61 protein-coding genes, 1 pseudogene, 2 riboswitches and 1 other annotated feature (2 of these 65 cut by a window edge) are annotated in these 57,671 nt (G+C 34.8%); of the genes and pseudogenes, 19 read left to right on the top strand and 43 right to left on the bottom strand.

Going from position 1 to position 57,671, the window contains the following annotated elements; translation table 11 throughout:
* On the top strand, positions 1–284 hold the final stretch of the coding sequence (gene nhaC / locus ACIQ4I_RS17180) for a Na+/H+ antiporter NhaC (RefSeq protein WP_403098214.1). It extends 1,102 nt beyond the left edge of the window; the window shows 284 of its 1,386 coding nt (coding positions 1,103–1,386); the start codon falls outside the window, past its left edge; the stop codon is at positions 282–284.
* Positions 285–366: 82 nt separating this feature from the next.
* Positions 367–1,527, top strand: coding sequence for a class I SAM-dependent methyltransferase (locus ACIQ4I_RS17175; protein ID WP_403098212.1), 1,161 nt, complete (start codon positions 367–369; stop codon positions 1,525–1,527).
* A gap of 82 nt (positions 1,528–1,609) precedes the next feature.
* Here the strand turns inward: ACIQ4I_RS17175 and rsiV are convergent, their stop codons facing one another.
* Both rsiV and ACIQ4I_RS17165 read right to left on the bottom strand, forming a co-directional pair.
* A complete protein-coding gene (rsiV, locus tag ACIQ4I_RS17170) occupies positions 1,610–2,497 on the bottom strand; it encodes an anti-sigma-V factor RsiV (protein WP_403098210.1) in 888 nt (295 codons plus the stop codon).
* Positions 2,490–3,008 (bottom strand): RNA polymerase sigma factor SigV, encoded by a 519-nt coding sequence (locus tag ACIQ4I_RS17165; RefSeq protein WP_403098208.1) that lies wholly within the window; start codon positions 3,006–3,008, stop codon positions 2,490–2,492. Before ACIQ4I_RS17165 ends, rsiV begins: the two co-directional genes overlap by 8 nt.
* A gap of 375 nt (positions 3,009–3,383) precedes the next feature.
* Here ACIQ4I_RS17165 and efeO point away from each other — a divergent pair, with 375 nt between their 5' ends.
* From efeO to ACIQ4I_RS17150, 3 genes are read left to right on the top strand one after another with little or no spacing between them, the layout of a single operon-like run.
* On the top strand, positions 3,384–4,256 hold the full coding sequence (gene efeO / locus ACIQ4I_RS17160) for an iron uptake system protein EfeO (protein WP_403098206.1): 873 nt from the start codon (positions 3,384–3,386) through the stop codon (positions 4,254–4,256).
* A 7-nt stretch (positions 4,257–4,263) separates the two neighbouring features.
* Positions 4,264–5,547 carry an iron uptake transporter deferrochelatase/peroxidase subunit gene (gene efeB / locus ACIQ4I_RS17155; RefSeq protein ID WP_403098204.1) on the top strand — a complete coding sequence of 428 codons (1,284 nt, stop codon included), beginning with the start codon at positions 4,264–4,266 and terminating at the stop codon, positions 5,545–5,547.
* Positions 5,522–7,252: an FTR1 family protein gene (locus ACIQ4I_RS17150; protein WP_403098202.1), complete on the top strand. Its 1,731-nt coding sequence runs from the start codon at positions 5,522–5,524 to the stop codon at positions 7,250–7,252. Before efeB ends, ACIQ4I_RS17150 begins: the two co-directional genes overlap by 26 nt.
* Before the next feature lie 128 nt (positions 7,253–7,380).
* On the opposite strand, the gene ACIQ4I_RS17145 is transcribed toward ACIQ4I_RS17150, so the two are convergent.
* Positions 7,381–8,361, bottom strand: a complete 981-nt coding sequence (locus ACIQ4I_RS17145; RefSeq protein ID WP_403098200.1) for a YeiH family protein — start codon at positions 8,359–8,361, stop codon at positions 7,381–7,383.
* A gap of 108 nt (positions 8,362–8,469) precedes the next feature.
* Here ACIQ4I_RS17145 and ACIQ4I_RS17140 point away from each other — a divergent pair, with 108 nt between their 5' ends.
* Complete coding sequence (locus tag ACIQ4I_RS17140) at positions 8,470–9,318, top strand: LysR substrate-binding domain-containing protein (RefSeq protein ID WP_403098198.1); 849 nt, start codon at positions 8,470–8,472, stop codon at positions 9,316–9,318.
* A gap of 148 nt (positions 9,319–9,466) precedes the next feature.
* On the opposite strand, the gene fumC is transcribed toward ACIQ4I_RS17140, so the two are convergent.
* From fumC to ACIQ4I_RS17120, 4 genes are all read right to left on the bottom strand, one after another.
* Positions 9,467–10,849, bottom strand: a complete 1,383-nt coding sequence (gene fumC / locus ACIQ4I_RS17135; RefSeq protein ID WP_403098196.1) for a class II fumarate hydratase — start codon at positions 10,847–10,849, stop codon at positions 9,467–9,469.
* A gap of 296 nt (positions 10,850–11,145) precedes the next feature.
* Positions 11,146–11,691: a PCYCGC motif-containing (lipo)protein gene (locus ACIQ4I_RS17130; RefSeq protein ID WP_403098194.1), complete on the bottom strand. Its 546-nt coding sequence runs from the start codon at positions 11,689–11,691 to the stop codon at positions 11,146–11,148.
* A gap of 167 nt (positions 11,692–11,858) precedes the next feature.
* Positions 11,859–13,406, bottom strand: a complete 1,548-nt coding sequence (locus ACIQ4I_RS17125; RefSeq protein WP_403098193.1) for a flotillin lipid rafts scaffold protein FloT — start codon at positions 13,404–13,406, stop codon at positions 11,859–11,861.
* 33 nt (positions 13,407–13,439) lie between these two features.
* A complete protein-coding gene (locus ACIQ4I_RS17120; RefSeq protein ID WP_403098191.1) occupies positions 13,440–13,970 on the bottom strand; it encodes an NfeD family membrane protein in 531 nt (176 codons plus the stop codon).
* Positions 13,971–14,210: 240 nt separating this feature from the next.
* On the opposite strand from ACIQ4I_RS17120, the gene ACIQ4I_RS17115 reads away from it, so the two are divergent.
* Entirely contained in the window at positions 14,211–14,831 is a 621-nt protein-coding gene (locus tag ACIQ4I_RS17115) for a DUF47 domain-containing protein (protein ID WP_403098189.1), read from the top strand.
* Between the two features lie 15 nt (positions 14,832–14,846).
* Entirely contained in the window at positions 14,847–15,845 is a 999-nt protein-coding gene (locus ACIQ4I_RS17110) for an inorganic phosphate transporter (RefSeq protein ID WP_403098187.1), read from the top strand.
* 235 nt (positions 15,846–16,080) lie between these two features.
* On the opposite strand, the pseudogene ACIQ4I_RS17105 reads toward ACIQ4I_RS17110, so the two are convergent.
* The 6 genes and pseudogenes from ACIQ4I_RS17105 to ACIQ4I_RS17080 form a co-directional block, all read right to left on the bottom strand.
* Positions 16,081–16,164: pseudogene (locus ACIQ4I_RS17105) on the bottom strand (carboxylesterase); the annotation flags it as partial.
* Positions 16,165–16,188: 24 nt separating this feature from the next.
* On the bottom strand, positions 16,189–16,362 hold the full coding sequence (locus tag ACIQ4I_RS17100) for a hypothetical protein (RefSeq protein ID WP_403098185.1): 174 nt from the start codon (positions 16,360–16,362) through the stop codon (positions 16,189–16,191).
* A 52-nt stretch (positions 16,363–16,414) separates the two neighbouring features.
* A complete protein-coding gene (locus ACIQ4I_RS17095; RefSeq protein WP_403098183.1) occupies positions 16,415–16,879 on the bottom strand; it encodes a hypothetical protein in 465 nt (154 codons plus the stop codon).
* Between the two features lie 269 nt (positions 16,880–17,148).
* Positions 17,149–18,228 carry an AI-2E family transporter gene (locus ACIQ4I_RS17090; RefSeq protein WP_403098181.1) on the bottom strand — a complete coding sequence of 360 codons (1,080 nt, stop codon included), beginning with the start codon at positions 18,226–18,228 and terminating at the stop codon, positions 17,149–17,151.
* Between the two features lie 223 nt (positions 18,229–18,451).
* Positions 18,452–19,312 carry an SAM hydrolase/SAM-dependent halogenase family protein gene (locus ACIQ4I_RS17085; protein ID WP_403098179.1) on the bottom strand — a complete coding sequence of 287 codons (861 nt, stop codon included), beginning with the start codon at positions 19,310–19,312 and terminating at the stop codon, positions 18,452–18,454.
* Between the two features lie 79 nt (positions 19,313–19,391).
* Positions 19,392–19,660 (bottom strand) — a binding site (T-box leader).
* A 62-nt stretch (positions 19,661–19,722) separates the two neighbouring features.
* Entirely contained in the window at positions 19,723–21,420 is a 1,698-nt protein-coding gene (locus ACIQ4I_RS17080) for a M3 family oligoendopeptidase (RefSeq protein WP_403098177.1), read from the bottom strand.
* 217 nt (positions 21,421–21,637) lie between these two features.
* On the opposite strand from ACIQ4I_RS17080, the gene ACIQ4I_RS17075 reads away from it, so the two are divergent.
* Positions 21,638–22,672 carry a YecA family protein gene (locus ACIQ4I_RS17075; protein ID WP_403098175.1) on the top strand — a complete coding sequence of 345 codons (1,035 nt, stop codon included), beginning with the start codon at positions 21,638–21,640 and terminating at the stop codon, positions 22,670–22,672.
* A gap of 180 nt (positions 22,673–22,852) precedes the next feature.
* Here ACIQ4I_RS17075 and ACIQ4I_RS17070 read toward each other — a convergent pair whose 3' ends face one another.
* From ACIQ4I_RS17070 to ACIQ4I_RS17015, 12 genes are all read right to left on the bottom strand, one after another.
* Positions 22,853–23,428: a YdcF family protein gene (locus tag ACIQ4I_RS17070; protein ID WP_403098174.1), complete on the bottom strand. Its 576-nt coding sequence runs from the start codon at positions 23,426–23,428 to the stop codon at positions 22,853–22,855.
* Between the two features lie 114 nt (positions 23,429–23,542).
* Complete coding sequence (locus ACIQ4I_RS17065) at positions 23,543–23,890, bottom strand: hypothetical protein (protein WP_403098172.1); 348 nt, start codon at positions 23,888–23,890, stop codon at positions 23,543–23,545.
* Between the two features lie 110 nt (positions 23,891–24,000).
* The gene (locus ACIQ4I_RS17060) at positions 24,001–25,704 is read right to left on the bottom strand and encodes a methyl-accepting chemotaxis protein (protein ID WP_403098170.1); all 1,704 of its coding nucleotides are present in this window, start codon (positions 25,702–25,704) and stop codon (positions 24,001–24,003) included.
* Positions 25,705–26,081: 377 nt separating this feature from the next.
* On the bottom strand, positions 26,082–26,795 hold the full coding sequence (locus tag ACIQ4I_RS17055; RefSeq protein WP_403098169.1) for a YebC/PmpR family DNA-binding transcriptional regulator: 714 nt from the start codon (positions 26,793–26,795) through the stop codon (positions 26,082–26,084).
* 191 nt (positions 26,796–26,986) lie between these two features.
* Complete coding sequence (locus ACIQ4I_RS17050) at positions 26,987–27,460, bottom strand: low molecular weight protein-tyrosine-phosphatase (protein WP_403098167.1); 474 nt, start codon at positions 27,458–27,460, stop codon at positions 26,987–26,989.
* A 28-nt stretch (positions 27,461–27,488) separates the two neighbouring features.
* Positions 27,489–28,028 carry a signal peptidase I gene (gene lepB / locus ACIQ4I_RS17045; protein WP_403098166.1) on the bottom strand — a complete coding sequence of 180 codons (540 nt, stop codon included), beginning with the start codon at positions 28,026–28,028 and terminating at the stop codon, positions 27,489–27,491.
* A 181-nt stretch (positions 28,029–28,209) separates the two neighbouring features.
* Positions 28,210–28,497 carry a helix-turn-helix domain-containing protein gene (locus ACIQ4I_RS17040; protein WP_403098164.1) on the bottom strand — a complete coding sequence of 96 codons (288 nt, stop codon included), beginning with the start codon at positions 28,495–28,497 and terminating at the stop codon, positions 28,210–28,212.
* A 121-nt stretch (positions 28,498–28,618) separates the two neighbouring features.
* Complete coding sequence (locus ACIQ4I_RS17035) at positions 28,619–29,224, bottom strand: lysophospholipid acyltransferase family protein (RefSeq protein ID WP_403098162.1); 606 nt, start codon at positions 29,222–29,224, stop codon at positions 28,619–28,621.
* 500 nt (positions 29,225–29,724) lie between these two features.
* On the bottom strand, positions 29,725–29,928 hold the full coding sequence (locus ACIQ4I_RS17030; RefSeq protein ID WP_403098160.1) for a hypothetical protein: 204 nt from the start codon (positions 29,926–29,928) through the stop codon (positions 29,725–29,727).
* An 82-nt stretch (positions 29,929–30,010) separates the two neighbouring features.
* Positions 30,011–30,886: a DUF7662 domain-containing protein gene (locus tag ACIQ4I_RS17025; protein ID WP_403098158.1), complete on the bottom strand. Its 876-nt coding sequence runs from the start codon at positions 30,884–30,886 to the stop codon at positions 30,011–30,013.
* 503 nt (positions 30,887–31,389) lie between these two features.
* Complete coding sequence (locus tag ACIQ4I_RS17020; protein ID WP_403098156.1) at positions 31,390–32,391, bottom strand: GTPase; 1,002 nt, start codon at positions 32,389–32,391, stop codon at positions 31,390–31,392.
* 569 nt (positions 32,392–32,960) lie between these two features.
* On the bottom strand, positions 32,961–33,956 hold the full coding sequence (locus tag ACIQ4I_RS17015) for an SEC-C metal-binding domain-containing protein (RefSeq protein WP_403098154.1): 996 nt from the start codon (positions 33,954–33,956) through the stop codon (positions 32,961–32,963).
* Positions 33,957–34,092: 136 nt separating this feature from the next.
* Between ACIQ4I_RS17015 and ACIQ4I_RS17010 the strand changes: the two genes are divergently transcribed.
* Positions 34,093–34,566: a VanZ family protein gene (locus ACIQ4I_RS17010; protein WP_403098152.1), complete on the top strand. Its 474-nt coding sequence runs from the start codon at positions 34,093–34,095 to the stop codon at positions 34,564–34,566.
* Between the two features lie 20 nt (positions 34,567–34,586).
* Here ACIQ4I_RS17010 and ACIQ4I_RS17005 read toward each other — a convergent pair whose 3' ends face one another.
* The 3 genes from ACIQ4I_RS17005 to ACIQ4I_RS16995 all read right to left on the bottom strand — a co-directional run bounded on the left by ACIQ4I_RS17005 (position 34,587) and on the right by ACIQ4I_RS16995 (position 38,076).
* The gene (locus ACIQ4I_RS17005) at positions 34,587–35,465 is read right to left on the bottom strand and encodes a putative RNA methyltransferase (protein WP_403098150.1); all 879 of its coding nucleotides are present in this window, start codon (positions 35,463–35,465) and stop codon (positions 34,587–34,589) included.
* Positions 35,466–35,590: 125 nt separating this feature from the next.
* Entirely contained in the window at positions 35,591–36,946 is a 1,356-nt protein-coding gene (locus tag ACIQ4I_RS17000; protein ID WP_403098148.1) for an MATE family efflux transporter, read from the bottom strand.
* Positions 36,947–37,146: 200 nt separating this feature from the next.
* Positions 37,147–38,076 carry a 1,4-dihydroxy-2-naphthoate polyprenyltransferase gene (locus ACIQ4I_RS16995; RefSeq protein ID WP_403098146.1) on the bottom strand — a complete coding sequence of 310 codons (930 nt, stop codon included), beginning with the start codon at positions 38,074–38,076 and terminating at the stop codon, positions 37,147–37,149.
* 246 nt (positions 38,077–38,322) lie between these two features.
* On the opposite strand from ACIQ4I_RS16995, the gene asnB reads away from it, so the two are divergent.
* The 7 genes from asnB (at position 38,323) to ACIQ4I_RS16960 (ending at position 43,464) form a co-directional block, all read left to right on the top strand.
* Positions 38,323–40,161 carry an asparagine synthase (glutamine-hydrolyzing) gene (gene asnB / locus ACIQ4I_RS16990; RefSeq protein ID WP_403098144.1) on the top strand — a complete coding sequence of 613 codons (1,839 nt, stop codon included), beginning with the start codon at positions 38,323–38,325 and terminating at the stop codon, positions 40,159–40,161.
* A 76-nt stretch (positions 40,162–40,237) separates the two neighbouring features.
* Entirely contained in the window at positions 40,238–40,993 is a 756-nt protein-coding gene (locus ACIQ4I_RS16985) for a DUF2087 domain-containing protein (protein ID WP_403098142.1), read from the top strand.
* Between the two features lie 18 nt (positions 40,994–41,011).
* The gene (locus ACIQ4I_RS16980; protein ID WP_403098140.1) at positions 41,012–41,353 is read left to right on the top strand and encodes a GIY-YIG nuclease family protein; all 342 of its coding nucleotides are present in this window, start codon (positions 41,012–41,014) and stop codon (positions 41,351–41,353) included.
* A gap of 50 nt (positions 41,354–41,403) precedes the next feature.
* Positions 41,404–41,503: riboswitch (guanidine-I (ykkC/yxkD leader) on the top strand.
* Between the two features lie 55 nt (positions 41,504–41,558).
* On the top strand, positions 41,559–41,897 hold the full coding sequence (locus ACIQ4I_RS16975; RefSeq protein ID WP_403098138.1) for a DMT family transporter: 339 nt from the start codon (positions 41,559–41,561) through the stop codon (positions 41,895–41,897).
* A complete protein-coding gene (locus ACIQ4I_RS16970; protein ID WP_403098136.1) occupies positions 41,897–42,211 on the top strand; it encodes a DMT family transporter in 315 nt (104 codons plus the stop codon). The genes ACIQ4I_RS16975 and ACIQ4I_RS16970 overlap by 1 nt, the downstream gene beginning before the upstream one ends.
* A gap of 70 nt (positions 42,212–42,281) precedes the next feature.
* The gene (locus tag ACIQ4I_RS16965; protein WP_403098134.1) at positions 42,282–42,818 is read left to right on the top strand and encodes a hypothetical protein; all 537 of its coding nucleotides are present in this window, start codon (positions 42,282–42,284) and stop codon (positions 42,816–42,818) included.
* 265 nt (positions 42,819–43,083) lie between these two features.
* Positions 43,084–43,464: a GNAT family N-acetyltransferase gene (locus ACIQ4I_RS16960; protein WP_403098368.1), complete on the top strand. Its 381-nt coding sequence runs from the start codon at positions 43,084–43,086 to the stop codon at positions 43,462–43,464.
* Positions 43,465–43,549: 85 nt separating this feature from the next.
* Here ACIQ4I_RS16960 and ACIQ4I_RS16955 read toward each other — a convergent pair whose 3' ends face one another.
* The 11 genes from ACIQ4I_RS16955 to ACIQ4I_RS16905 form a co-directional block, all read right to left on the bottom strand.
* On the bottom strand, positions 43,550–44,422 hold the full coding sequence (locus tag ACIQ4I_RS16955; protein ID WP_403098132.1) for a DMT family transporter: 873 nt from the start codon (positions 44,420–44,422) through the stop codon (positions 43,550–43,552).
* Positions 44,423–44,670: 248 nt separating this feature from the next.
* Positions 44,671–46,182 (bottom strand): MDR family MFS transporter, encoded by a 1,512-nt coding sequence (locus ACIQ4I_RS16950; RefSeq protein ID WP_403098130.1) that lies wholly within the window; start codon positions 46,180–46,182, stop codon positions 44,671–44,673.
* A gap of 810 nt (positions 46,183–46,992) precedes the next feature.
* Positions 46,993–47,769 carry a tyrosine-protein phosphatase gene (locus ACIQ4I_RS16945; protein ID WP_403098128.1) on the bottom strand — a complete coding sequence of 259 codons (777 nt, stop codon included), beginning with the start codon at positions 47,767–47,769 and terminating at the stop codon, positions 46,993–46,995.
* A gap of 285 nt (positions 47,770–48,054) precedes the next feature.
* On the bottom strand, positions 48,055–48,477 hold the full coding sequence (locus ACIQ4I_RS16940; protein WP_403098127.1) for a GyrI-like domain-containing protein: 423 nt from the start codon (positions 48,475–48,477) through the stop codon (positions 48,055–48,057).
* Positions 48,478–48,530: 53 nt separating this feature from the next.
* Positions 48,531–48,695 carry a hypothetical protein gene (locus ACIQ4I_RS16935; RefSeq protein ID WP_403098125.1) on the bottom strand — a complete coding sequence of 55 codons (165 nt, stop codon included), beginning with the start codon at positions 48,693–48,695 and terminating at the stop codon, positions 48,531–48,533.
* Between the two features lie 164 nt (positions 48,696–48,859).
* Entirely contained in the window at positions 48,860–50,689 is a 1,830-nt protein-coding gene (locus ACIQ4I_RS16930; RefSeq protein ID WP_403098123.1) for an APC family permease, read from the bottom strand.
* Positions 50,690–50,808: 119 nt separating this feature from the next.
* Positions 50,809–50,956: riboswitch (cyclic di-AMP (ydaO/yuaA leader) on the bottom strand.
* A gap of 416 nt (positions 50,957–51,372) precedes the next feature.
* On the bottom strand, positions 51,373–52,080 hold the full coding sequence (locus tag ACIQ4I_RS16925) for a YjjG family noncanonical pyrimidine nucleotidase (protein ID WP_403098121.1): 708 nt from the start codon (positions 52,078–52,080) through the stop codon (positions 51,373–51,375).
* A gap of 84 nt (positions 52,081–52,164) precedes the next feature.
* Positions 52,165–52,752, bottom strand: a complete 588-nt coding sequence (locus ACIQ4I_RS16920; RefSeq protein WP_403098119.1) for a histidine phosphatase family protein — start codon at positions 52,750–52,752, stop codon at positions 52,165–52,167.
* Positions 52,752–52,988, bottom strand: coding sequence for a DUF3977 family protein (locus tag ACIQ4I_RS16915; RefSeq protein ID WP_403098366.1), 237 nt, complete (start codon positions 52,986–52,988; stop codon positions 52,752–52,754). The genes ACIQ4I_RS16920 and ACIQ4I_RS16915 overlap by 1 nt, the downstream gene beginning before the upstream one ends.
* Before the next feature lie 21 nt (positions 52,989–53,009).
* The gene (locus ACIQ4I_RS16910) at positions 53,010–53,513 is read right to left on the bottom strand and encodes a GNAT family N-acetyltransferase (RefSeq protein ID WP_403098117.1); all 504 of its coding nucleotides are present in this window, start codon (positions 53,511–53,513) and stop codon (positions 53,010–53,012) included.
* A gap of 107 nt (positions 53,514–53,620) precedes the next feature.
* Positions 53,621–54,520, bottom strand: coding sequence for a hypothetical protein (locus tag ACIQ4I_RS16905; protein ID WP_403098115.1), 900 nt, complete (start codon positions 54,518–54,520; stop codon positions 53,621–53,623).
* 149 nt (positions 54,521–54,669) lie between these two features.
* Here ACIQ4I_RS16905 and ACIQ4I_RS16900 point away from each other — a divergent pair, with 149 nt between their 5' ends.
* Entirely contained in the window at positions 54,670–55,323 is a 654-nt protein-coding gene (locus ACIQ4I_RS16900) for a YdeI/OmpD-associated family protein (RefSeq protein ID WP_403098113.1), read from the top strand.
* 18 nt (positions 55,324–55,341) lie between these two features.
* Positions 55,342–55,728: a VOC family protein gene (locus ACIQ4I_RS16895; protein ID WP_403098111.1), complete on the top strand. Its 387-nt coding sequence runs from the start codon at positions 55,342–55,344 to the stop codon at positions 55,726–55,728.
* A gap of 63 nt (positions 55,729–55,791) precedes the next feature.
* Here the strand turns inward: ACIQ4I_RS16895 and ACIQ4I_RS16890 are convergent, their stop codons facing one another.
* The 4 genes from ACIQ4I_RS16890 to ACIQ4I_RS16875 form a co-directional block, all read right to left on the bottom strand.
* Complete coding sequence (locus ACIQ4I_RS16890; RefSeq protein ID WP_403098109.1) at positions 55,792–56,004, bottom strand: hypothetical protein; 213 nt, start codon at positions 56,002–56,004, stop codon at positions 55,792–55,794.
* A 146-nt stretch (positions 56,005–56,150) separates the two neighbouring features.
* Positions 56,151–56,807, bottom strand: coding sequence for a TetR/AcrR family transcriptional regulator (locus tag ACIQ4I_RS16885; RefSeq protein ID WP_403098107.1), 657 nt, complete (start codon positions 56,805–56,807; stop codon positions 56,151–56,153).
* 187 nt (positions 56,808–56,994) lie between these two features.
* Positions 56,995–57,465, bottom strand: a complete 471-nt coding sequence (locus tag ACIQ4I_RS16880) for a DinB family protein (protein ID WP_403098105.1) — start codon at positions 57,463–57,465, stop codon at positions 56,995–56,997.
* Positions 57,466–57,598: 133 nt separating this feature from the next.
* Positions 57,599–57,671 carry the final stretch of a YfiT family bacillithiol transferase gene (locus ACIQ4I_RS16875; protein ID WP_403098103.1) on the bottom strand. The gene runs 437 nt beyond the window's last position, so only the last 73 of its 510 coding nucleotides appear in the window; the start codon falls outside the window, past its right edge; the stop codon is at positions 57,599–57,601.

Below are 57,671 nucleotides of genomic sequence, written 5' to 3'. Positions count from 1 at the left end.
TTGGCGAACAATATCTTTCTATCTTATTAACAGGACAAGCATTCCAATCACAATTTGAAAAAGTAGGCTTAAAAAACAAAAACTTAGCACGTGTTGCAGAAGATGCAGGAACTGTTGTCAATCCACTTGTCCCATGGAGTGTATGTGGGATATTCATCACAAATGTTTTATCTGTATCTACTTGGGATTACTTTCCTTTTGCATTTTTCTGCCTTCTCTCTCCAATCCTAACCGTCATTGCAGGTTGGACTGGTAAGACGCTTTCGTATATCGATAAAAAGTAGCAAATCTACCTTCACAGTTTAGAAAATCCAAAATTATGATACACTTATGCCAATGATTAAATGATAAAGAAGGCGAAAAGTGATGGATTTTAATGAAATGAAACAAGGATTGCTCGAGTATTTATTAAAAGAAGAACTTGTATCAGCAACCATCAGTCAACCACGTACAAAATCTAATGATTTAAAACGTGTTAAGATGAAACCCATTAAATTAAAAGGCAGTTATCATATTCAATTAGAATATCAATACGAGCGTGTTTTAAAACATGAAAATGTGCCTCTATCTTTGATAGGTAATAGTTTAAATGAGTTATTTGAACAGTTCCGACAATTCCAGGGTGAATTTATGAAGGAAAATATCCACGTTCAACTTTCTAAGAAAAACAAAGTGCTATGGAAAGCTGAAAAAACAGAAAAGAAAAAAGTAAATTTATCACACAACCGAAAGAAAAATTATTTACTGGATCCCGATCAACCATACCCATTCTTAATTCGTCTCGGTGTTCAATCCCCCGAAGGCAAAGTTAAGAAACAAAAATATGATAAGTTTAAGCAGATTAACCGTTTTATCGAATTTATACATGATTCACTTGACTATTTACCAAAGGACCGTACGATTCGTATTTTAGATTTTGGTTCTGGAAAATCATACTTAACATTTGCGCTATATCATTACTTAAAGGTTGAACAAGGATTAGATATCCGCGTTACTGGTCTTGATTTGAAAAAAGAAGTCATTGAAGAATGTGCGGAAATCGCAAAAGACTTGCAGTATGATCAACTAGAATTTTTAGTTGGTGATATTAATGACTATAATGATGAAACAGCCGTTGATATGGTCGTAACTCTTCATGCTTGTGATGTTGCAACAGATATGGCTTTAGCTCGTGCTGTAAAATGGGGTGCTCGTGTAATTTTAAGCGTCCCTTGCTGTCAACATGAACTAAATCGTCAACTACAATCATCATCACTTGATGTCATGTTACAGCATGGCATTATTAAAGAACGTTTTGCGGCTCTTGCAACAGACTCTATTCGTGCGGAAGTTTTAAATCTTGTAGGTTATGATGCACAACTACTAGAATTTATCGATATGGAGCATACACCAAAGAATATCTTAATACGTGCTTACTACACTGGTAAAAAACCGACTATTGTACAAAAAGCGCGTTATAATGCATTTACCGAGTTGTTATCCGCCAAACCATTTTTGGAAAGTGAATTAAAAGAATATCTAGATTAATCTTTAACAAAAAACATGTCTCACCTTTTGGTGGGACATGTTTTTTATCATGCTTCGTTGCTATACAAAATTCGTTTAGCTATTACTTTTTAATATACTGATTACTTACTAAATCCTTTTGTATTATCTTGGTTGGAATTTTAAACTCAACTAGTCCCATGTATCCTGGCGCTACTTCATATTTATCAAATGCTATGACTAATTGATGGTGCTTATTAATATAGAAGTTATGATTTGGTTTAATATTCTTGGATCCATCAAATGTACCAAAATCTTGTCCATCTACACCTTGTACCCAATAGGTTTTATCCATATTAGATTCTTTCATTTCTTTCTTCATCTGTTCCTCGATATAATTGGAGATAGTTTTGATATAGGCATCGTCTTTGAATAGCATTGGCAGACTTAGAACGACTTTATTTTCTTTATCAATCGTATCGTATTTCATCGTTGTTGATGAAGAGCCCACTGTGTTTACAACATATCGACCGATTGATACAAGTTTCTCGTCATTTGTTTTTACTGAGTAACCACTTTCTACACCATAATGGCCTCCACCATTTTTCTTAATATCTGCAACGGTGCCTTTAAAATCACTATAAAGTTTTTTTCCATCTTCAATATATTTTTCGTTTAACTTAGATTCTAATTTATCATCATTTAAACCTTTAATATTTGGTACTTTAATATCTGCTTCATATGTTTCATCTTTTACTTTATATTCACGGAAAGTAAGAATTTTCGCGACTTTATTTATAACTGGTATACCATCTAATGTTTGAGCCATTGCTGGACTAATGTTCACTCCAACAGTGAAAATTGCCACTGCTGCTACAGTACTAAAAAGCCATCTTGGTACTGTTTTTTTCTTTTTTCCATTTTTAATAGCCATTTCTACCACTTCATCCAAATTGTCTGGAATAGGGATGCTTTCATATTGATTTTGTAATTCTTTTAGTTTTTTATCCATGGTAATTCTCGCCTTCTTCCTCTTGAAGTTCAATTCTCAAAAGTTTCAATGCTTTGTAAAGCCTGGTTTTAATCGTATTCGTGTTTTCATTGAGAACATAACCTATTTCTTCGATTTTCATATCTTCAAAGAAACGTAATATAACAACTTCACGATATTTTGTTGGTAATGTTGATAAAGCTTGTTGAAGGTCAATATTTTCATAATGATCTTCTTGTGACGGTGTCAAAAATAATAATGTATCGTCCTCAGTCGGTAAATTACGATTTTTCTTTAAAAAATCAAGCGATGTATTGACGACTATTTTATAAAACCAACTTTTCAACTTTTCTTTCTCCATTAGTTGATCATAATATCGCATAGACTTTTGAATACTTTCTTGAACAATATCTAACGCATCTTGTTCGTTTTTTACATAACTATACGCTAGCCAATATAGTTGTTTTTTATTTGCCCGAATAAATGATAATAAATCATCATCATATTGTAGCTGCGCTTTTCTTTTTTTCATTCCTAGAGCTCCTTTAGGGAATTTTCCTGTATACATTTTAAAGACGATTATACATGCATAAAAAGTTTTACTGTAATTTTAGCAACAAAATCTATTTAGCTAGGTAACGCTCATTAGATATACAGCATGTCTAAATATTTTCATATATAAATATTGGAATATGGTTCACTTCTCTTCATATAAATAGGAAAGTATTGCAAAAATTTTATTCTTTATTTTCAAGTAAAACATGATACAATTTTATAGATTCTTGTGCTAATATTCACTTTTATAATTCTTTTTCCCCAATTCTATTGATTTTTTCGTTGATAATGATTATCATTACTGTTAGTGAAACTGAAACGTGAAATAATTTCAATAGAAAGAAGGATATAAATGAAGACAAAATCATTATTGGCCATATTATTAGCAGGAAGCGTTGTCATGACAGGCTGCAATAGTTCAGATACTGCTAAAAAAGAGGATTCCAAGTCGAAAACAGAAGAAACAACAGGTTCTACAACATCCCCTAAATTACAAAAAGAAATCGATGCATATAAAGAATTCGCAATGGAACAAATGGACAAATTCACAATTGAAACTGAAAAATTTGTTAAAGCAGTAAAAGCTGGCGATGTAGAAAAAGCAAAAGAAATTTATCCAACTGCTCGTATGTATTTTGAACGTTCAGAACCAATTGCAGAAAGCTTTGGCGATCTTGACCCTCGCATTGATGCTCGTCTTGCAGACTTAAAAGCAGAAGGCCAAGGCGAAGAAGACTGGACTGGTTATCATAAAATCGAATACGGCCTTTGGAAAGAAAACACGACAAAAGGTTATGAAAAAATAGCTGACCAGTTACTTGCTGACTCAAAAGAATTACGTGCACGAGTAGAAACTGTAGACGTAACACCTGATCTTATGATGACTGGTGCTGTTGACTTATTAAACGAAGTATCTACATCAAAGATTACAGGAGAAGAAGAAATTTATTCTCACACTGACTTGTATGACTTCAAAGCGAATGTTGAAGGTGCAGAAAAAATCTTCACTATTTTAGAAGATCAAATCAGCAATAAAGATCCTAAATTAGCAAAAGATTTAACTGAAAAATTTAAAGCAGTTAATGATTTGTTAGCAAAATATGAAACAAAAGACGGCGGTTATGTTTCATATACAAAACTAACTAAAGAAGATACAAAGGCCTTAGCTGAAGCTGTAAACCACCTAGGAGAACCATTAAGTCAAATGGGAATTATTATGGAGTGATTGATTAATGACTGAAACAAATAATGGTGAAAAAATATTAGATAAAAAAATCACACGTAGACAAATGTTGAAAATGACAGGTGCTGGAGCTGCAGGTATTGCAATTGGTGCCTCTGGCATGGGAGGAATTTTAAAAGCATTTGGTAAAGATGTTTTCTTGGATGATGATAGTAGTGCAACCAACAAAGTAAACTTTTATGGTAAACATCAATCAGGAATTGATACTGCTGTACAAACGAATATCTACTTTGCTTCTTTAAATGTTTTAGTCAAATCAAAAGCAGAATTGCAAGAGTTGTTCAAAATGTGGACACCTCTTGCTGTTCACATGATGAATGGCGAAACAATCGGAGTGGAATACAAAAATGGTATGCTTCCACCAAAAGATACTGGTGAAGCAAAAGGGCTAGATGCTCGTAATTTATCCATCACATTTGGTGTTGGACCATCTCTATTTGAGAAGAAGGAACTCGGCCTTTCATCTCTAAAACCAACAGAACTAAAAGACCTTCCCCATTTCCCAAAAGACCAGTTAGAAGAGGTTTATACAGGTGGGGATATTTGCATTCAAGCTTGTGCGGACGATCCACAAGTTGCATTCCATGCAGTGCGAAATCTAATTCGTGCCGCATCAGGTAAAGTTTCCATGAAGTGGTCCCAAGCAGGATTTAACTCATTCCCTGTTGAAAACGGCAAAAAGCAAACACCTCGTAACTTATTTGCATTTAAAGATGGTACAGAAAATCCAATTACCTCCAGTGAAAAAGATATGAATAAGGTTGTTTGGGTACAATCCGGTGACTCTAAACCATGGATGACAGGTGGTTCTTATTTAGTTGTCCGTCGTATACAATTGCATTTAGAAACATGGGATCGTACAGCATTAAAAGAACAAGAAAATACATTTGGTCGCCATCGTGATAGCGGTGCACCACTTGGTAAGAAAAATGAGTCTGATGCTATGGAAATTGAACGTAAAGATGAAAATGGCAACTATATTGTGCCAGAAAACTCACATGTATTCCTTGCAAAACAATCCAAAGCCCGAATCATGAGACGTTCTTATTCTTACTCATCAGGTATTGTAGATTCAACAGGTTCTTATGATGCCGGATTAGTCTTTATATCATTCCAAAAAAATCCTGAACAATTTACTAAAATCCAAAACCAGCTTGGTCGTATGGATAAATTAAATGAATATATTACCCATCGAGGCAGCGGAGTCTTTGCTTGCTTCCCTGGCATTAAAAAAGGGAGTTATATAGGTGAAGCATTATTTAATACGTTGTAGTCAACTTCTCATCATCCTGCTCCTTGTTACATTGACAACTATTCATCCTGTAGCTGCTGCGGAATCTTACAGTAATCTGTTTATTTCTATCAGCGATGCCATTATGAATTCCAAACAAGGTGACGATGCAAAAGCAAATGACGCAATCAAAACTTTTGAAAAAGATTGGAATCAAGCGAACGTCAAAGACTCTAAAGAATCAAGTGCTGTTACCCAAGCTTTGGATAATGCACAAAATGCATCTTCAAAGGATGATCGTTTAGCTGCACTTTCAGAACTCTCAAAAGCATTAACAGCTCTTGAAAAAGCTGAAAACCCGGTTGACGAAAAGGCCGAAAGAAAGGCTTTTGCCACTGCAATGACTCCTGCACTTAATCAATTACAAGCAGCGATAAAAGAAGGTAATGTTGAGAAACTTACAACAGCTTATAATAACTTCAATGCCTTCTGGAAGAAAAAAGAAACACCAGTACGCGAATACGATATTGCTGCATACGGTAAAATTGAAACGAAAATGTCTTTCATACGTATTGCACTTTCTGATGAAAAACCAAATATTGATGCAATTCAAGATCAATATAACGAACTACAAAAAGCCATAACAGATTTTGGGGCTGGTAAGAAAGTCGCTTCAACTGCTAAAGGTACTTTCTCTTTACAATCATTAGTTGACTTAATCGATGAAGCAAAAACGCAAATTGATGACAAAGATTATTCAAAGGCATCTGCAACGATCAAAAAATTCATCACTACTTGGCCAAATGTCGAAGGAGATATTCGCACAAAGAATGCTGGTCTTTATACGAGTATCGAAAGTGATATGCCCATTATCGCCAGTGACTTGATGAAGGACAAAGTTGATACAAAAAATATTAAGTCTCAACTTGATCACTTTAAACAACAAATTCAACTTATTCAAGGTGACCAAAATTATAGTTTTTGGGATTCAGCATTAATCCTACTACGTGAGGGCTTAGAAGCATTATTAATTATCATTGCTTTAGTTGCTTTCCTAAAAAAATCCGATCAGCGTCATATGGAAAAATGGATTTATATTGGGGCAGGCATTGGTATTGCTTTAAGTGCTGTTTTAGCGATTTTAATGTCGACTATTTTTAACTCTGGAACAGTTAATGCAAGTCGTGAAATGATTGAAGGTTATGTAGGCTTACTTGCTGCTGCAATGATGATCGGTATCGGTGTTTGGATGCATAGCAAATCCAATATTAAATCTTGGAATGCTTATATTTCAAAACAAATGAACCATGCTATGTCAAAACAAAGTGTGTGGGCAATGGCCTTTATCAGTTTCCTTTCTGTATTCCGCGAAGGTGCTGAAACATTAATCTTTTATATGGGAATTGCACCGAATATGTCGACATCTAGCTTCGCTCTAGGGATCGGTGTTGCAATCGCCATTTTAGCTGTTGTAGCTTTCTTATTATTACGTGCTAGTGGCAAAATCCCAGTACATCGATTCTTTGCAGTTGCAACTATATTGATTTACATTCTGGCATTCAAAATTATTGGTGTCAGCATTCACAAATTACAACTTTTAGATATTTTACCTTCACATATTCTTAACGGATTACCTGTATTGGCTTCAATTGGATTCTATCCAACAGTTGAAACCATTGTAGGACAAGTTGTTTTACTTGTTTTAGTTGTGTTAACAGTTATTTATAAAAAGCGTAATGAACATTAATAAATCAAATATAGTAAAGAGCTAACGACAAATTTTCGTTAGCTCTTTCTTTTTGCTATACGCGTTCTTAACGATTCAAATCAATTAAATCAAAGTCTTCCATTTATCCCTTATATACAAAACATTAATTAAATAATAGCCAACACGAGTGAACTTAAAATTACCGATACAATGGTTAACATAATAAGTGGTTTTAAAGCTCTTGTTTTTAATTCTTTTAAGTCAACTGACATTCCTAATGCAGCCATTGCTACAGCTAAAAAGAAAGTACCTGTTTGAGCGATTATATTCTGCATTCCTTCACTAAGCCATCCTTGTTGTGTCCCCCACGTACCTAGGGCTGAAACGATTAAGAAGCCTAATAAGAAATATGGAAAAGAAGCTTTTTGGCCTGTTCCCCCATTTTTAATTTTCATAAACCCAACAAGTAATAATGTTACTGGGAATAATAATAATACACGGCTTAATTTTGCCAATAGAGCAGGCGTTAGTGAAGCATCACCAAATGCGGCCCCTGCTAATGCAGCGTGTGCAATTTCATGTAAACTATATCCTGACCAGTACCCATAAGCTTCTGGTGTTAAGTTCAACAAATGACCAACAGTTGGATAAATTAAGGAAAAAATGGTTCCCATTAAAGCAATCATACCAACCGACATGGCTGTATCTTCTTCTTTAGCTTTTACAATAGGCGAAACTGCAGCTATAGCGGCTGCACCACAGATTCCTGTGCCAAATGCCAATAGCATCGTTAACTTTTCTTCTACGCCTAATAATTTCCCAATAAAAACAGTTAATAAGATTGTACCTACAATGACCCCTGCTGCTCTAACAATCAATGGAAGTCCTTCATGTGCTACAACAGCAATGTTTAATCGAATCCCATATAGGATAATTGCAAATCGTAAAATTTTCTTAGCTGAAAAATCGATTCCACTTTTCCACTGCTGTGGATAAGGTCGTGTATTTCTAATAATAACTGCAATAATTATAGCAATTGCCAATGGTCCTAAATAATTCAAGAATGGAAGTTTGCTTAGGAAATACGATACAATCGCTATAACAATGGTAAATACTATTCCTTTAATAAACCCTCCAGATAGTTGCATAATCTCATCTCCTATTTTGTTTTCTATAATCATGATAGAATGTAGCTAACCAAAAAGATAATTAATGATTATTATTAAAACCATAAGTATTTACTTATAGGAGGGTCTATGGCTGATAAACTACAGATTTTCTTAACTGTTGTAAAGCATATGAATTTTTCACGAGCTGCAGAAGAGTTGTATATGACACAGCCGGCTGTTAGCCAATATATAAAAAGTTTAGAAGAAGAACTAAACGTGCAGCTTTTTGATCGTTCACAAAAAAAGATACAACTTACTAAAGCTGGGGAAATTGTGGTCTACTACGGAAAAGAAATAAACATGTTATCCACAAAAATGAATCGAGCATTGGACGATCTGACGAATCATGTTGCTGGTGAATTACTACTTGGTGCAAGTTATTCATATGGTGAATACCTTCTACCCAAATGTTTAGCAGCATTTTTAACAGATTATCCACAAGTATATCCACGTATATGTATCGATAATACAACAGAGATAGCTGATAAGATCATTAATCAGACTTTAGATTTGGGGATAATTGAAGGTTCTATTCCCATTAAACGAATAGTTATGCACAAGATTGCAACAGATCATATGGTCATTGTTGCAAAGTCTGAACAAACTGTGCATAACTTAAATGATCAAACATGGATTATTAGAGAACAGGGATCTGGTACCCGTGAAGCATTCGAACATTTTATAAAGGAACATAATATTGTACCTCATAGTATATTAGAATTTGGTAGCACTCAGCTCATAAAAGAAGCCGTTGTAAATGGGCTAGGGGTTGCACTACTCTCTGAATGGACAATTGAAAACGAAATGCAGTTAAACAAGTTACAAATTGTTTTAAAGGATAAATACAATTATAATCGTGACTTCCATGCTATTCATCTCAATACACCATTCCTTTCTAAAACAACCGAGACATTTCTTGAGTTTTTGAAAAAATAAAAAAGGCTCTGTGAAAACAGCATAGTATCCATGTGGATATATCAAGGAAAAAGGAGTTGCCAAATGTGTATATTTGGACAACTCCTTTTTAACATATCTATACGAATTTAATGTATTGTGAAATGTAAAATCAAAACCACAATAAGTTTTAGAATTTAATCATTTTACTTGGAACTACCCATTCGTTGAATTGTTCTTCTGTTAGAAGACCAGTTTCAAGAGCAGCTTCTTTTAATGTTAGACCGTTTTTATGTGCATGTTTAGCAATTTTCGCTGCATTTTCATAACCGATGTATGGGTTAAGAGCAGTTACTAACATTAGTGAGTTGTTTAAGAAGTGTTCAAGTTTATCTTCGTTAGCAGTAATACCTTGTAAGCAGTGTTCATCGAAGCTGCGGATTACGTCAGATAGTAATTCAACAGATTGCATGAAGTTATAAAGAATAACAGGTTTGAACACGTTCAATTCAAAGTTACCTTGAGAAGCAGCCATACCAAGAGTTACGTCATTACCCATAACTTGTACAGCTACCATTGTAACAGCTTCACATTGAGTTGGATTTACTTTACCTGGCATAATGGATGAACCTGGTTCGTTTTCTGGGATTGAGATTTCGCCAAAACCAGAACGAGGACCTGAAGCTAACCAGCGAACATCGTTGGCAATTTTCATCAAGTCTGCAGCTAGAGCTTTCAAAGCACCGTGAGCTGTTACCATTTGGTCATGAGAAGTTAGTGCATGGAATTTATTTGGTGATGCAACGAATTTTAGACCTGATTCTTTAGCTAATACAGCAACTACTTTTTCATCGAAGCCATCAGGAGCATTTAGACCAGTACCTACTGCAGTACCACCGATTGCAAGTTCTAACATATGTTTAGAACTTTCTTCAATCATTTCTTCTGATTTTTCGATCATGTGTAACCAACCGCTAATTTCTTGACCTAATGTTAAAGGAGTCGCATCTTGTAAGTGTGTACGACCAATTTTGATTAGTTGCATAAATTCTTCAGATTTTGCTTTTAAAGTTGCTTTAATTTGACGCAAAGCGGGTAGTAAATTCTTTTCTACTGCAATTGAAGTTGCAATATGAATTGCAGTCGGGAACGAGTCGTTCGAGCTTTGAGATTTATTCACATCGTCATTTGGGTGTAGGCGTTCTTCACTACCTTGAGCTTCAAGGTATTCGTTACCAAGGTGAGCGATTACTTCGTTAACATTCATATTTGTTTGAGTACCACTACCTGTTTGCCAAATAACTAGTGGGAATTCGCTATCCCATTTACCAGTCATGATTTCATCAGCTGCATGAGCAATTGCATCTGCTTTTACTTGTGATAATGTACCAAGTTCAACACATACTTTTGCTACTGATTTTTTAAGTAATGCATAGCCATGAATAAAGTCGATTGGCATATGTTCAGAACCAATTTTAAAGTTTTGTTTACTACGCTCCGTTTGAGCACCCCATTTATGTTCTGCAGGTACTTTTACTTCTCCCATGGAATCATGTTCAATACGATATTCCAAGTTGTTCATCTCCATTTCTTTTGCTACGAGTTTTGTTCCCACTCAACACTTATGATATCGGTTTCTCTTCTAATTGTCTGCTATTGTGTTTTAATTATGGTAAAAACCTATTGGAAAAGTAAAAAGTCTAAATTTAACCCTAAATTACTCATAAATTTTTTAAAAAGTGAATAAAGCCTATATTATATGATTTTTATTCCTTTGCATTACGTCAAATAAGTAAAAAGAAGTTTCACCATATCCACTACTTTCTAATTGCACACAAAAGCATATATACTCTCTATTTTATACAGATACTATAATGGCATAGGGGTTGGAGTTGGTTTTGCATACCCCTCTTTATAATCATTATCAATTTGTTTACGGATTTCTTTAAGTGATGCCCCTTCTTGTGCTTGCTTAATCGATTTAACTGCAATTTCTACGCAAACGATACAGCGCGTCCCATGATCATCCCAAACAACGGAACCATCGTCTTTTACTTCTTTAATAAAACAATTTAAGTTGCTTTTATGATTGGCACTTTCTGCACATCCACAATAACAAGGCATCCACTTTAAAACTTCTGTTTCCTGCCCAGCTGCTGTATAAACCAGTTTCAAATCCTCTGATTGATTATCTAAAAAACTCGGTAATTTGTTTGCCGATGCTGTTTCCTCTTGAAGATCACCATTGGCTAGTGTGTGTTGATGATTTCCGTGATTTGATTGCTCTGTTGTTTCAGTTGTTTGTATTTGATTATGTTCCCCATGATTTTTCTTTGACGATTCTTCTGCATTGTTGCCACAAGCTGCTAAAATCAATGTGCCCGCTAATAATACTGATAACCACTTTTTCTTCACAGTAAAACTCCTTTAAAAGCATTTCCTTTCATTATACCTTAGGTAGGTATTTTAAATACTGACAAGAATGACAAATCAAAGACAGTGTTTTTTATTTAGGATCAACAAAAAAATAAAAATTGCCCGGCAAGTCGATTCTCCGACTTACTCGGGCAATTAAGGACGCATTAATTTTCAGTAGTTGTTGCAGCTGATGCATCGTCTTTTTGTTTTACATTGTCAGCTAATCGTTCAATACTTGGACGAATTGTATATTTACCTGAATAATTCTCTAATAATTCCTTCATATCAATACCTGAAGATGCTTTTAGTGTTTCTTGTAATGTTGCCATTAAGTCTGTTGCATATCCAGTTACTTTATTGGCTCCACCACCTTCACCACTGCCAGTATCTACAACAGTAATTTTATCGATATTAGATAATGGACTTGCTACTTGTTTTGCATATTCAGGCATCATTCGGATAATCATATCTAATACAGCGGCTTGACCGAATTGTTCGAAAGCTTCTGCAATTTTACGTTTTGCTTCGGCTTCTGCAAGACCTTTAAGACGGATAATTTCTGCTTCTGACTCCCCTTGTGCACGTTCAGAATCAGCTTTTGCTAAACCGTCTAAACGGATCTTCTCAGCTTCTGCTTTTGCTTTCGCTTCAATACGATATTTTTCTGCATCGGCTTGTGCTAATTGTTTCATCTTTTCTGCTGAGGCATTTTGTTCAATTGCATAACGATCCGCATCAGCCTTTTTCTTCACTTCTGAATCATATTGTTTCTCACGACGTAAAATTTCTTTTTCTTCTAATTCAATTTGCTTTTGACGTTCGATGATTTTAATTTGCATTTCTTGTTCTGTTACTTCTTGTTTTGCACGCGCAGTTTCTAATTCGTACGCTTGGTCAGCACGAGCTTTTGCAATATCTTGTTCACGACGGAATTCCGCTACTTTTAATTGATTTTCTTTTTCTGCTTCCGCAATTTCGGTTGCACGTTCAAGTTCTGCCTTTTGTGCTTCTTTATCTGCTTCTGCTCGTTTAATACGAGTTTCTTTTTCTGCATCTGCTGTTGCAATATCTGCATCACGTCTGACCTGAGCTATTCTTGGTTTCCCTAGTGAATCTAAGTAACCGTTTTTATCTCGTACATCTTTAATCGTGAAGGATACAATTGTAAGACCCATTTTTGCTAAGTCTTGAGAAGCAACACGTTGTACTTCTTGTGAGAATTTATCACGATTTTTGTAAATTTCTTCAACTGTCATAGACCCTAGAATTGAACGTAAGTGACCTTCAAGCACTTCTTTTGCTTCATTTTCACGTTCTTCTTTTGGTTTACCTAAAAACTGTTCAGCAGCCGTTGCAATTTCAGATATCGAGCCACCAATTTTGATAATGGCAATCCCATCAGCCATTACAGGAACACCTTGCTCTGTATAAACTTCAGGTGTTGTTACTTCTAGTTTACTGGATAGTAAACTAAGAGGTTCCGCTTGTTGAAATACTGGTAACACAAATGTACCGCCACCACGGATAATTTTAATACGGTTTCCACCTTCATCCGTATGTACGTTCTTAGATCCTAGATAACTACCTGTAACAATGAGTGCTTCATCTGGACCTGCTGTTCGGTATTTTGTTATATACACTCCAATAATTGCTAACAAAATAACTACTACGATTACACCAACAATTAGTATCGGTGACATTAATAATGACATATCAATTCCCCCTATTTTTATTCTTATACACCTTTAAAATATCGGATCATACTTCCTGACATATAATGTACCTTTTGTCACTTCTATAATCAGCACCTTTGAATCATAAGGTATTGCCACATTATCATAGCTTGTTGCACGTTTTGAAATGATGCCGTTGACTGTCTCAACTACTACCTCACCAAATCCATCGATAGGAATCGGAACAATTACTTTTCCTACTTGGCCACCCAAGGATTCTTCGGTATAAGCCATCGATACTTCAGCAGATTTTAATGGAATTAAGATGAAATAATAAAGTAGAAGATCTAATATTAATGAAAGAACTGCAGAAATAATAGCAATTAAAATACTATTCAATGATGTAAATATTTCGATGATAAAACCAAGTGCTGCAAAGAAAGTTAAAAAGGCTAAAATAACAGTTGGATTAAAAAATGGAATTCCTTCTCCAACTCCATCAACAATATCGCCAAAGAATAGATATAAAACCATACAAATAGCTAAAAATATTAATGAGTACAAATACCACTGTTCAACGGACCAGGAATTTATGTCAATCATCTTCACCCCCTTAAATAATTACTTATCTCATTCAATATGTAATACGGATGATATACAAAAAAGTTTCATTTTTTTCTGATTATTATTTCAATCATTATGCACATTCTATATGTTACAGGAATGTAAATTTTGTTGAATCTCATATGATTATTGTAGGGATTTTTTTCGCGATTTGATATGATTATAGTTGCGTTCAAAATTAGATTTTCGGTGATTTATATACGAATTAGGAGGCTTTATATGTTTAGCTCAAAAAAAGAAGACCCTTTCTTTACTGCATTGTTGAAAATTGCTCAAAATGTAAATGAAGCAACTCACTACGCTGATGATTTTAAAATTACAGGCGTTGCAGACCTGAAAGAGCTTAGTGTAACACTTAAGAAATACGAAACGGATGGAGATTCATTAATTCATGATTTAATCCAAAAGTTAAATAAATCATTTATGACACCAATTGAACGTGAAGATATTTTAGAATTAGCTGTACGTATGGATGATGTCTTAGATGGCATTGAAGGCTGTATCGCACACTTCGAAATGTTCTCGCTTACTGAAGTTGATGATTATATGAGAGATTTTCTAAAATATATTGTACTTAGCACAGATGAAATCGTTACTGCTATGGAACATTTGACAAACAAAAAATTAATTAACATGCGTGAACACGCCATTCTCATTAAGGATTATGAACGTAAATGTGATGAAGTATTACGTACTTCAATTAAACAATTATTCTTACATGAAAAAGATCCTATCCGCATTATTCAATTTAAAGATATTTACGAACAACTTGAAGAAGTTGCTGACTATTGCCAAAATGTTGCCAACTCAATGGATACTATTATAATGCGTAATGCATAGGAGCTGTAAAATCAAATGAATACAATAATAATTTTAACCGTTCTTGTTGTTATATTCGCATTAGCATTTGACTTCATAAACGGTTTTCATGATACTGCAAATGCAATTGCTACAACAGTTTCGACACGTGCACTTTCACCTCGTGTTGCAATCGTTTTAGCTGCAACAATGAACTTTATTGGTGCAATTACCTTTACTGGCGTTGCCAAAGCAATTGCAAAAGATATTGTGGACCCATTTGCTCTAAGTAATGGAACATATATTATTTTAGCCGCATTACTGTCAGCAATCATATGGAACTTAGTTACATGGTACTTCGGTATCCCTTCCAGCTCATCCCATGCATTAATTGGTTCATTAGCTGGAGCTGCAATTGCTGCTGCAGGGTTTTCTGCTATTAACTTTAGTGGTTTTATCAAAATTATTAAAGGGTTACTTTTTTCACCATTTATCGCCATCATCATTGGTTTCTTGATGATGTCATTATTTAGAATGATATTTAAAAACTTTAATTTATACCGTTCCAATAAGGGATTCCGTAAAGTACAGATTTTCACCGCTGCTCTACAAGCTTTTACTCACGGTACAAATGATGCTCAAAAATCAATGGGGATTATTACTATGGCTTTAATCGCAGCAGGTTTTCAATCTGGGGATGATGTACCTATGTGGGTACGTGTATCTTGTGCCGCTGCAATGGGACTAGGTACTTCAATTGGTGGTTATAAAATCATTAAAACAGTTGGCGGTAAAATTATGAAAATCCGTCCTGTTAATGGGGTTGCAGCTGACTTATCTTCATCAATCATCATTTACGGTGCCACTCAAATAGGATTGCCAGTTTCTACAACTCATGTTATTTCTTCTTCAATTATGGGTGTAGGTGCTGCACAAAACGCTAAAGGTGTTCATTGGGGTGTCGCACGTAGAATCGTCATTACTTGGGTAATTACATTACCTATAGCTATATTGTTAGGCGGATTAATCTTCACCATCTTTAATCTATTTATATAATTAAAACTATATGATAAAAATCTTTCAAAAACTTACAGATTTTTTGTCTTCTCAAAAAAAGATTCTACCGCATTAGCGCATAGAATCTTTTTATTTTATCTAAAATTCTTACGATACCAATTGGAAGCTGAATCAACTTCACCCATTGTCAATTGATAACCATACTGATGCTTCATCAATAAATGTTGCTAACTCCTTCGTAAGCATGTTTAAATTATCTAAATCGTTCTATGGAATCACATTCATTTCCACCTGTACCATGCAGTAATAATAGCGTTGGTGCCAACTCATCTGTAACTTTTACAAAAATATGTTGCATAGCAAATATCCCCTTTGTAAAAGATTAATATCTTGAATATGAGATAATCGTTTGTGCCACTTCAGGTGTCAAACCTAACGATTTTTGATTAGGTTGATGTGGATTGTTTTTAAAAAAAGCAAAAATTGACAAGAAGATTAGAATCATGCAAACAAGAACAATTCCAATAACTATTAATGTCGCCTTTTTTCCAGACATCTTCCTCACCCCTTCTAATCTCGCTAATAAGCTCTATTATTGCAAGCGGTAATTATTTATTAGATGGTTTAAATCCTTCTGCAAATAAATAATCTTCGGCATCATCACGTGTGCCGAAACTTTCTTCTAAGTTAAAACCATGATAAATATTCCAGTAGGGTGCATCATTTACTAGAAGTAATTGATCGCCTGTGCGATTACGCCAAACTTGCTCAATTTTCACTTCTTCAACAGGTTCATCTACTTCAGATAAATACATAATAGAATCTTCAATTACCTCGCGTAGTTCTTGTTCTGAGAAGTCACGAATATTGACTAGACCTCTATCAGCATTATAGCGAAGTAAATCTCCAACATAGACGAAACCATTGCCATTTGGATGTAGTTTTTCTACAACGATTTTTTTTTCGTATTGGCTACCTTCAAAGTGATAATTTAAGCGATTCATTGAAATTTCTTTGCGTGTTAGTCCTGAGAAACTTTCAATGATTTGTTGTTTTTGTTCAAATGTTAGCATAGTATACTCCTTTGTCCTTTACAGTCTTTTTTAGTATACCATTATCCCCATTTTTAATCGCTTAAAACCAAAAAGAACGAAATAAGCTGCATAGTCTCCACAGCCTATTTCGTTACCGAAATCTTTCTTTTAATAGTCTCATTAATGTAGTCATATATAGTCCATCATAGCGTACAAAATCTTCGCATGAATTTCAGCTCTTGTAGCCTCACATGTTTGTTGGCGATGATCATTGGAGGTTTTTAAATCTCACTTTCCAAGTGCTTCACCTACACATTCTTCGTTGCTGTTGATCGAATTTCCTTTCTGTGTTCATAGATATTTTTTACAACAACTTTACCTACTGCATACATTGGTACTCCTATTAATATCCCCACAAATCCTGCAATATTACCAGCTGCTAAAATAATCGTAATAACAGTTAACGGATGGATATCTAGCGATTTTCCCATTACATTTGGTGTGATAAAGTTACTGTCTATTTGTTGTGCAACAAGTGTTATGACACATACCCAAACAGCTAGTATCGGGTCCTGTAACAAACCAACTACTACGGCAGGAACAAGTGCAATCCATGGTCCTATGAAAGGTATCATATTCATAAAGAACGCCAAGAGAGCTAGTAATATTGCATATTCAAGCCCGATTATTTTATATCCGGTGAAAATAATGGTTGCTAGGATAAAACTAATCAATAATTGACCTTGGATATAATTACGAAGTACATCATTGATTTCTGCCAATGTTTTCTTAATCCATTCACGACGTGATCCGCTAAATAGATTATAAACTTTTGGCGCAAATTTCTCATGGTCCTTTAACATGTAGATAAAGAAAAATGGAACAAGGATTAATACAAATGCACCTGAAACGATACTAGAGATAAACTGAACTAAAAACTTACTAGTAGATACTGCATAACTTTGAATAGAATCCATTACACTATTAATCGCATCATTTAATTGACTAGGGAAATTATCACGATTATTTAATACAGTATTGACCATATTTGTTAATTCATTTGCTAATGTTGGAGCCGTTTTTACCAAATTATTAATTTGCGCATTAATAGGCGGGACAATAACCGCTATGAAACCATATACAGCTAAGCATAATAATAAAATAATTGTTAATATGCTTGCCCAACGTGGGAACTTTCTTTTTTCTAGGAAACGTTGAATCGGCTCTGTTGCATAATACAAAATCCCGCCTGCTAATAGTGGGACGAATATTGCACTTAAAAGAGCCACAATTGGGTAAAAGAGGGATTTAATTTCAAGGAAATACTTCACGATTAGCAATGCTAGAAGTATACCAACACCCGCTTGAAACCATAGTTTTTTTGTCAATTAACTTCACTACCTTCTACATATTTTATCTAAGTATTATTTTCATAGTTCAAGTATACGCTATACACTGATAAACTGGAAATATACATAGCAAAAAAGGATTTGACCAATAGAAATTTTGATCAAATCCTTTGCGACAAGGCCACTCAGGAGCTAAGACTTTTTATTTTATATTGATTAATAGATCTCCATCAATTCATGTTGATCATAACTTATAATCTGACTATGCATAGATGATTTTTGGAGCTTTGCGAATTGATACTTCCCAATTAATTCCCGTACCAACATGATACGCTTCTGCAAAAGAACCTTGGTTAATGGCAACACCGATATTATCCAATGAATTGATATATATAAGGGGTTCCCCTATCCGTAAATCTGCAAAAGAATGACCGTATGTCATGATACTTTGGTAAATTTTACGACCATCCGTACTGATTGTCACCTCAAAAGCATCCCCATAGTTCTTTGCTACACGCTTAAATTGGCTACATCGCACATTCGTCCACAGATTCCCAAAAGGTTTATCTACAATATCAATGATTCCTGTAATGATGCCTTCTTCTAGTATGGATTCTTTTAGTTTAAGTTCTACAATTTCTGAAACTTTTAAAGAAGGGCCAACTTCTTCAAACGTAATAACTCCTGAAGCTAAGCGAGCTCCTGTATAGGCGAAAATATCTCGTCCATGAAATGTATGTGATTCACCTGAATTAGGTAGGCGGTTAATCGATTCATCAATTTCTCGAATTTCTGCAATACCATAAAAGCGTTTTATATGTGTCAATGTTCCGTTATCAGGAGTTACAATATATTGATCATTCACAGTTTTGACAACAACAGCCTTACGATCTGAACCAACCCCAGGGTCAACTACAGAAACAAAAACAGTACCTTCTGGCCAATATTGTACGGTTTGCAATAAACGATAGCTTCCTTCCCAAATGTTAAACTGTGGAATTTGATGCGTAATATCATAAATCTTAATATTTGGATTTACACTATGTGCTACTCCATACATCGCACTAACTGCACCATCACTTATGCCAAAATCTGTTTGAAAAACAAGTAAGCCTTTCCCCATTTGAAACATCTCCTCATTGAATATATTTCTGTCTAGGACTGTCGCTAAAAAAAATCCCGCCCATTACAACCTAACGATTGCAAAGGACGAGATATATACTCGTGTTACCACCTTTATTTACTACTTATTCACATAAGTAGCCTCCATCAGTGCAGAAATTTCAAGTGCTTCCTAGACTGTGATATAGATAACGGGTATCAACTCCCGCCGCATCTTACTAATGCAAATGCACGTTCAAACCGGAGCTCAGAGGCCATTTTTCAAATGATAGATTTCTACTTCTTTTCAGCTACCGAAGCTCTCTTTTAGAAATACGTTCATTTTACTTTTTCTCGTCATCGCTTTTATTATTTACTAGTGTTAATTTAAAGGTAATCACTCAAGTTGTCAAATAATTAACTGAAAATTTATTATAGTTCGTCATCTTTAACGGCATCTAAATATTCTTTAATTACACCCATTACTGATTCGACACAGCCATTTTCAAATGGTGAAACAAGATTTGCCTCTGCCACTAGTTTTGTGAATGACATTTTACCACCTAGTTGGCAAAGATGAATATAATCTTTCCATGCCTCCTCGTGATTTTCACGTGACTTTTTCCAGAATTGGAAGGCACAAACTTGCGCTAATGTATAATCAATATAATAGAATGGGCTATTGTAGATATGGGCTTGTCGTTGCCAAAAGCCACCTTGTTCTAAATAGTCAATACCATCATAATCGCGGTGTGGTAAATATATTTGTTCAATTTTTTTCCATGCTGCCTTACGTTCTTGTGGAGTCATTTCTGGATTTTCATACACAACATGTTGGAATTCATCGACTGCTACGCCGTATGGTAAGAATAATAGCGCTTCACTTAAGTGACCAAATTTATATTTTTCAGTGTCTTCTTTGAAGAATAATTCCATCCATGGCCATGTGAAGAATTCCATACTCATCGAGTGAATTTCACATGATTCATATGTTGGCCAAATATACTCTGGAATACCAATATTACGACTTGTATATACTTGGAATGCGTGACCTGCTTCATGCGTTAACACATCGATATCACCAGAAGTTCCATTAAAGTTTGAGAAGATAAATGGTGATCCGTAATCATCGATAAATGTGCAGTACCCTCCGCCTTCTTTACCTTTTTTCGCAACAAGGTCCATTAAATCGCGATCAATCATACAGTTAAAGAATTCAGCTGTCTCTGAAGATAACTCTTCGTACATTTTTTTACCATTATCAACAATCCATTCTGGTGTACCTTTTGGTGTTGCATTGCCACTTAAGAACTTTAATCCTTCATCATGGAATTTTATTTTGTCCACACCAATACGTTTTGCTTGGCGTTCACGTAATTCTGTAGCATATGGTACAACGACATCACGGATTTGATCACGATAGTTTTTGACCATTTCAGCATTATAATCGATTCGATTCATCAGTACATAGCCTAGTTCTACATAGTTTTTGTAGCCTAATGTAATGGCCATTTTATGACGTAATTTTACAAGTTCATCGTAAATACGGTCAAAGTCTTCCCCATGATCTTTAAAGAATCCAAAACGTGCCTCTGTTGCAGCTTTACGGACATCACGATCTGTCGATTCCGTATAAGGCCCTAATTGCGCAAGTGTTAGCTCTTTACCATCGAAAGAAATTTGGGCTGATGCCACAAGTTTAGAGTATTCAGAGCTAAGTTTATTTTCTTTTTGCATTAGTTCCATGATTTCTGGCGAAAAACTTTTAATTTGGTTTTCTGCTAAATCAAATAATTGTGCACCCCATTTTCCCTCTAATTCTTTTCGGAATGGTGATGCTAATAGCGCTTTATAATATTCTGTCGAAAGTTCTTCCATTTCAGGATTCTTTTCATCTAAATAATCTCTTTCTTTTTGATAAAATTCGTCATTTGTGTCAATAGAAGCCCGAATATAAACTAAGTTATATTGAGTTGAAAAATTGTTTCGGAAAGCATTGATTTTCTCAATTACTTTGCTTTGTTCGTTAACTGATTTTGCATGATTAAAATCTGTTAATAGTTGGCGAAAATATTCTTTACCCGCTGCTAAGTCTGGGCGTTTGTATTCATAATCTTTAAATGTAACCATCTTCATTCCCCTTTTCCTTTTACATTTTTCGAAACTCGAAGTATTTTCTCCTATTATTTATTATATTCTGAAATATTGCAACTAATGTTGTCAAAAATACGCTAAAATTTGGTAATTTATTACCCATTTCGAAATAGAACAATTAAAACACTTATTTTTTTGCTCAAATTGTGCTAACCTAATTTCATGCCCAATTTTTAAAGTGAGGTGCTTTACATTGGTAGGTCGTAACGATCCTTGTCCATGTGGCAGTGGCAAAAAATACAAAAAGTGTCATGGTAAAAACGCTCTAGGCGATATTACTACACTTGTAAGCGAAGAAATCGATCGTATTGTGGAAGGCTTTGTGAAAGAATCATTCCACTCTGCAAATTATCATGAACTAGAAAATAGAAATCATCTTTGGCAAGATTCATTACAACATGCATTTACAGATAAATTAATAGATACAATTGCCATGGAAACATTCATTTATATCGATCGCCCTGAACTGTGGCAAAATTATATAAATAAACAATTGACTGTCCAAAACCGACAACAAGTTAAAGACATTCTTCAATCTTGGTTGAAACCTGTCTATTTGCTTGCAAAAGTGGATTCTCAAAGTCCTGAAGTAATTGCATTAACAGATATCGTCACAAATAAAAGCTATGTTATGAATGGTACACCAGCAAAAACTTTCTCAGGTAGCTGGTTGTTTGGTATCTTCATGCCAGATGCCCGCAAAGGTGAAAATGGACTAACTGCAACAAGCAGTGTTGTTTTCATTCCAGATGAGAAAGAAAATATTGTGCAAGCATTAAGTTTAAAACTTCAAAATGGTTATACAGATTCGTTGGATCTTTATAAAACATTTATCCAAGATGCTTCAGTAGATACAACTGCTCCTAAAGAAGCTAAAAAAGAAGCCGAGAACAAGGTTGAGAGTGAAGCTGCTGTAACAATTGAAGCTTCTACTGAACTCGCTCCATTTACTGTTGAAGTTCTAGAGCTTGTTACCAAATATGTAAACGGGTTCACGCTTGATGCCTCTGAATTCATCGAAACTCTTACAAGCTTCCTAGAAAGCACATCTGTTAAAGCGAAAAAAGCGGAAACAGTTGCAGCTGGTGCTGTTTTAGCTGGACAAGCTAATGGCAATATTCCGGAAGGCGGCGTATCAAAAGTCAAAGATGTCGCAGCATACTTTGGAGTATCTGCATCGTCTATTTCTAAATATCGTGATCAAATCAGTGAATTTCTAGCTAAATAATGCCACATAAAAAGCCATCTAGTTAGGGACTAGATGGCTTTTTTATTTTTAGACTTTGTTTAACAATACTGTTGATCCATCAGTTTTCGCTACAGGCGGACGCTTTTCGCGTCTAGCTCGTTTTCCAGCAGGACTATGACATAACATCAGTTCGTCAATCTCCCTCTATGTTCCAACTTATTATTTTCCCGTAATAGCTGATTTCAAAAGCGCGAAGCGTTCTCGAAACCTTACTTTCACTTCAATGCTTTTAGGTGTTTTCGCAGGAATCACATCACATTTTATATGAAGTTCTTCCGCAAGCATTTTGGCACGTGCTAGATGATAGTCGCTTGATATTATTGTTAACCCCTTTAAATCGTCTCCAATGATTCTCTTCGTATTTAATAAGTTTTCATAAGTAGATGTTGACTGATCTTCAGAGATGATTTGTGTCTCAGGAAAACCTCGGTCTATTAAGTATCGTTTCATAACAGAAGCTTCTGTTGCATCTTCATCAGGGCCTTGACCACCTGAAACAATAATATGGACATCTGGATATTTGATAGCATAATTCAATGCTGCATCTAAACGAAATGCCAATGCTTTAGATGGTATTGCACCCCTTTTCACTTTCGCCCCTAATACTATCACATACTTATATTTTCCATTTGCTTTTGGTTTTCCACCATCTATTAGCCACTTTGTAGTAATACCCCAAAAGAATAGTATCGGTATACAAATAATTAGTAAGATTAACATCGTCTTTTTTCTCACCTCAGCATCATCCCTTATCTTTTCTATTCTACTTCAACTCTTTTTCCATAATAATTTTACTAGTACCACTTTTACTAAAATACGTCTCAATAATATAAAAGCCTACTTTAATTTTTAAAATAAGCATAGTTCTTCGATAATTGCGTCCAACTGTACGGATTTTTTTGCTAGCCTTTCCCTGTAACTAATTGATGTTGTAAATTTATTAATTTTAAAGCAATCCCTTGACCACGGTATTCTGCACTGATACCAGCTATAGAAAACCCCAACCTCTTTTTCATAACCTAATTTGAAGCCGATAGCTTTACGACCGTCTAAAGCCATACAACATAGTAAATTCAATTTTTCCTGCAATTCTCCTATTGATAGTTCAGATTCATCAAAAACTTCTCTATGAAGCTCCTGGATACCTTTAATACTTCCCACATCAGGTAGACCTTTTACATGAATGAATTCCATCATAATACCCTCTTTTTTATTTATCAGGTAAATTTTCCTTTACAAATAGTTGACTAAAGTAAAAAGACCACTGAAACAGCCATTGTTTCAGCGGCTTTATAGATAAGTATAAATTATTTCAATTGGTAATTGCTAACAATATTCATAAGATCTTCTGCAGTTCTAGCAAGTTCATCTGCACTTTTCGTTATTTCATGAATCGAACTATTTGATTGTTCAACCGAGGCCGATGTTTGTTGGATACCAGCTGCAGATTCTTCTGATATCGCAGCTGTTTCTTCAACCAATTTTGTCATATATTCACTTTCTACTAATATTTCATCTAGACTTTTAGCGATATTTACAATACTAGTATTTACTTGCTTAACAGAATCATCAATAATCTTTAATGTTTCACCTGTTGTTTTAATTTTAGCCGTACCTTTTTCCACTTCTTCATAACCGTTGACAAGCGATGCTACAACTGACCCTGTTTCATTTTGAATACTAGATACGATATCTGTAATATCCGAAACAGAACTTGATACTTGTTCTGCCAGTTTACGCACTTCATCTGCAACAACAGCAAATCCTTTACCGTGTTCATCAGCTCTCGCTGCTTCAATCGCTGCGTTTAATGCAAGAAGATTCGTTTGATCTGAAATTTCTTGAATTACTAAAACCAATTTTGAAATTTCCTTTGATTGGTCGTATAGATGATGCACTTTATCCACAGAACCTTTTACAATAGTATCAATTGTTACCATTTGATTAATTGAAGAATCCATTAACTGGCTTCCTTTAATTGTCATGGCCAGTGCATTTTCTGAATTTCGATGAATATCTTGCCCATTATGCGTTACATTGATAATTTGATTTGTAAATTGATCCATTTTGTTCGACATATTCACAGCATTATTAGCTTGTGACTCAGCACTGTTTGCAATTTCATTTATGGTTTCAGCAATTTGATCGGAGCCTTCTGAAACTTCATTAGCAGATTGATGCAGTTCTTCACTATGAGCGCTTAATATTTCTGCATCTGATTTTATTTTTTTCATAAGAAACGTTAAACGGCATAATAAGTCATTTGATGATTTCGTTAATCTTGATGTTTCATCTCTTAAATTTGTTGTTAATGGTTCGACGGTTAAATTACCTTGCGCAATTTGATCTAATTGGTACATAACTCGATTAATTGGTTTAATAATCGTTCTTGCTGTAAATATTGCAATAATCGTACTTACAATTAATATAACAAGAGATACAACTGTTATCACTTTTAACAATTGAGAACCTGTGTCTTTTACGGCATTACTATTATGCAAAACTTGAGTTTCTCGATTACTGGCAATTTCTGTATACCCACTCATCAAGTCACGTGCTAGTGTCTGAGCTTCACCATTTAATAACTTTTTCGCTTCTTCATGATTCCCCTCATCATATGTTGTAAAGACATCATTAACAATAATATCTTCCCACTGCTTACTTTTGTCTACCAATACTTTTGCTTTATCCGAATTTGTTATAGATAATATGTTATCTTCAATTATTTTGCTTTTCTTTGCATAGCTATTGAATTGATTTTTATATTCTTGTTCACCAGTTAATACATAGCCTCGTGCTAATGCTATTCGTTCTGCAATATTAAACGACATCTTTTCATCGTTCACTAATAACGGAAGTTCTTGTTTCGCAATATCATTCATACTTAAATTTACGGTTTTCATAGCATAAAAATTATAAGCAACTAAGCAGAGGTTTAATAAAACCACCGCTCCAAAGCCTACTAATATCTTTATTTTCAATGATTTGTAGTTAAAAAATCTTTTTTTCAAAATGTACTCTCCTTTTAAAAGCAATTACATAAAGTGTATGATATGTAGTTCTCAAGAATCAATATGTATTTTTAAACATAAGTTTTATATTACTATTTTATATATGAAACGGCAATACAATTATAATATTAAAGACCTAATCAATTATAACTCGTTAGGATAGCATCATCGTAAAAATATTACGTATCCTATGATTACATCAAAATAGAAACTAGATACTGTTATATCTATTTCTATATCAAAATAAAAGACTGCCTTTATGGCAGTCTTTTAGCAAAGCAAATATATTTAGCTTAGTTTGTTTATAAATCAGGATTAACTGACTTCGGCTCGTATCCAATCTTGTATATGCAAAAAAGGTACTCTGGCGTCAGTTTTTATAGTTCAACGTTGTGATATACGTGTTGCACATCTTCAAGTTCTTCAAGTAGGTCAATTAAGCGTTCGAATTTATCAAGGTCTTCGCCATCAAGTTGTACTTCTGTTTGTGGAAGCATTGTTAATTCTGCAACGCCGTATTCTGTAATATCTTGCGCTTTTAATGCTTCTTGGACAGCATTAAATTGATCTGGTTCAGCATAGATGATTGTAGATTCACCTTCTTCGAAAACGTCGCGAACATCTACATCAGCTTCGATTAGAAGTTCTAAAACTTCGTCTGCAGATTTGCCTTCTAAAGCAAACACTGCTGTTGCATCGAACATGTATGATACTGCACCACTGACACCCATGTTACCGCCGTTTTTACCGTAAGTTGCGCGTACATCTGCTGCTGTACGATTAACATTGTTTGATAATGCATCGACGATAATCATAGAGCCATTCGGTCCGAAACCTTCATATCGTAATTCATCGAAGTTTTCTTCGCCGCCGCCTTTTGCTTTGTCAATTGCACGATCAATAATATGCTTAGGTACACTATATGTTTTTGCGCGTTCTAAAACGACTTTTAACGCACCATTAGATTCTGGATCTGGTTCACCTTGTTTAGCAGCTACATAAATTTCACGACCGAATTTAGCATAGATACGAGCAGTACCTTGGTCTTTTGCAGCTTTTTTTTCTTTAATGTTGTTCCACTTACGTCCCATTGGATTCACTCTCTTTCAATGTATTCTATATATAAATTACTCGTGGGTCATAAGATACCCACATGGGATCAGCCATTAATTTACTGTAGTATTATACACTATATTCGTCATAAATTGTATACAGGCGAAAAGTGAAAAATGCCTCTAACAAGAATTAACGGGGATTTTCAAGTACTAAAAGAAGCCTCTCATTACGAGTGGCTTCTTTTATCAGCTTCAATTTTTTGTAATAAGGCTTTGCAACCTTCTAAGCATAATTGGTATGTCTCTTCAAAGTCACCTGTAAAATACGGATCTGGAACATCTCTTGAATCCTGTATCAAATCAAGTAAACGGAACACCTTTGAACTTTCTTTTATACCTAGCATAGGTAATGCATTTTGGATATTGCTATTATCCATGCAAACAATATAATCGAAACGATCATAATCTTCCTGTTTTATTTGGCGGCTTAACATTCCTTCAGTAGCAATATGATACTCGGCAAGTTTTTGAACTGTGCCTTGATGTGGACCATCTCCAATATGCCAATCACCAGTACCAGCTGAATCGATATCAAATTGCTCAGACTTCCCTTGTGACTCAACTAGATTACGGAAAATAGCCTCAGCCATTGGAGAGCGACAAATATTTCCTAAGCAAACAAATAATACGCCTATTTTCATAACGACTCTCCTCTATTGATGTCTTGTATTAGAATTTAAACGGGTAGAATTGGAATTTAACTTCCCCAGTAATTGCAGATTTTTTGATAAAACCATATTCACGGCTATCGCTACTATTTTGGCGGTTGTCTCCTAATACGAAATAGGAATCCTTCGGTACTTTCTCCTCACCTGTCACTTCTTTCAGTGTGAAGTCTTCTGTGAAATGATCACCCATTTTTTCATATTCGCTAATACCGGCTTTTAAATATGGTTCATTGTATTCTTTACCGTTAATATATAACTTATCATTTTTTACTTTTATCGTATCTCCTGGTAGACCAATAACACGTTTAATATAATGGTCGTCTTCTACAGGAGATTCAAAGACAATTATATCAAAGCGATCGATATGGCTCGTTTTACTAATGATAATCTTATTATTATTTTGGTATGTTGGCTCCATTGATTCGCCTTTAACTGTTACTGGTGAAAACAAGAATTGTCTACATAAAACAGCAATTACTACTGCAATAAGAATTGGCCATACCCACGATAAAATTTCTTTACTCAAACTTCTTTTTTCCATTTTATATCACCCTCAAATTTGTGGCTTAACTTTAATAACTATTCAATATTATGCCACCTATCGGTGAGTTCTGTCATTGAATATTTACTGAAATTGACGCGAATTCTTCTAAATCTAAAAAAACGAGGCGTCTATTAGCATAAATATGACTGAACAGACAACCTCGTATAAAATTCCACAGCTATGTATTCGGCTGTTCTTTCAGAGCTTCTAAATGTGTCTCTGTAATACCCAAAACCTCATACACTTTCTGTAGTGTCGTATCTCTGACTTTACTGTCACCACGTTCGATGCGGCTGACAGTTTTTTGTGTGACATTTGCTCGTTCTGCCAACTCCGATTGTGTTAGTCCAACTGACATACGTTGTTTAAAAATGATTTGGCTACGTTTTTCAGCCATCACTTCTAAAGGAGATTTCTCCTGTTCCACATTATTATCTTCCTGTTCAAATAAATCTACAGTAACCATCTAACCACCCCTTAAAAGAAATTGTGTTCTACAGTATTCTTTTATTTAGTTACCTTTCAAGATGACTGAATCCAGAAGAAGTAATGATGACTTAAGATGCACTTCTAAACTCAAAAATAATCTAGAGTTTTTCTTGTGAAATCTTCTCTTCTAGTTGCTCTTTTAAAGTAACTAATTGCTCCTCCAGGAAATGTGTAAATTCCTCTCTACCACTTTTACCTCTTGCTGTAACATAGAAAGGTTCTCCAAAAATTAAATAGCCTTTCTTGCGCGCAAAGACTTCATTTAGCGTATTTGGTCCTATGTATGCAGCTGGGATAATTGGTGCTTTCGAGAGTTGAGCAATTGTAATAGCACCTTGTTTTAGAGAAGTGCCTTCCGCATTTCGTCTGCCACTAGGAAAAATCCCAACAACTTTTCCTTCTCTAATCAACTTCATCGGTACTTTTACAACGCTTGGTCCTGGATTTTCACGATCGACCGGGAAAGCTTTCAACTTTGTTATAAACCAGCCAAGTAGTTTATGATCAAAGAGCTGTTTCTTAGCCATAAAATGAATTGGTTTCGGGTAAATAGAAACTCCAAGATTCAAAATATCAATCCAACCTGTGTGTGTACAAGCAATTAAATAACCACCCTCTGTTGGCACGTTATGCTTGTTATAAACTTTTGCCTTATTAAATAAACCTAAAAACTTAGTAACAAATAGACATACAAATCTATACAATTCCCTACTCCTAACTACTAAAGAAATATAGTCAACTCTACCCGTCTACTATACCTCCCAACGTTCCCATATATAACAATAATAAATCCTATATAATAAATAGTAGACTCATATTATGAATCCATTCTCTATTTCCCTTACCTTATATTGTAAACGAAATTTTCAAAATGTGTACCCAATGCACAAAAATCGTTAAAAATAATTAGTTTTTTCAAACATTTTAAGTTGGAAAAGTGGAAAGCATATAAATTCGAGCATCATTAACCTCTAATGTAGATAAATAGCAGTTAGACTAATTCATAAAAACAGTAAGTTATCAATATTGCGTTTTCTGGGGGTGGAATATAGAACAGTGAAAGCAATATATTATTGATTTTGAAAAATATTGATTAAGATTTTTTGCATAAATCTATCCAGTCGTGGTAGCTAACAAACTGCGTCCGGCTGTAGTTAAACATTAAAAAAACAAAAAGACCATCCACTTTTGAAGGATGATCCTATCATTTTGATTTTGATTTGTTCGCTTTACTATCTGACTTTGAAAGAAAAATCATTAATGCGATTAAACTAATAATATTTAATAATGTACCACCAATCAGCAGGGCCCATTGCACACTAAGCGGTAAATCCTTTGTCACCGCAAAAGTTATACTAAGAGAGCCTATAGCAATCAAAACCATATAAAATGTAAGCCCTTTGAACAATGCGCCTCGCCTCTTTTCTATAGATTATTGAATCTAATCTGATAGTATCACTTGTTGTTTGAATCTTCTAGACAAATATTCTTTATGCATTTAGTGAATACTTATCTGCAATTACTTTTGGCAATAATATAAGCTGTATATTACCAAGATGTTGCTTATAATTTTTTTCTATAACATTAAATGCAGGTTCTTCTGTGACAAAATAATATTGGATAATGGCATTTGTATAGTTTAATAAACGGCAATCCTGCAATAACCTACTCCGTTGGCCTGGAGCAAAGTCAGCTGTTAAGGAAGGTGGCGCTGTTTTTAATATAGCAGCAATTTTATCTCCGGTTGTTGTTTTTTCTTCATACAAAAAGGTATATTCATCTTGCTGTTTGATATAAGAACTATTCGGTACTAAGCGATGCTTTTCAAGCAAAAATTCATGCATTAATTGTTTTGCTAAATAGTTCACATCTTGTTCTATTCTCCCAAACAGCCGACGCCATTCACAAAATACTTTAAATTGAGATACGATTGTTTCATCCGTAAAACGTCGATGATTGTTTTCTGTAAAAAATTGTTGGGCAGCATCCATTTTCGCCATAATTTTTTGGAAAGATTCAATATCATTATATGTAGTATCTGGTATTGATCTTGAAATTAATGTTTCTCTCATTACTTTATTCTTCTTTTTCGTCAATATTTCCTTTGATACTTTTAAAAACTCCACGCAACGACCAAATTGGACAATATCTACTCGATATCCCGCTTCAAGCCAAGCAGCTGCTTGTACATATGTTCCACTTCGAGTGTTTCCCCACCACGCTTGATACTTATAGGCAGATTTCGGTAGTTTGGCTTGTAAAATTTCTTCAATTTCTTCAAAAGCGAGTACAATATGTCTTTCTTGTTGTTTTGATAGGTATTCATATAAAGGTAAATACTTGCCCTGTAAGGTATGTCCTGCCATCTAAATTGCTCCTTTATATTCAGAAGTTCAAGATTAATATATTTTAACATAATTGTACTAAAAATTCTAAATATTCTTTTTAAAGTATATCCTACCACTTTAAAACAAGACTATGGTATGCATACTGTTGATTTTTTATCTATAGTGCCAACACGCTAATCGCAGTTTCCTCACGCAATACGAGCATCGCGCTGTAAAAATAACGATTCTTTTCAAATATCAACAATCATGTTTAACAGTGCTTAAAATAAAAAAGGCTCCCAACAGTGAATGAATAAATCACTATTGATCAGCCTTCCTACTTGAATTGAAAAACAGCTACTATTTTTCCTGCTAGGCACCCCCGCTAAACGCACGAACCGAACTGCGTTGTCTCACACGGTTCGTACTCGCGCTTTATTCAAGGCGGGAGTGCTAATTTAATTTCTTCCACTATTATAAGGACTTATTAGCCCTCCACTTTTTCGTTCATTGAATATATTTGAACTTCTTTGTAGAGTAATTTATTTCTTCTGCTCTTTTAAAAACCGTTCATATAGCGGTTTTAATGCCTTGGCATCCAATTCCATATCATGTTCGTATGCGTATTTCACAGCATAGCCAAGAGAAATAGTCATTGCTCCTGCTACACTAGCGCCTGCTACTGTCCCTGCCGCTGGTATAAACTTCACAATTTGTCGGAATATCGTTTTACCTATATTCCCCACAACTGTAGCTACTACCATCTCTTTTGCTCGGTCTTTTGAAACAGGCTTATCATATAGCGTGGACAATTTAACCATTAGCCCCACTTGCAAAGTTGTTAGCGGAATAAAATCTGCCCCTGGAATAGGCACTGCTCCGATAGCCGCAGCTGAAGCGCCCGCACCAAGAATCCACTTCTTTGCAGTCGCTGATTTATCCGCCATATGCTTGGCCATCAGTACTTCCTTTTTTTTGCTTTCTAACAGCTCCAAAATCTTATTTTGGAGCATCTCCATATTTTCACCTGTACGTGAAGAAATAGGCGTTACTGGGTAAGCATAATTCGTATGGTCTTGTATATATTTCACCAGGCTAGGTATATCATCAGCTGCATCAATTTTGTTGAGTACAATGATGATATCTTTATTTACTTCACTAACTTTCTTTAACGAAGCTAACTCTGAATCGGATAATACGGTACCAGCAGCATTTAAAAAGAATAAAATCATATCTGCCTGCTGATAGAAATTCATCGTTACGGCAGAATTCTCTGCTTTTATATCATCAAGGCCAGGGGTATCCACAAAAATAATCTTATCCTGATAGCTATATTTTTTTATCTGCTGTGTTTCTCCTGGTCTTGCGCCAACAAGAGCTACTTCTTTATCCATTAATCGGTTAATCGTTGATGATTTTCCTGCATTCACATCACCAATCATTGCGATTAGGATTTCTTCTTCAAGTTGATCATTTACTTCTTTTGATTTTTCGGCAAAAATTCGATCGAATTCTTCATCGGTAAATGGTTTAAATTCGCTCACAATTACACCCCTATCGCATACAGTTCTTATAATTAAACTATATGATTTGATAGAGGATTGCAATTTTTTACTTTTTCGTACTTTTGAAATTGACTTTTTAATACGAAGGGTACTGTAAAGTTTTAAATGTAAATATTAATAGTATTAATGGACTTATGAATGATGTGGAATTAGCTTCGCTTTCCGCGGGCGAGCGTTGAGCCTCCTCGGCAGCTCCTAGCTGCCTGTGGGGTCTCACCTGTCTCGCTTTCCCGCAGGAGTCTTTGCTGATTCCACATCAACAATGATAGCTATACAAGATTTTTATTATTAATTTTTTTCAGTGTTTCACTACTTCCTGAAGGGCTTTCAGCTCAAGTTTTTCCGGTAGGACTATAAATGTCCTCACTGAATTAACATCGCACGAAGGAAATGCGAATACATTTTTCGAGCTCGCCGTTTTTCCCTCCACACTAAAGTAAATTGGATATTGCATTAGAAATTGACTTATTAATAAAAATAAAGAGTATTATAATTTTTCAAATTAGAAAAAACGTCTATCTTCATTTCTAGAGATAGACGTTTCTACTTTATACATTAGGCTTTTTTTCTGCGTAATATTCTTTTAGTTCATTATAATATTTGTTTAATGATGACGTTGAAACTCCGAATTCTTCTGCTAATTCTTTAACCGTTATTTCGATTGGTTCGAATAGACCTGCTTCTCCACCAAAACGAATAGCACCTGCTGCAATAGCAACAGCTTTCCGTGCTTTAGGTTGACGTTCAACAACATAATCTTCAACAATCTCTAACACGGTTTTATGATCACGACCGCGAGCTTCTAAAAACCCAAGAACTTGTAAAAATACATCAGCTTCAAAATCAGTGAATTCTCCGCCTTCAAAACCATTTTCACCAAGGTTTTTCCAGAAGCTTAAAGAATGTTCTTTCCAAAATTCTTCGTCAAGTTGATCTTGCTCTTTAAAGTCAGCTGCTAATTGTTCGAACACTTCTTGATGATCTTTTGGGAAGAATATCATACTAGATACAGCAAGATAATACTTTTCCTTGTTTGAGCCATCAGGTAAAATGAAGCAAAATACATGGACATCTAAAGGAATTGGCTTTTCTCCTTCACGACGTAGGTGAACGATCTCGTCTGTTAATATGTTTTGTGCGATCATATAGTTCTCTTCAACATCCATTACTTTAGCAACCATCATTGTTGGATGATCCCATGTTTCAAGTACAGCTAATGTAGAAGGGCGAACTGTTTCCTTTTTGATTTTTTGCAAATAGCCTGTCCAAATATCTGTTCGCTCATGGAAAAAGAAAGAATCCAATACGATTGCTTCAATCATATCTTCCACTAAATATTGTCCAATAGCATTTTGCCATTTATCTGCTAATTCACCAAAGTCTTTATAATCTTTTCTTAAAGGATAGACATCATAGAAAGTTTGTAAAACTCTTTCTAGCTCTTCCGCATAAACTTCTTCAACTGTTACAGCTTCTTTTAAAGCACAACATTTTTTGTACTTTTTACCACTACCACATGGACATGGATCATTACGTCCTGGCATTTTAACACGTCCTTTATTCTATTAAGTGCTGTTTTAGCATATCATTTTTTTTGCATTATCAAAAGTTCTCTTTAAAAAGCGTAATTTATATATGAAGACCCATGAAAAAAGAGTATACATGTGGTACGTTCTTTATATGAAAAAATATATTCCACTTCTCATATTATTATTGGCTATTTTTATCTCATCAAGTCAAACTTATGAGCAGCAAACAATCGTACCAACATTACAGCAGCATCTTCCAAACGAACCTCTAAAGCCACTATTATCACTACTGCATTTTCATTATTATGGCATGGAAATTTCTGTGGATTCACGAGGATATTATTATTTCTTGGAATTCTTATTCCGAAAGTTAGCTCATTTTTGTACATTTGGAGCTATAGGGTTAGCAGTTTATATTACTCTTCCTCGACTGAAGTATCGATTTATCATATCTGCAGTTATGACATGTATATTTGCAGCAACTGATGAAATACATCAATATTTCACATCTGGTCGTACAGCTTCCTTTCAAGATGTTTTGTTGGATACGACGGGTGCTATTACATTTTTAATCATTTTTCAATGCATACGTATGCTCATAAAAAGGAAATCCACAAAAGCTTAATCTTTTGTGGATTTTTTGTATTATTTAAAAGCTTTTTTTAATGATACTTTACCTATTAAAATATCCAAATCAATTGTTATTTCTGTTACATTATTTTGATCTGCATCCGCCTTTTGATGCCACCCCATTGGTGTCATATGCATCAGCATTGGCACGAGTGTCGGATCGATTTCGACAGTTTGTGTAATACGCTCTACTGATACTTCACTAAAGTTTTCTTTAAAACGTTCTACTGTACGATCATTAGAATAGGATTCTTTGTCGGAATCTGCAAAAAACAATTTTCGTAATTGTCGAAGATATCCACTTTGTGGAACTATCTTCACCACTACTCCTTCTGGTTTTAACAGTCGTCTAAATTCCGTATAATTTGCTGGTGACAAAATATTTAAGATTACATCAAAGCTAGACTCTTGGAATGGACTTTTCGCTAAATCTCCAACACACCAGATCATATCTTCATAATTTCGACCTGCTGCAATAATTCCTTCTTTTGCAATGTCGATTCCTGCTCCAACAATCTTATTATCTGTTGTTTCTTCAAATTGATTTTTAATCATCGCTAAATGTGAGCCCTCACCGCAGCCTGTATCTAATACAGTAAGATCCTGTCCAAACGTTTTCAACGAATCCATTACAGCTTCATGCATTGGCAAATAGAGTCCACTTTCAATTATTTGTTTACGTGCTTCAAACAATTCTTTACCATACATAGATGTTGCAGGATGCGTCATAAAATTCACATACCCTTGTTTTGCTACATCAAATGTATGTCGATTTTCGCAAGTTACAACACATTGCTCTGTAACTGTCATTTGCTCATGACATACGGGACAAGCAAAGATTGTTTGCTGTTCTCGCATAAAATTGGCACTTGCCACTTTTTTCGACAATCCCACAAAAACACCTCGATTAATTTTCTTCTTTCATTAGTATACACTGAACTCTACATTGATAGAAAATACAATAAAAACACCAACTAAGTAGTTGGTGTTCATCTTTGATAATTCTCTATATATCACTTTTAATCTTGATTTGGTAAAACAAGTGCATAGCGCTCCCATTTACGACTCTTCCATCTAAAGAAAACTAAAATCGCACGACACCATTCGTCTGCAGCTATTGCTAGCCAGACTCCTACTAGGCCTAAATGAAGATGGAATACTAAAAAGTATCCCAGTGTTAAGCTCATACAAACCATCGAGAAGAAACCTATAATGACTGGATATCTCGCATCACCAGCCGCTCGTAATGTATTAATAATCGTAATATTAAACGTTCTACCTGTTTCCAGTAAAATACTCAATAGCAATACAGATGCACCAATTTTAATAACTTCAGGGTTATCTGTGAATATCCGCATAAGTGGATAACGGAAGATCATCACGAGCGCTACCATCAAAAGTGTAAAAGAGATTGCCCACTTCACACTAATCCATAGCTGATTGTAAGCATCATCTTTGCGATTTGCTCCAACATACCGCCCCACTATAATTGCCGTTCCAGATCCAATGGCCATTGCAAATAAATACGTAAACATTGAAATATTATAAGCGTACTGGCGAGCAGCTAAAGCTTCTGAACCTAAAAAAGTAACATAATATAAAAATGTAATTTGACAACCTTGATACAGTACTTGCTCAAGAGCTGATGGTACACCAATAGCTAATATCTTCTTAATATATTCCTTTGGCAATGCTAGATAATATTTGAAATCTATTCTAAATTCTAATGCCCGATATAATAGCCAGAAGAATACAACAAGCGCAATAGCACGACTAACAACAGACGAAATAGCTGCACCTTGTACACCTAACTCTGGAAATCCGAATTTACCAAATATCAAAATATAGTTTCCGACAATATGTAATACATTCATCGCAACAGACACATACATTGTTTGTCTGGTCCAGCCATGAACACGTACAATCGCTGCCGTTGCATTGATCAACGCTTGAAGGAATATTCCTCCCCCAATAATAGATAAATAATGATCTGCATAATTAAGTACATTACCATGCAAATTCATCGCTATCATCATTTGCTTAGAGAAAAATACAAAAAGTGAACTTAAAACAACACCAATTGCCAGATTCATTGTAATGGCAACCGCTGCAATCTTAGGGACCTCTTCATAACGTTTTGAGCCTAGATATTGTGCTACAACAATAGACGCACCGTTCCCTATTACTTCTAAGATTAAAATAGTTATATGAATAAATTGATTAGCTGCACCTACACCTGCTACTACATCATCAGATAATGCACTGAGCATAAAAGTATCTGCAACACCCATCAACGTAAATAAAAACACTTCTAAGAAAATTGGCCATGTTAAATGGAATAAGCTTAACTTTTCCTTCGACTGTTTTTCTTTCATCGCTTCTTCCAATTCATCACCTTTCTTCCATTTTCAAATTTTTGAAACAAATTGTATACTATCACATCATAAACACCTACGCTATCGTTTAAGAAAAAAAAATCCGCCGATTCCTCGGCGAATTGAAGTAAAAACAAGTATATTTCCCTCATTCTTTTTGCCCTATCTAAATGAAAGCGCTTAGCGAAGATTAATGTAATTTAAGAGAAAAAATAACTTAATAATAAGCCTACTGATGATAGTAAACCATAGAAAGTATTGGTCATTGCAGTAGATTTCATAGCAAGTCCCAATTTCGCCGGTTCTTTTTCTCCTTCTTTAAAACTTTTAATAGCTGTTATTGGTTTTGGGATACTAATAAGTACTACTAAAAGCCATGGGCTCACAATGCCCATCACGATCAAAATAATCATCCATACATATGCTACAACGAACCATAACCCTAACATATTAATCGCTTTGTCTCGACCAAGAAGAATTGCTAATGTCTTTCGACCACCAATAGTATCTTCTTTAATATCGCGAATATTATTAGACATATTAATGCCACCAACTAATATTCCTACAGGTATTGATACAAGAAGACTAGTTGTACTGATGCTTCCAGCTTGTATAAAATAAGAAATCAAGACAAAAGCAAATCCCATGCTAAGCCCCGCAAATAACTCACCAAAAGGTGTATAGGCAATAGGGAATGGGCCACCAGTGTAAAAATATCCAACCGCCATACCAGCAGCACCAATTGCTACAAGCCACCAACTACTACTCATACAAATATACACGCCCAATACAACAGCGATTGCATATAATAATAATGCAAAGTTCAATACGGTTTGAGGTTTTGTACCATGGCGCACTAAAGCTCCACCAATCCCAACAGATTCTGCTGTATCTAAACCACGTTTAAAATCGTAGTATTCGTTAAATAAGTTCGTTGCGATTTGAAGACATAAACAGCATACAAGCATTGCTATAAATAATAACCAGTCAATTTGAACATCGAACATCGCTAGGACTGTTCCTAAAATAACTGGAGAAAATGTTGCAGTTAACGTATGCGGACGTGTTAATTGCCACATAAGCTTCGCAGTACTAATCTCCTCAATTTGTTGATTACGATTGTTACTCATAATCTACTTCCTTTCAATCTTTATATACAACTATTCTATCTTACCCGATTTTTTTCTTCCGTGCCAAAAGAGAATTCTTTGAAATGCTATTTAAGCTGAATGTAATCCCCTTAAAGTAAACTTTAAAATTTGAAAACCCTTATATTTCGTTGCCATATTTTTTTTAAACTCCATTTAATTTTTATGCTATTTTTTCATTACTTTTACATATAATGCAAAGTGACAAATTGATAAGGATGTGAGAATATGTGTGGAATTACAGGCTGGTGTGACTTTAAAAAAGATTTATCATCCCAATTGTCCTTATTACATACGATGACGAAAACACTCCAGCAACGTGGCCCAGATGCAGATGGAATTTGGTGTAACGGTCCAATTGGCTTTGGTCATCAGCGTCTAGCAATTATTGACCTTGAAGGCGGCAAACAACCAATGACCTATGAAAAGGAAGGGCGCTATTACACAATTACTTATAATGGAGAACTATACAACACAGACGAATTACGAAAGGAATTACAACAACGAGGATATCATTTCTATACAACATCAGATACCGAAGTCTTACTCGTTTCCTATATAGAGTGGCATGAACAATGCGCTGAAAAGCTTAATGGTATTTTCGCCTTTGGTATTTGGGATTCTGCTGAAAAGAGTTTACTACTTGTCCGTGACCGTCTAGGTGTAAAGCCTTTGTATTATAGTACTCAGAATAACCAATTACTTTTTGCCTCAGAAATAAAAGCAATACTTGCCCATCCAGATGTCTCCGCAACTGTTGGCCACGAAGGGTTGGCTGAACTCTTTGGATTAGGACCTTCCCATACGCCTGGCAAAACAATTTATAAACATATTCAAGAACTTCGCCCAGGACACCTCTTAAAATACGACTTAAATGGTCTGAAAATAAGCCGTTATTGGAAGGTAAAAAGTAAAAAACACGAAGATTCCTTTGACGATACCGTTGCAAATGTTCGAGACTTAGTTGTAGATGCTGTGGAACGACAGCTCGTATCAGATGTGCCAGTTTGTACATTATTATCAGGTGGACTGGATTCTAGCATTATTACAGCTATTGCTGCAAACAAATTTGCAAATACTGATCATTTCCCTCTCCATACTTACTCCATCAATTATGAAGACAACGCCCAATTCTTCAAAGCGAATGATTTTCAACGATCAGACGATACTTTCTGGATTAATGAAATGTCGCAAACTTTCCACACCATACACCACTCAGAAGTTATTCTACAAGAAACACTCATAAAAGAATTGACAGAATCTGTATATGCAAAAGATATGCCTGGAATGGCGGATATTGACTCTTCCTTATTATGGTTTAGTAAACAAATAAAAGATAAGTTTAAAGTAAGTTTATCAGGCGAATGTGCAGATGAAATTTTCGGCGGATATCCATGGTTTTATACAAATGAAGCAGACGGATTCCCATGGATCCGGTCTACAAAAGAACGTATTAACTTACTTCGCCCAGAATGGCGACAAAAAATAAATATAGAAGACTATGTTCAACAAGCATATGAAGTGTCTGCTAAAGAAACACCAATGTTGGATGGTGAATCACTTGAAGATGCAAAAAGAAGAGAACTATTTTATTTAAACATAACATGGTTTATGACGACATTACTCGACCGCAAAGATCGCACAACAATGCGTACAGGACTTGAAGTACGTGTACCTTTCGCTGATCACCGGCTTGTCGAATATGTGTGGAACATTCCTTGGGAAATTAAAAATACGGGAAATATGGAGAAAGGTATTTTACGTAAAGCTATGGAAGATTTATTACCAAAAGAAGTACTTTACCGAAAAAAGAATCCATATCCTAAAACGCATAACCCTGCCTATACAGATGGTGTCGGAAAATGGCTGTCATCAATCTTACAAAATAAAAACTCTGTACTTCTCGAGTTCTTTAACAAAGAACAACTCGATTCCCTTATTGATTCTGGAGGTTCATCCTTTACTTCTCCTTGGTTCGGTCAACTAATGACAGGACCTCAATTACTCGCCTATCTAATTCAGACCCATATTTGGTTTGAAGACTACAATATTAATTTAACTAATTGACTTTTTATAAACGAAATTATATTATGTTTATAAATACGCGAACAAATATAAATAAGTTTATAAAAGGTGATGAAAAATGAAGAACACAGAACTATTTGAACATGCTTCTATTCAAGAACTAAAAAAAGGATATCTGGAAGATGAGCACTGCTATACTTGCATACTTTGCAATAAAAACATAGAAAAAGGGATCATCTATCCTTACAACACTCAATTATTTGAAGCAAAAAAAATGATGCAAACACACATTAATGATGAACACAAATCTGTTTTTGATTATCTTATCGGGTTAAATAAGAAGATGACCGGTTTAACAGAACATCAAAGTAACTTACTCCGTCTTTTCTATGCTGGTAAAACAGATGGGGAAATACAAAAAGAGCTTGAAATCGGTAGTGCATCTACCATTCGCCAACATCGCTTTGCATTAAAGGAAAAAGAGCGACAAGCAAAGACCTTTTTAGCAATGATGGAATTATTAAAAGAAAAAGATACCCTAACTCCTGAATTTGTACCTATTCATTCAACTGCAACAATGGTCGACGATCGATACAACATTACCAATGATGAACAACAAGAACTTATTGCAAAATATTTCCCAAACGGTACTAACGAACATATTTTAAGATTTCCTAAAAAGGAAAAACATAAAATTGTAATACTACGCGAAATTGTTAAGCATTTTCCAGAAGATAAAATTTTCACAGAAAAAGAATTGAACACCATATTAAAAACATACGATGAAGATTATGTTCTCATCCGCCGTTGCTTAATCGAATACGGATTTATGGATCGCAAAGAAGATGGTAGTTCATATTGGATTAAAAAATGAAGAAAGTAGGTTTATACTATGGATCAAAAAAAAGAACTGAAAGAACAATACAAAGAAATTCCTATTCAATCAGGCGTCTTTAAAATTACAAATAATGAAAATGGTAAAGTCTATATTGGTAGTTTTAATAATTTAAAACGTTTAAACGGGTTAAAATTTATGCTAATGACGAATACCTGTATAAATCCATTATTACAAAACGAATGGAATGGATTCGGTTCAGATGCCTTCACTATTGAAACTGTCGAAATGTTAAAGAAACCCGAAGAAGGTTACTTTGACGAGAAAAGGGAACTAGAAAAACTTGAACAAAAGTGGATTGAACAGCTTCAACCATTTGGAGACAAAGGTTACAATTAATTTATTGAAACGTATTAATTTATTTGTTATGATAAAGGCAACTAAATAGCGACAATGATTTCTAGGGTTCCGCAATTAATACTTGGTCTGGTCCGAGAGAAATCACATAGCCTTGTTGCTATGCCACGGAAGGATAAAAGCCTGGGAGATGACTGGTTAATTCAGTAATCTCTTAGGCTTTTTCTATGTAGAAAGGATGATATTCATGAATAAACATTGGATCATTGTATTACTGGCAGTTTTATTTGAAATAATGTGGGTCGTTGGTTTGAAACATTCACATAGTATTTTAGCTTGGGGTGGTACAGCATTTGCAGTTGTCTTTACTTTCTATCTATTATTACTTGCAGGACGTTTTCTACCAGTCGGAACAGTGTATACCGTTTTTACCGGATTGGGGACTGCAGGTACAGTCATAGTCGGTGCTCTCTTTTTCGGTGAATCACTAAGTATAGCTAAAGTTTTGCTATTATCTCTATTATTAGTTGGGGTTATTGGATTAAAAACAGTTACTACGCAAGAAACAAAGGACGGTGCTGAATAATGGCTTGGGTTGCAATCATTTTAGCTGGATTCTGTGAAGTTTTTGGAGTAGCGATGATGAATCGCTGGCAGGAAGAAAAAAAAATCTCGATCATATTATTCTTAATTCTTGGTTTTGCATTAAGCCTTGCATTACTGTCATACGCTATGGTTTCGATTCCAATGAGTACTGCCTATGCGGTTTGGACTGGTATAGGAGCTTCAGGTGGGGCTTTAATCGGCATGATTTTCTTTGGTGAATCAAAAGATTGGAAGCGGATTTTATTTATCTTAATGATTTTAATTTCTGCAATAGGACTAAAACTTTTGTCTTAGTAAATAACAATTTATTGTAATTTATATATGTCTATGATAACTTTAAGAAAAAACTTCGGAGGTATTCTAAATGAAATCTTTGTGTAAGATTTTATTAACTTTAGCCATTGCCATCAGCTTTAGCCTTTCGAGCGCATTTCCTACAAGTGCAAAAACAATAAATTACACTAAAAGTACCAACAAAACATACACATTCAAAAGCGGAAAAAATACGATTGTTTACAAATATTCATATAAAGATCAATACGGACAGTATTGGAATATAACCCAAAAAAGAGGTTCAAAAGTTACTGAGAAATATCAACTTGTTGAAAATCAACGTTCTGATATTTATTATGAAGGTTATCCAGAATCTGATGTGGGATTTTTCCTACCTTTACCTATTAAGGTCGGAAAAAAGTGGGATAACGGCATGATGGGTTCGAAAGATATTTGGGAAGTCAAATCCAAAACAAAAACGATAAAAACTAAAGCTGGCACATTTAAAAACGTTTTACACATTTATAGTAGCACTTATAAAACAAGCTATTATATGGCTCCAAAAGCAGGCATCATTAAAACCGTAGTTAAAGGGAAGACAACTTACGAACTTATATCTAAAAAATAAAGTGAAACTCACTCTGCGGAAGTTTTACTGTCCGTTTATACGTGGGAAACACCTCTGGATCTGATTTAAAATCAGGTCCTTTTTTATAGTAATAACTCTACTTTCAGTGTTTTTTCATATATAATATGCAATAAAGTAATTTAAATTTTCTTATGATTCTCGTAACACTCAAAATAGTATAGATTAAAAATGAGAGAGGAAGATATAAGTGAACGTATTTGAAATTACAACACAAGAAGATTTACAAAGAGAATTTGATATTCGTATGAAAGTTTTTGTAGAAGAACAAAAGGTTCCTAAAGAGGAAGAAATTGATGCTTACGACCATCTTGGTGGAGAATGCTATCACTTCCTAGCAACAACTGATGACAACAAAGCAATCGGGACTGGTCGTGTACGATTAGTTGATGGTGTTGGTAAACTACAACGTGTAGCTGTATTAGAAGAATATCGTTCATATGGCATTGGCCGAATCATCATACAAGCCTTAGAAGACAAAGCAAAGGAACTTGGTGCGCCTAAAGTAAAGTTAGATGGTCAATTACAAGCACAAGGCTTTTACGAGAAATTAGGCTACGAAGTGAAATCTGACATTTTCCTAGACGCTGGTATTGAGCATGTACTAATGGTTAAAACATTCGCATAAAGTAAAGCTTCCATAAGTGGTGGAGGTCTTACTACCCGTTAATACGGGATAGCAAATAGGCACTCATAATATTGAGTGCCTTTTTTTAATCTATTGCTGATTTACTAGGCTTCACTAAAGTATAAATTATACCACCGAATATTAGCACAATACCAAGCGATTGCAACATTGTTGGTCTGAAATCTAAAATCAAAATATCAAGTAAAATTGCAACAACAGGGTCCATAAATACTAATGCTGAAACAATAATTGTAGGTAAACTACGGAGACTATCAAAGAATAAATAATATACAAAACCTGTATGTATCAAGCCCGTCCCCAAAATATAAAACCAATTCCATCCTGTTAAACCGTGAAAAACACCAAAATTCATAAACGGTAATAGCATTGCAATCCCAACAGTTGTCTGAATAAAGGTCAATGCATAAGCGCTCAACTGTGTGATTCCTTTACCCACGAACATCGTCATCGCATAGCAAATTGCCGAAAGTATAGCCCAAACAAAACCAGAATTAAACAACGCCGATAATGATGTAAATTGCTCCATTCCGATAATCAGTACACTTCCTAAAAAACAGACAATTACTGCTAGTATAGAGGTTACTGTCATTTTTTCCTTTAAAAACAAACTACCTAATATCAGTACAAAAATAGGAGCTAAATTATAAATTGAAATGGCCACAGAGATCGACATTTCATCAAATGCTTTAAATAAAAATACCCAGTTTAGAACTAAAAATACTCCACAGATAATAGTTTGAACCACTTCTTTATGTGACCACTTCTCTTCCTTATAGCTACCTGAAAAAAGCCACAAGCCACCAAGAATAAGAGTCGCACAAATACAACGTATGAAAACAAGTTCTTCTGCAGGAATTCCGGTATTAACCGTAAAAAATCCAATTGATCCGAAGATAGCCATTGCTAGTGTCATCTTCAACATCGCTGTTATATTCAACTTTAAACTCCCCCACTTTACATAATTTTAATTATTTTCTAAATTATTAAATAATAATAACATCTTTTATGCCTTTATCCATCTTAATTTTTTGCATTCTACTAAAAGCACATATATAAACCATTATTTCAATCCACTTAAAAAGAAGAAACGCGACGACCAAGTTGAATATAAACTTAGGCATCACGTTTCTTCTAATTTACCCGAAAATGTATTTCAAAAAGAATAACTTTTTCATTCTTTAGAACCTATGATTTCTTCTCAGCTCTTTCACCACCTACTAAACGGTCGTTCGTCAGTAAGAAAACACAGACAACGACCAAAATAGCAGGGATGAGCGCCCATGAAAAAGTGTAGCTTATGGAATATGCAAGTGCATGAATAATTTTATTAAGCACAGGTTCGGGGATATTTGCTCGAGCTTGTTCAGAAAGCAAGGCACGGGGATCACTCGAGCCATTAAATGTATTTCCTACCCCATGAAAGGCCTCTTTCATTTTGTCGGAAAAGACATTACGCTGAATAATGCCGTATACAGTGATACCCACTGTCATTCCCAATTGACGAACAAATGAAACGGTTGAATTTGCAGAACCACGCTGTTCAGGTCCAATATTATGAATAGCCGCCATATTTAAAACGGAAAAAGAAGCGCCAGTACCTAGACCAACAATGATCATATACCATGTCACTGTCGCTCTTGTAGTGTCAGCAGACACTGTACTTAACAAATACATTCCTGTAACAAAAATAATAGCGAAGACTAACATTACATTTCGATAGCCAAACTTTGCCGCACTGATAGCTCCCGTTTGAGCAGACACTACGACCCCTAGCATCATAGGTAACAAGATTAGTCCTGAGTTAGTTGCAGTACCCCCTGTTACTCCTTGAATAAAAATTGGGATATATACTGAACCAACTATAAAAGCTACTCCATAAAATAGACCCAATATGGTACTTGCAGCAAATATCCGATCTTTAAACATTGAAAATGAAATAACAGGTTCCGATGCCCTTCTTTCAGCAAATATAAATAGAACAAATAAAACAAAAAACCCTGAAAATAAACTAATAATATTGATTGAATCCCACGCATATTTATTGCCCCCCAATTCAAGGGCAAACATTAGACAGACGACTGCTCCAACAAGCGTAATAGCACCCAGCCAATCAATTTTTTGTTTCTGATGTTGAAGCGATTCTTTATAATATGACGAAATGAGAACGAGAGAAAGAATTCCTAGTGGCAGATTGATATAAAAAATCCAATGCCAGCTAATATAGTCTGTTATATACGCTCCAAGCAAGGGTCCAAATACACTAGACAACCCGAAAACTGCTCCGAAAAGCCCTCCCATCTTTCCTCTTTTTTCTGGAGGGAAAATATCAAACATAATGGTAAAAGTAATGGGGATTAAAGCCCCGCCACCAATTCCTTGAATTGCACGGTATATACTCAACTGTTCAATACTTTGAGCTGTACCACATAAAATTGATCCAAGCATAAATAAACTTAAACCCATAATAAAGAATCGTTTTCGACCGAACATATCTGAGAGTTTTCCGAAAATCGGCATGCCCGCCATTTCAGCAACCATGTAAGCTGATGTTACCCAAATAAACTTATCCATGCCTCCAAGATCTCCGACAATTGTTCCCATTGCTGTAGCTACGATGGTATTGTCCATAGATGACATAAGAATTGTAAGCAACAGTCCAGCCACAATAAATTTCTGTTTACTTTTTTCAGTTTCCATTTTATTTCCCCTTTAGCTTAATGATTGCTATTTTCTTTTTCACTGCAGTAATAAAAAGAAAGGATTATTATTTCATATATTCACACAAAGAACAATAAATAATTTATATACAAAAATCAATAAAAAATGGTAAAACAATAAATTTTTTCTTAATCTACTGAATCAATTTCATAAATCCATTTTCGGTATATAAATACGAACATTTCAACATTAACTTTTCAATATTCAGATTTGATGTTCCTCTACAGACGGCGCTTTCCACGGGCTTGGCTTCAATCTCCTCGTCACTACATTTAGGGTACTGAAAAGTGTTTAAATGCAAATATTAATAGTATTAATCTGATTTCTGCATGATGTGGAATTAGCTTCGCTTTCCGCAGGCGAACGTTGAGCCTCCTCGCTCACTTCGTTCACTGCGGGGTCTCACCTGTCTCGCTTTCCTGCAGGAGTCTTCGCTAATTCCACATCAATAAATATAGCTATATAAGATTTTCTATTTTCATTATAAATTTCCATCTATTTTTCTGCTTTCACCATGTTCGTGCAGGGCTTTCATCACAAGCTTTTCCCGTAGGACTCTGAATAAACCTCACTGAATTAACATCGCACGAAGGAAATGCGAATGCATTTTCGAGGAGTCGCCGTCTGCAGCGAAGCAATGAATAGATTGGAATATCATTAAATGTTCGTATATTTCATATGAGTTTTGCATTATGAAATTTGATTCCACTAAATTAATTTCTCATAATATGCGCCTAAATTTAAAGGGATGTCTCGTAAATTTCTTTACATTGAGACATCCCTTCTCTATCATTCTAAGTAATAATGTTGTAGTCGTTGACGCTTAGAGAAATCCAACCCAAATTCATCTTCTAAATATCGATCCGTATCTCCATAATTTTGATCAATTGCTTGAAAAACAGCTTGTAAATAACTTTCTTTAGCACCCATAATATCCCCAAACTGTTGCATTTCTTGTTCGTTTAAATGCTTAGACAAAATCGGAATCATCGCATCTCTCATAGGCTTCATATAATCATTCGTCAATAAATAATCTACTAATATCGTATCGCGTGGTATCCCTAATGCGAGCAATATTAAGGCACCGCCTACACCTGTACGATCCTTTCCAGCAGCGCAATGGTGTAACAATCCTAACTGGTCTGGTTCTTGGACAATCTCCATTAACTTTTGATAGGAAGGATTATTGAAAGCCATTTGGCTATACATTTCAGTGAAGATATCTCCGTTGATCTTCTGCAGAAATTCTCGGTTATCTATGTCTTTTAAAGTTACTGTGGGCATTTCAAATCCTACATTGCCTTTAGCTGGAATACGAATATTCACCACATTTGCAAATACTGGATCCGGCTTTACTTTTGCTTCACCGTGATCTCGATAATCGAAAATCGTTCGAATACCTAGCGTTTCAAATACAGCTTTATCATTGGCAGTCATTTTCGATAAATCACCTGAACGATAAAAAACACCTTTCTTAATGCTTCTTCCATCTTCTGTTTGATAGCCACCCATATCTCTAAAGTTCATAACTTTTTCAAATGGATCAGTTATTATCTTACTTTTCAACACTACACCCCCTAGTAATAACAGACTACCATGTTTATACTTCAAAAGGAATTTATTAACAAAATGAAATCACCTAAAAAGTCCATGGTTTAATAAATGGATAGGATAAAATAAAATGGTAAATTCATGGTAACAAAAAGAATTCGCTCCATTTCCCGCAGGAATATCGCGAATTCTTTTTGATTCAAATATCTTATTCATATCATCAATTTCAATGCATTGTTAAAGATGTTATCCTTTTAGAACAGCTCCCAATGGATAACCATATTGTTGTTCTTGAAAGTCTTATTCAATTGGAACCCATAGTTCAATCTCATTATTTTCTGCTTCATCATAATAGTGATATTTTTCGAAGCAGGGAGCATGCCTAAAGTTAATTCCTTTAACATTCAATAACGCTTCTAAACTTGCTGGAATGTCTTCTATTCCATGCTCTACGATTCCTACTAGATAACGGCCTGCTGAGACTAAAACTTGATCTGGGGCATGAATTCCTTTGACAGCACTAGACACTAATCCTGCTACATAGTGCAACCCATCATCACCCATCGATACACAAACACCATAAGTAATTTTAGGTCGCAAATTCACCATATCTAATTCTTGTTCAAGTTTATTCCATTGAACTGGAATGTCTGCTCGCCCTCCGTTTTTTACTGCGAAGCCCTTTACTATAAAGCCTTCTATCTCCTCGAATCGTGCGAACATCTACTCACCTCATCCAAACAGCATGCTTTCAGAAACCTAAAGTCTTTATCAATTTATTTTTGATTACTTTTACCCGGTAATAATAATATTCCGATGCCAAATACAATAATGCCAATGTATAACATATATTTAAAAATACTCGTTTCCACTATACCCAGCGGATATACTAAGCCCACTATTAGCAATACCAGCCCTAGATAAAACACGAATAATCTCATTGGATTCTTGCCTCCATCACCTAAATGAATATCATTTCTTAACTTCTAAGGTAATTTCGTCAATTTTGATTGTTCCGCTTTATTCACCAGAATATTTACGTACTGTTACTATTCCCAATTTACCACTAAAAAAACATTCTCTTAGAAAATTTATATATCTGTGCTTATTTCTTTAGATGATATGGCACTGTAATAATTACTACATTTCTTCTGTATAACAGCGATGTTCGGATTAGTAAGCTTGATTGGTTGTGCAATATATTATGCCACCCTTTTTTCGGTATAAATTGAGGAATGACTATGGAAACTTGACGATTTTCTTGTCTTGCTTTGTATTCAATTTTATCAACGACTTTCGTTAGTGGCGTTATTAAGCTACGATATGGTGAATACAAGGTCAACAGCTTCACATCAGGGAATCTACGCGTCCATTTCTCTTCAAACGCATGCAAATCTTCTTTATCAAACCCTACATAGATAGCAATTAGGTGTTCTGGATTAAGTAACTTCGCATAGCTTAACGAGTGCTCTACCACTTTGCTAATTCCTCCAACAGGTAATAACACAACATTACCATTGATGGTTGGTAGTACATTATTTATTTTATCAACACGTAGTTGATCACCAACCAATTTATAGTGATGTTTAATACGATGAAAAATGAAAATTAACGTTGGTAAAAAGATAAGGACTGGCCAAACATGATCAAATTTTGTGATAAAGAAAATCATGGCAACAACAAAAGATATAAAAGCACCTACTGTATTAATAGCAAATCTGCCAATCCAACCCTTTGGTCTTTCTTTCCACCATTTCACCATCATGCCTGTTTGTGCTAATGTAAATGGGATAAATACACCAACAGCATACAATGGGATTAATTTTTCCGTTGACCCTTGTGTCAATATGATAAGAAAGATAGCAAATACCCCTAAAAAAATAATCCCATTTGAATAGCCTAAACGATCGCCTCGAACTTCGAACATTCTAGGAATATATCTATCCTTCGAAAGATTTACTGCAAGTAATGGGAAAGCAGAATACCCAGTATTGGCTGCAAGTACTAAAATAAGTGCTGTCATCCCTTGAATGACAAAGTAAAACACAGTACGCCCAAAGCTTTCTCTTGCAATTTGTGATACTACCGTTTCAGTTGGACTTGGGCCAATACCAAAATAATATGCAAGGAAAACAATTCCTGAAAATAGAATTGCCAATAATCCCCCCATTGCCATCAAAGTCTTTGAGGCATTGATTGGTGCTGGTTCTTTAAAATTAGGAATTGCATTAGATATCGCTTCTACCCCAGTTAATGCAGAACTCCCAGAAGCAAAAGCTTTTAACAAGATAAATAAACTAATTCCTGCAACAGGGGTACCAATTGACGCATGAAGATCTGGAGAAACCTGACCTGTCACAATTCTATAGATCCCTACAACAATTAAAACAAGTAAAGATGCTACAAAAAGGTAAACCGGGTAAGCTAATACAGATGCAGATTCGGTTATTCCACGTAAATTGATGACTGTTAAGATGAGTACAAATAGTATTGACATCTCTACACTATATGCGTGTAATGCAGGAAATGCTGATGTAATTGCATCTGTACCTGCTGAAACACTAACGGCTACCGTTAATATATAATCCACTAACAGTGATGCTCCTGATACAAGCCCTGCGTTGACCCCTAAATTTTCCCTCGATACAACATAAGCTCCCCCACCATGTGGATAGGCAAAAATCACTTGTCTATAGGAGAGGATTAAAGCTACTAGAAGTACGATTACAAAAGCTGCAATCGGAATAGAATACCAATAAGCTGCAGCACCCAAAGTCATTAAGACGATTAAAATTTGCTCAGGTCCATATGCTACTGAAGACAATGCATCAGACGATAAAATTGCAAGTGCTTTTGTTTTATTTAGCTTTTGTTCTCCTAACTCTGTAGACTTTAATGGTCTACCTATTAACATTCGTTTTAACGAAAACTTCAATTATAAACACCTTCTCCGAAAAAAAATGTGTTTCCTATTTCTAGCTGAATGAAAAGAAAAAGCCTACAAGCCATAACAAAATGACTTGTAGACATAACGGTTTGCCTAGCAAGCTCCATTTTTCTTCTCCTATAACGCTTACGAGGTTAGCTGTCGGATTCGGACCATGAGTAGCCCTACCTTATTTAAGGATTCACCCCAAGTATGTAAATTATACATTCTAAAAAATTGGTTCCCCCGCGAATTACACTTCAGCGATTTAGAAATTTGAAACTTAATTTGTGAGGTTATACTACGCTCATTTCTTCAAAAAGTAAATACTAAAAAGCAAATAAATTTTACAAATTTTCATTTTTTTATATTCAAATTAATTCGACAGCTTAGGCTATATTCCATAAGACGGGATGAGTTAAGGTTTTAATTAGTAAATTCATCATTATAACGCCCAATTTTGGAAGGTTTCATCAGCCCAGCGATAAATAACACGACAGCATTGAATACACGATTGTAGAGAACTTCTATTCACAATGATTCATTTTTTAAATCCTGCACAATAAATAATAAAGTCTAAATAAATCAATTCAAACCACGAATAAATTAAATAAAAAAGCTTATTATCAATAAGAAAACTGCATCAACTTTGTAGAATTCTACAAAGTTGATGCAGTTATTTTAAATTATATTTATTTTGAAATAATAGGTTGTTCTTTAACAATATCATGTAAGTCTTCCAAACGTTCGATTTCATACATTGGTTGAACCGAAATTTTATTCACTTTATGATGTGGATTAAACCAGCATGTATCTATTCCAGCATTTAAACCACCCTTTATATCGGATGAAAGAGAATCTCCTACGATCAAAGTTGATGCTAGATCACATGTTGGGATTCGCGCAAATACATAGTCAAAGTATTCCTTCATCGGTTTTTGATACCCCGTATCCTCCGAAACAAAGATATCTTTGAATAATGGATATAAACCTGAATCCTTTAATCGTTTATATTGTGTTTTCGTTACTCCATTTGTCACAATATAAAGATCAAACTGAGATGCTAAACGATGGATTAACTCAGATGCGCCATCAATAAAATCATGATTTTCTGATAATAATTGTTGATAGCGTTCACCTAACTGTTTACCATCAACTTCCTTACCATACTCTTTAAAAAGAAGGCTAAAACGTGTATCAACAATTTCTTCACGAGAAATTTCTCCTCGTTCAAATGCAGACCACAAGCCACTGTTAATCTCTTTATAACAATTTTCAACTTCTTCTGTTAAGTCCAGACCATTTTCAGCAAATAGACGATGTAGGGCCTCATCCTCTGCTGCAGAAAAATCTAATAATGTATCATCTACATCAAATAATAATGTTCGATATTTGCTCAAAGTAATTCCCCCAATACTACTTATTTATAACAGAAATCAAGAGGAATTGACATAGATTCATATTTTATATTAGGAGCTATCTTTTTAAGATTCGATCCATAATCGTTCTACTGACTTTAAGTTATTCCGTTTAAATTCAATTTTATAAATTTCCGGCATGGCTAACTGCTGCCAAAATGAAAAATCAAAACGCTTATCAAAATATTGCATAATGAGCACCATTAAATTACCATGTGTACCGATTACTATTCTTTCCTCTTCATACTGTGCAAGTACTTCAAGCGTAGCTTCAACTCCGCGTTTTTGCGCTTCGATGTTAGATTCTCCTCCTGAAAATGAGAAGGATGGATTAGTCCATACTTTAAATATTGCCTTTTCAAAATTCTCTACAGGTTCTACAGTTAGCAAACGTTCACGGAAGTCAGGATAGATACGAACATCTCTCCCAATTCTTTTTGCTAGTCCTTCGACCGTTTGAATCGCACGCTTATATGGGCTAGCAATAACTAAGTCGATCTCTTCTTTAGCTAAAAGCTCTGTCATCATATCCGCAGAACGCAACCCTTGCTCTGAAAGAGGTCTTCCCATTTCATCCGGCGTATAAGTCGCATGTGCATGGCGAACAAAATAAATAATTGTCATCTGTACTGTTCCTTTCAGAATTAGATTCATCAAAGACTCACAATACCGAAAATGATTTTAAATGTATTTCGATTTTTCTTCGTTTTTTTAAAACCATCTTTTAAATCCAAAATAATTACTGTCTTTCTTATCCAAATCCTTATATACGCGGATTGAAAATGAATAGGACCGACAATGCCCCTTTCTTCATTTTCCGTACCGTCTTCAAACTCCGTTTCTGTACGAATAAACCACGTATTCCCAATTCCAAATTCGATAAATTTCATATTCATACTTTTCCCCATAGTCTAAGTTAAGTACAGAACCATATGATATTCATCCCAGTATGTTGATTCACCGAATTTCATAGCTCTTTTTTCCGTTGCATATATTTCAAAACCTAACGATAGATATAGACCGATTGCAGCTGTATTGGTGGTTACGACAGAAAGATAAATTTGCTCAATTCCCTTTGTTTGCTTCGCATGATGAATTGCCGATTGCATTAAATATTTTCCTATCCCATTTCTACGACCTTCTGATGTTACATACATTGCAACAATAGATGAGCGGTGTTGCAATTTACGTCCTTGTTCTCTAATTAGTGTAACAACACCAACAAGTTTATCATTCTCAAAAGCACCAAAAATCCAAAATCCCCTTCGACTAAGCCTACTTCTATAGTCTTCCAACGGCTTTTTTAGTTCGTCTTCATATGTAGTAGCAAAAGCTTCAGGACTATCTTGTAATGCCTCTAGCCTCAGCTCTCGGTATGCCCTAGCATCTGATTCTTTTAACAGCCTAATGTGCAAACATATCCCCCCTTTGTTTATTTAACAGCACCTAAATATTTAGAAGATTATAGCACACCAGATTTATTTATGTAATATTTTCTCTTAACCACGATGCGCATTATATCTTATTCCATTGATGTTGCAATTTTCAAAGCATCGATTGGATCTTTTACTTTCTCAATCGAATACACGATGTTTTTATTTTGCCATTTAACATTATTTTCTGTTGATTTAATTGCATCTAAACGAATGGAACCATTAGGTTTTGGTATAGGTAATGTATTTTTTTCTAAATAGTCCACTGCTTGCTTCGCCAATTCAAGTCCTAATTCTGGTTTAGTTGTTCTTGTATGAGTAGCAATCGCCCAGCGCCCTTCGTTCCAACTGGTCCATAATGCTCCTGCTCCTGCATCTTGATAGCCAATAATATTATGTCCCAGATTCATCTTTTGCCCGCCGACTTTACTAAAGTCTTCAAAGCTAATTTGCTCATTCGCCTTTTCTAAGCTGCTGTATTTCACTACTTTATATTTAGCAATCATCGAATTTTTTGGAGCCTTCTTTAAAGATGAATCATTTACTGGTACTTCTTTATCGCTTTCATAAAATACAATTGTATATTTGTTTTTTTCTATTTTTGTTGTCGCAGTTAAATACTTTCCATCTTTTAATGGAAGTTGACTTGGGAGCGACACAGGTAACTTCGTTTTTAGTTGTTTTTTAATAGACTTGATGATTTTCGCTTGATCGTTTGCATTTTTTTCAGTTTGATTATTGTCATTTGAATTTGTAGTTTGATCAGTTGATGGATCATCTGCAGTTGCTTGTTCATCTACTGTTTGTTCGGTTTCAGTGTTAGTAGTTTCTCCGTTCGTTTCTACCTTAGCTTTGCCCTGATCTGTTTGTTCATGCTTTTCTATTGGATTATCTGTATTATTTTCAACGTTTTTCGTGGTATTTGCAGAACAAGCACTCAATAATCCCACAGCTAGCATACAACTTAAAATTTGTTTAGAATATTTCATTCGCTGCACCTCTTTTTTGTCTATCTATACTTACGCTTCCCCTTTTTATTATATCTAAACGTAAAGGAAAAGAATTACATAGAAATTAAAATATAATGACAAGGAATTTACAAACATTTATGGCATAATATCATCAAAGGAGGTCTATCATGAACTCAAAATTTAAACTAACTGAAAGCACAAAAATCCATATTCATAACGCGCCCGATACTTTCTTATTAGAAGGTGTCGTACCAGCTACAACTAAACCTTTTGATCGTGTTATTGCATTTGTCTTTTCAATCGAAGAACTAACCACTTATTTACAACATTGCATTGATCATCAAATGGTTACTGAGCAAGGCTATCTATTCTTTGTCTACCCTAAAAAAGGCAACAAAACATATGATACCTACATCCATCGTGATGCGATATTCCCAGCTATAACAGTTGATGAACAAAAATATATTGCAGGTAGCGACTATAAATTTGCCACCCTATCTTCGTTAGATGACACATTCTCCATTCTATCTATCAAAGTTGATAGCAAGCAAAAAGGTAAGAAAAAAACAGCCAAAAGCCAATGTGTCGATGATTATATCCAAATGATTCCACAGCTAAAGGAAACTTTATCAACAGACCCAAAGATACTCTCTTTTTATGAATCACTGACACCAGGCTATCAAAAAGATTGGGCACGTTACGTATACAGTGCCAAAAGAGAAGACACACAAAAGAATCGACTAGAAGAAATGAAGGACATTTTAGGACAAGGATTTAAAACAAAGGAACTTTTCCGCCAAGCACAAAAGAAAAATTCGTAAACAAAAGGAGAATGTCATATGAAAGACGCTAAAGCATTTCTAATGTTCCAAGGACAAGCAAAAGAAGCGATTGAACAATATCAAGAATGGTTTACTGACCTCTCACTCATTAAAGTAGCGTATATGCCTGATTCAACTCAAGTTGCAATGGCAGAGCTAGATTTCAAAGGTTATCGGATTTTAATGAACGATAGTACTATAAAACATAATTTTGACTTTACACCTTCTTTCTCACTTTTTATCGTATGTGAAGCAAAAGAAGAAATTGAACGATATGCTACAGTAGTTTCTGATGGCGGTATGACACTGATGGAATTAAACAACTACGGTTTCTCTGAATTATTTACTTGGGTACAGGATCGTTTCGGTATTTCGTGGCAATTCACTTATAATCCTCTAGTCTAAAAAGAAGAAGGCTACCACAACTGTATGGTAGCCTCGCTTCTAAAATACATATCAACCCAAAAATCAAATCTGCGCTAAACCACTTACAATTGAGACTCCACCGAATCCAACACAAAACAATCCGACTGTTTTCAAATTTCTTTTCGAAGACTTTTTCACAATAAAAATAATGCCTAAAAAAATAAGGATGATACCTAAAATGATATTACCCAAAAAAAGTTGAGGACCAATATTATCAAGGGTATTGTCTATATATCTTTCAATTTTTTGTTCCATATCTGTTAGACCTCCATACAGCAAATTTTTTTCATTACAATGCTTGCAACAATGATTCCAGCTATTATTGTTATTTGTATCCCTCCAAATGTTAGAAGTTTAACATACATATATATGTATGTATGTTATCAAAAAAATAAACTGCCTTATGACAGTCTATTTAAATTGCAGATTTCTTTATGAAAAGTTTCAAGAACTGTTAGTATTTCTTCATCAATAATTGGTAGACCAATACCGTTAAACAATTCCTGTAAGTGTTTTACTTTTTGCATATATTCTTCTGTATCTACTGAAAAAATAATTGGACTCAACCAAATATTTGTCAGTAGCATAAGAGTTTCAGCAGCCTGCTTTGGGTAGTGGATGGAAAGTGAACCGTCCATCACACCTTCTTCAATAAAGGATTGTATATCAGGAGCTCCTGTGTTGATACAGTCCTTTAATTGATTGGCAATAATTTGGGGGCTTTTTAAAATAGTCGGAATAGACTTGATTGCATCGAGCTGTCCTTCATTAGTAAAGGATAGAGAAAAAGCACTTTTTAGTTTTTCTAAACCATTTAATTCAGTCATTTTCTTTGTTTTTTCAAATGGATTATTTTCTAAAGCCAATCGATCGAGAACTGCATTGATAATATCTTCTTTAGATTTAAAATGATGATAAAACGCACCTCTAGTCAAATCGCCTAATTCATCAACAATATTTTGAATTGTTGTCTGTTCCCATCCTTTTTCAAGGAAAAGTTTAGTTGCAGTATCTAATATACGCTGTTCTGTTATTTCTGGGTGTTTATTGCGTGGCAAAAATACCACCCCTTTTTCCCTTTTACATACATTTATATGTATGTATCTTATTATTTAATTATTTGTATGTCAATAGAAAATAGTTTTTCTTCAAATTGTGATTATCATAAATATAATGGTACAAGTGTTAATCCTCCAAGATTATACAATTGGACGAGCCCACAAAATCTTTAGAATTTAATTTCTATTATTGCATTTCTCTTGTTGGACCCATAACACCTGGTACTGGCAATCCAGCTTGACGTAATAATACCGTCATTTGTCCACGATGATGTGTTTGATGGTCGATTAATGCACGTAAAAGCTTGCCGCGCAAAGTTGGTCCACCGAAGCCATTTACCTCTTCCAAAAGATCTGCATCAGTTAGTTTTGCTACTTCTTTTTTATAGGCTTCTGCAAGTTGTTCATAAGTATCAATGATTTCAGCTAAACTTGTTGGCATTTCTTGATTGCGTCCTGGTCCAGGTACTTGAAGTTCAGCCAAATGGCCAAATGCTGCACCCGCACTAACAAGGTGCCATGCTAACCAACCTAGTGTATTATGCCCTTCTACAATGGACTGATTAAACTTATCATTTGTAATAGCTTTAAATACTTTCAATGTTCCTAATGAAGAAACTGTCCAATCTTCTAGAAAATCCTCTACTTTACGATACATACATTCCACTCCTATTTGAAGATAAGTTTTATATTTTTATCATATCGAAGAGATAATAGACATGCAATTTTAATGACAACTTGTTTAATAATTCAACCATTTAAATTACTCTCTCCATGTGTTGAGTGCAACTTTATGCTAAAGCATTTTGAATATGTGCTAGGTGATGTTTACCATGCCATGCATAAATGCCAATACTTTTTTCC

Source organism: Rummeliibacillus sp. NPDC094406 (assembly GCF_044763875.1).
In the GTDB taxonomy this organism is placed as follows: Bacteria; Bacillota; Bacilli; order Bacillales_A; family Planococcaceae; genus Rummeliibacillus.
Note: the sequence above shows the minus strand (reverse complement) of the source record. Positions and strands in the feature narration are given on the sequence as shown.

What these genes read in the sequence shown, in the direction of transcription:
- ACIQ4I_RS17175 (WP_403098212.1), top strand. Translation starts at nt 367, where the DNA reads ATGGATTTTAATGAAATGAAACAAGGATTGCTCGAGTATTTATTAAAA.
- rsiV (WP_403098210.1), bottom strand. Translation starts at nt 2,497, where the DNA reads ATGGATAAAAAACTAAAAGAATTACAAAATCAATATGAAAGCATCCCT.
- ACIQ4I_RS17165 (WP_403098208.1), bottom strand. Translation starts at nt 3,008, where the DNA reads ATGAAAAAAAGAAAAGCGCAGCTACAATATGATGATGATTTATTATCA.
- efeO (WP_403098206.1), top strand. Translation starts at nt 3,384, where the DNA reads ATGAAGACAAAATCATTATTGGCCATATTATTAGCAGGAAGCGTTGTC.
- efeB (WP_403098204.1), top strand. Translation starts at nt 4,264, where the DNA reads ATGACTGAAACAAATAATGGTGAAAAAATATTAGATAAAAAAATCACA.
- ACIQ4I_RS17145 (WP_403098200.1), bottom strand. Translation starts at nt 8,361, where the DNA reads ATGCAACTATCTGGAGGGTTTATTAAAGGAATAGTATTTACCATTGTT.
- ACIQ4I_RS17140 (WP_403098198.1), top strand. Translation starts at nt 8,470, where the DNA reads ATGGCTGATAAACTACAGATTTTCTTAACTGTTGTAAAGCATATGAAT.
- ACIQ4I_RS17125 (WP_403098193.1), bottom strand. Translation starts at nt 13,406, where the DNA reads ATGTCATTATTAATGTCACCGATACTAATTGTTGGTGTAATCGTAGTA.
- ACIQ4I_RS17120 (WP_403098191.1), bottom strand. Translation starts at nt 13,970, where the DNA reads ATGATTGACATAAATTCCTGGTCCGTTGAACAGTGGTATTTGTACTCA.
- ACIQ4I_RS17115 (WP_403098189.1), top strand. Translation starts at nt 14,211, where the DNA reads ATGTTTAGCTCAAAAAAAGAAGACCCTTTCTTTACTGCATTGTTGAAA.
- ACIQ4I_RS17110 (WP_403098187.1), top strand. Translation starts at nt 14,847, where the DNA reads ATGAATACAATAATAATTTTAACCGTTCTTGTTGTTATATTCGCATTA.
- ACIQ4I_RS17100 (WP_403098185.1), bottom strand. Translation starts at nt 16,362, where the DNA reads ATGTCTGGAAAAAAGGCGACATTAATAGTTATTGGAATTGTTCTTGTT.
- ACIQ4I_RS17095 (WP_403098183.1), bottom strand. Translation starts at nt 16,879, where the DNA reads ATGCTAACATTTGAACAAAAACAACAAATCATTGAAAGTTTCTCAGGA.
- ACIQ4I_RS17085 (WP_403098179.1), bottom strand. Translation starts at nt 19,312, where the DNA reads ATGGGGAAAGGCTTACTTGTTTTTCAAACAGATTTTGGCATAAGTGAT.
- ACIQ4I_RS17080 (WP_403098177.1), bottom strand. Translation starts at nt 21,420, where the DNA reads ATGGTTACATTTAAAGATTATGAATACAAACGCCCAGACTTAGCAGCG.
- ACIQ4I_RS17065 (WP_403098172.1), bottom strand. Translation starts at nt 23,890, where the DNA reads ATGATGGAATTCATTCATGTAAAAGGTCTACCTGATGTGGGAAGTATT.
- ACIQ4I_RS17055 (WP_403098169.1), bottom strand. Translation starts at nt 26,795, where the DNA reads ATGGGACGTAAGTGGAACAACATTAAAGAAAAAAAAGCTGCAAAAGAC.
- ACIQ4I_RS17050 (WP_403098167.1), bottom strand. Translation starts at nt 27,460, where the DNA reads ATGAAAATAGGCGTATTATTTGTTTGCTTAGGAAATATTTGTCGCTCT.
- lepB (WP_403098166.1), bottom strand. Translation starts at nt 28,028, where the DNA reads ATGGAAAAAAGAAGTTTGAGTAAAGAAATTTTATCGTGGGTATGGCCA.
- ACIQ4I_RS17040 (WP_403098164.1), bottom strand. Translation starts at nt 28,497, where the DNA reads ATGGTTACTGTAGATTTATTTGAACAGGAAGATAATAATGTGGAACAG.
- ACIQ4I_RS17025 (WP_403098158.1), bottom strand. Translation starts at nt 30,886, where the DNA reads ATGGCAGGACATACCTTACAGGGCAAGTATTTACCTTTATATGAATAC.
- ACIQ4I_RS17015 (WP_403098154.1), bottom strand. Translation starts at nt 33,956, where the DNA reads ATGCCAGGACGTAATGATCCATGTCCATGTGGTAGTGGTAAAAAGTAC.
- ACIQ4I_RS17010 (WP_403098152.1), top strand. Translation starts at nt 34,093, where the DNA reads ATGAAAAAATATATTCCACTTCTCATATTATTATTGGCTATTTTTATC.
- ACIQ4I_RS17000 (WP_403098148.1), bottom strand. Translation starts at nt 36,946, where the DNA reads ATGAAAGAAAAACAGTCGAAGGAAAAGTTAAGCTTATTCCATTTAACA.
- ACIQ4I_RS16995 (WP_403098146.1), bottom strand. Translation starts at nt 38,076, where the DNA reads ATGAGTAACAATCGTAATCAACAAATTGAGGAGATTAGTACTGCGAAG.
- asnB (WP_403098144.1), top strand. Translation starts at nt 38,323, where the DNA reads ATGTGTGGAATTACAGGCTGGTGTGACTTTAAAAAAGATTTATCATCC.
- ACIQ4I_RS16985 (WP_403098142.1), top strand. Translation starts at nt 40,238, where the DNA reads ATGAAGAACACAGAACTATTTGAACATGCTTCTATTCAAGAACTAAAA.
- ACIQ4I_RS16980 (WP_403098140.1), top strand. Translation starts at nt 41,012, where the DNA reads ATGGATCAAAAAAAAGAACTGAAAGAACAATACAAAGAAATTCCTATT.
- ACIQ4I_RS16975 (WP_403098138.1), top strand. Translation starts at nt 41,559, where the DNA reads ATGAATAAACATTGGATCATTGTATTACTGGCAGTTTTATTTGAAATA.
- ACIQ4I_RS16970 (WP_403098136.1), top strand. Translation starts at nt 41,897, where the DNA reads ATGGCTTGGGTTGCAATCATTTTAGCTGGATTCTGTGAAGTTTTTGGA.
- ACIQ4I_RS16965 (WP_403098134.1), top strand. Translation starts at nt 42,282, where the DNA reads ATGAAATCTTTGTGTAAGATTTTATTAACTTTAGCCATTGCCATCAGC.
- ACIQ4I_RS16960 (WP_403098368.1), top strand. Translation starts at nt 43,084, where the DNA reads ATGAAAGTTTTTGTAGAAGAACAAAAGGTTCCTAAAGAGGAAGAAATT.
- ACIQ4I_RS16950 (WP_403098130.1), bottom strand. Translation starts at nt 46,182, where the DNA reads ATGGAAACTGAAAAAAGTAAACAGAAATTTATTGTGGCTGGACTGTTG.
- ACIQ4I_RS16940 (WP_403098127.1), bottom strand. Translation starts at nt 48,477, where the DNA reads ATGTTCGCACGATTCGAGGAGATAGAAGGCTTTATAGTAAAGGGCTTC.
- ACIQ4I_RS16935 (WP_403098125.1), bottom strand. Translation starts at nt 48,695, where the DNA reads ATGAGATTATTCGTGTTTTATCTAGGGCTGGTATTGCTAATAGTGGGC.
- ACIQ4I_RS16920 (WP_403098119.1), bottom strand. Translation starts at nt 52,752, where the DNA reads ATGAATCTAATTCTGAAAGGAACAGTACAGATGACAATTATTTATTTT.
- ACIQ4I_RS16915 (WP_403098366.1), bottom strand. Translation starts at nt 52,988, where the DNA reads ATGAAATTTATCGAATTTGGAATTGGGAATACGTGGTTTATTCGTACA.
- ACIQ4I_RS16905 (WP_403098115.1), bottom strand. Translation starts at nt 54,520, where the DNA reads ATGAAATATTCTAAACAAATTTTAAGTTGTATGCTAGCTGTGGGATTA.
- ACIQ4I_RS16900 (WP_403098113.1), top strand. Translation starts at nt 54,670, where the DNA reads ATGAACTCAAAATTTAAACTAACTGAAAGCACAAAAATCCATATTCAT.
- ACIQ4I_RS16895 (WP_403098111.1), top strand. Translation starts at nt 55,342, where the DNA reads ATGAAAGACGCTAAAGCATTTCTAATGTTCCAAGGACAAGCAAAAGAA.
- ACIQ4I_RS16890 (WP_403098109.1), bottom strand. Translation starts at nt 56,004, where the DNA reads ATGGAACAAAAAATTGAAAGATATATAGACAATACCCTTGATAATATT.
- ACIQ4I_RS16880 (WP_403098105.1), bottom strand. Translation starts at nt 57,465, where the DNA reads ATGTATCGTAAAGTAGAGGATTTTCTAGAAGATTGGACAGTTTCTTCA.